The sequence below is a fragment of the Pseudomonas bohemica genome, assembly GCF_002934685.1.
Classification (GTDB): Bacteria; Pseudomonadota; Gammaproteobacteria; order Pseudomonadales; family Pseudomonadaceae; genus Aquipseudomonas; species Aquipseudomonas bohemica.
Map to the genome: position 1 here is coordinate 1 of NZ_NKHL01000112.1, position 54,027 is coordinate 54,027.

Genomic DNA, 54,027 nt, shown 5'->3' on the forward strand with positions numbered 1-54,027 from the left:
AACGCTGACGACTCATGGCACCTCCTATTTGGGCCTCATTATGAGGCTTGGAGGTGTCTATGAAACCAGGGGCGATTCACATCTGTTAATGGCTGGGATGAAGAAGAGCGATATGTAAGGCATAGCAGGTATTGCCAACAAGGCGTGAAAAAACGACTCGTGACGATACGGTAATCAAGTCATTCGGAGATCAACCCGGATGGCCTGCCGAAACAGGACATCACGTGTGAATCAGGAAAGCTGGGATTTAGGAACCCGTCCCAGATGATCACTTAACGGTCGTCTTCCAGCAAATACCGATAAATCAAGCCACCAGCCGCGCCGCCAAGCAGAGGCACAACCCAGAACATCCAGAGCTGCGACAACGCCCAACCTCCTTGAAAAATGGCTACACCTGTACTGCGGGCCGGATTTACCGAAGTATTGGTCACAGGAATGCTGATCAAGTGAATCAATGTCAACGCTAAACCAATGGCTAGGGGGGCGAAGCCTGGTAGAGCCCTCTTATCGGTGACGCCCAGTATGACCAATAAGAAAAAGGCCGTCAGCACAAACTCCGTGACTACCGCCGACAATAGGGAGAATCCACCTGGAGAATGCTCACCATAACCATTGGTAGCAAATCCAGCAGTGACGTCGAAGCCAGCCTTGCCGCTGGCAATCAGGTACAGAACAGCACCCGCAGCAATAGCGCCGACAACCTGAGTTACAACGTAGGGAACAACATCCTTCGCACTAATTCGTCCACCGGCAAGAAGACCTATGGTAACGGCTGGGTTGAAGTGACAACCCGAGATATGGCCAAAAGCGTAAGCCATGGTTAACACGGTCAGACCAAATGCCAATGCGACGCCAGCGAAACCAATGCCAAGTTCTGGGAATGCGGCAGCAAGAACCGCGCTGCCACACCCACCCAATACGAGCCAAAATGTGCCGAAAAACTCGGCTGCCAAACGCTTACCCATCATGCATCTCCTTAAATTTAGATGTAAGGAGAAAAGCGTAGCATTACTGTTTGATACATGAGTCTTTTTTCTAGGCGACCTGCTTTAACCGTCCAGTCCCAACCCAAACGCCAATCTGCACCCGCAGAGCAAGGAGCCGGGGCTTTCGCCTTGATTCGCTGAGCGAACCCTTGCTGTATCTGCCGCATGCGCAAAATTCGGGCATAAAAAACCCGACACTAGGCCGGGTTGATCCACTGTCGGAAATCCTTTCCGAATACACAGGGCTTGTGAGCGACCTGCGGCAGTGGACCTTGATAATGACGAAAGAATTTAGTCTGAGCAAATAAAAAGCCCGGCTCTAGACCGGGCTTGATCCACTTTCACAGTCCTTTCCAGCTGGGCATGGGTTCATGGGCTGCCTGCGAAAATGGACTTTGATCATGGCAAAAGAATTCAGTGCGAGCAAACAAAAAGCCCAACGCAGAGGCCGCGCTTCCTCAGAGTCTCACATCGTTGGACGCTTGCTGTTACGGACGAACAAATAGATCAACCCAATTGGAGCGACGAAGATTGCGAAAGCCCAGCAAATCACAATCGTGAGGTACTTTGCGATAACGAAAGTGACAGCGTTGAAGTAGAACTGGTTGTTGCCAACGATGTAGCTGACCACGCTCTCGTAGACAAACCTCGCGTACGGGTACAGCACGGTGTTGATCACTGCGAATGCGATGAAGCCATAATTCGCTGCGTGTTTACCGCTGAGCGACACAGTAATCAGCAGTGCTGCGATGACAGCACCGAACAAAAAGTGCCTCAGATACACCGGCCCGCTCAGTGCTCCGAAGGTTTTAGCAAAAAACGACTGCATAAGATTCCCTTCTTGATGATGGATACTGCACGATTATATCGATATCAAGGGAAAGTCAAAAGACCACCGCCAATAAAAACCCCAGCGCTATGGCTGGGGTCTGATTATCTGGGTGTCGCGCTGAATGCGTTGAACACCGTGCCATGAAAACAGGTGTTTATACACGCGTAAAGAACTTTTATGCAGCTTCCCGCAAACTCTCCAGCGCGCTATCCACCCATGCCACTCCCGCCTTCATCAACTCCCTGAATTTCGGCTCTCCGATCTTGAATTCCCGAGCAACTCTGAGGGCGGGCCACTTCGCTCCAAAGTACAGCCAGAGGATGTCGCCCATCTGTTGGTCGCGCTTTGTCAGTCGCGATACAGCCGCGTCTACTGCTAATGCCAACTCATCCGTGATCACATATTCCTTGACCCCACCCTCTCCAGGCGTGTTGTCACGGATCAATGCATGCAATGGAGAGACATAGCGGGGGACGCCCATCCCATCCATCCGCCACCAGCCCCATTGCTCCAGCAGGTATTCGGTGTCGCCCAACGGCTTGTCGGTGTAGGTTCGTTTCTTCATGCCGCCTTCCTCGGATCTGGGTCACTCAAGCCGAACAGGTCGCGGAGCAACCGGTCGGCGACAATGTTTTTGGCGTTCCCTTCCAGTAGCCAGCGCTGCCCGTAGTCGTGGAAGCCGATCTGCAACCGGCTGGAATGCCAACTGGCGATGATGGTCAGCAGTGTGGCCAGCGCCGCCGGCCCGCCCATCTTGACCTTGGCCAACTCCTCGCCGGCGATCTTGAGAAATTGGCATTCGATGTCGCTCATGGCTTTGCGCGGCTGTGCCGCAGTCACATTACTCATCGCCCGATCCCCGCTTCGATGTTCATCTCGACCTCTTCGACGATCTGGTCAAAGCGGCCATAGGGCAATTCTTCTCGCAACGCACAAATCAGCATCTGGTCCCGGCTCTGCCAATGCGGATCTTTGCGACGCGCCTCGATGCGCAGTTGCTTCATGTGAACCATCAGCCGTTGGCGATCGCGCTGGATGTGCTTGAGCGCCGCCTTGGCCCGGTGATACCAGGTCGGGTCGGCGTAGCGCCCGTCAGACTTGGCCAAGCCCTCCGCAACGCCGATTTGGCACTCCAGACGAATAGCGTCGCGGCACAGTTCTTCTTCCAACAGTTCGCACTCAGGAAGCGTCGGCGGAAGTTCGCGCGGGCCATTTGGCGTTGGGCGTTTGTCAGCAGCACCGGCACGCTTTGTAACGGTTACCGTCATGCCAGCGTCACGCTTGGGCGTCACGGTTGATGATGTGGAACGTGGCCACAGATCAGAAAGTTTCATGGTCTGGTCTCCCCTTCGAACGACCGGTGAATTTCAGCACTCTGCCCATCTCGACCTCTTCGTCAGAGGGCGGCTTGCCACCGAATGGCACGAAACGCACGAACTTGCCCTGCTGCTGGACGAGACAGGTGCCCTGCTTGCCATGGCGGCACTTGCCGACGATCAATTCTGTGACGCCGTTCTTCCCTTCCTCGCTTTCCATGTCGCGATGGACCAGGATCACCACGTCGGCGTCTTGCTCGATCTGCCCGCTGTCGCGGATGTCGCTCGGGCGCGGGCGCTTGCCTGGACGATTCGTTGGTCCACGGTTGAGCTGCGCCAGCACGATCACCGGCACCTTCAACTCCTTGGCGAGGTTCTTCAGCGCAGTGGAAATCTTGCCGACCTCCAGCGTACGGTTCTGCCCGCCCTCCCCTGCGATCAAGGTGATGTAATCGACGACGATCACATCCAGCCCTTCACGGCGCTGGCATTGGCGGGCGATTGAGCGGATACGCGCCACGGTCATTCCCACTTGATCGCTGATGTACAACCGGGACTTGTGCAGCTTGTTGACGGCGCCGGTGATCTTCGGCCAATCCTCGTCTTGGAGCGTGTGCCCCTCGTCGAGCCGAGTCAGGTCCACGCTCCCCAGAGAGGCTATGTTGCGTGTTACCAATTCTTCCTTGGTCATCTCCAAGCTGAAGATCAAACCGGCTCCAGCGCGATCACAGGTGACGTGCTGGGCCATCTGCACGCCGAGGATTGTCTTGCCCGATGCTGGCGGGCCTGCGACCACCACCATGTTGCCTGGGCGAAGTCCGCGGATCAGCTTGTCCAGGTCTGGAATGCTGGTGGTCAACCCCTTTGGTGCCGTCTGGGTGAACTTGGCGTCGATGGTATCGATCACCGTCGTGAGGATGTCGCTGACCTTGTGGTAGTCCGGCTCACCATCGTCGAGGTCACGCAGGTCCGCCATGGCTTGCTGCCCGCGCGCGATGATTTCAGCCACTGGCAGATCGTCGTTGGCCGACTGACTGATCGAGTGGGCGGTCTCGACGACCTTGCGCAACACGGCGCGCTCACGGATCACGCGGGCATAGGTCTTCCAGCTCGAGGTGCCCTGCGCGTTCTGCTGAATCCTGGCGGCGAAGGCAAGCATGCTGTCGCCGCTGGGCAGGAACTGGTGGTGCTCGCTCACCATCACCACGTCCACAGGATCGCCAGCTTCGTGGCAGTCAAGGATGGCCCGGAACAGCGCCGCATTCTCGATTTCGTGAAAATCGGAGACGCTGACTTTCGAGCTGATTTCATCCAGCAGGTTGGGGTCGATGAAGATGGCGCCCAGGAGACCGTGCTCAGCGTCCACGTTGAACAGTTCGCGACTCATGCATCACCTCGTGCCGACGCCCAACGGAACAGCACAGCCAAGCCGCCTTCGCGCAGCCGATCCACAGCACGATCGCCCAGGCACTGGCGCAGATCAGTCATGCCGAGGTTGCTCACGATGATGGTGGGCTTGCGCTGCTCATACCGGCCGTTGATGACCTCGAACAGCACCGTGCGCTCGAAGTCAGTCCCGTGCTGAACACCGATCTCATCGATCACCAGCAGATGTGGAGAGACGAGTTCGGCATAGACCGCAGACTCTGATCGGTCGCGGTTGCCAAACGTGTCCTTCACCGAGCGAATGATCCCTCCCGCCGTCGTGTAGCGGCCAATCAGCCCTTGCGAGCCGAAGTTGCGAATGACCTGCTGCAGGATGCCGGTGGCCAGGTGAGTCTTGCCGGTGCCAACTTGACCAAGCAGCATCACCGAGCGGCCCACACCGAAGTTCTCGCTGAAGGCGTCAACGTAACCGGTCGCCATGTGCCAGGCGCGGAGCTTGTCCTGACTGTCGCCCGCCGCCCAGGTGTCGAGCGAGCAGCTTTGGAAGCGCAACGGGATACCGGCATCGAGCAGACGCTCGTTCGTCAGACGATCACGATGGACCGTCACGCCCACCGCGCGAATGACAGAATCGCTGGAATGGCGCTTGTCGAAGTTGCAGCGTGGGCAGCCATACCAGTCAGGCTCTGCGCCGAACTGCTCAACAAGCGAGTCGTTGAACTGGCCATGGTCCACGCACTCACGCAGCGTAGTCTCGATGCTGTGTCGAATGCTCATCAGAGATTCCCCGCGATTCGGTATTGTCCATCTGCGCCGAGCACGAGACCTTCCTCGTAGTCGATCTGGTCAAAGCCGGTGTGTCGTGAGGGCGCCGAGTTGTTGGCTTTAACCTCGTCCTCCCAGCGCCTGCCGTTGAGCCAGGTGGTCGGATGAGGGATGAACTGCCCATTGCTTTTCAACCAGTCGATACTGGTGGCTTGGCGCGCAAGCGCAGCAGTGATGACAGTGAGCAGATCGGGCGTCACGTTGAGTTTCTTCCATGCAGCTTCTGCTTTGGCCTTTTGGACCTTGCGTGGGTACAACTTCCAGAACACTGCGAACCCTTCAGGTGAGTCTGATTTGCCCGTAGGTTTAGGTTCCTTGACTGGTTCAGAAGAGTGACTGGTTCTGGGGGCAGATTCCGCCCCACCCCCTCGGGCAAATTCCGCCCCAGGTAGGGCAGGTTCCGCCCCACCCCGGTCGCCTCCCACCCCACCATCAAGAGTGAGGTGGAACACATTTGACTGATTCACTTCGCCCTTGCGACGAAACTCGCGACGAAGCAAACCGGCCTGCTCAAGCTCCCGAATGTGCACCTTGACCGTTGACCGGCTGATCTCGCACTGATCCGCGATGTGCTGATAGGAAGGCCAGCACTCACCCTGATCACTCGCGTTATCGGCCAGCTTGATGAGGACCAGCTTGCGCAGTGGATGACCGACCTTCGTTTTCATGGCTTTGACCATCAGGTCCATGCTCATTGCAGGGTCTCCCCTGGCTGACGCGCGATCTTCGCGCCAAGCGCCGCCACTGATCCGCCCGAAAGACGCAGCACCAGTTTGCGCAGGGCGGCTGAGGCATCGATTGCAGTGACCCGCGCTTGTGACATAGCCAACGCCTGCGGCGAATGATCCATGAGGGCTTCGCGCACCTTGTCGCTGTAGTTGAAAGCCGCGCAGGCCAGTTGCTGGGTTGTCAGCCCATCGAAGGAAGCAGGTGGAAGCGGCGAAACGGGCACCGTTACGACCGGGATGTGCTGATCAGGCAGTGGCGCGCCTTCTAACAGATATCGCCCCATAGCCTCCCAGTGTTCCTGCGCGACCTGCTTGGCGTCGTGCCCTGTCTTACGCTTGAACAGCACCTTGAGGGCGTAGAACGCCCGGATCAGATCGATATGAGTGTCGTCTTCCTTCTCGATGCTGTACTCGGGCTCGTTGATCACATCCAATGTGTCCTTGACGACCTCGAAGCATTTGAGCAGCAACGCCGCATCGGCATATTTCTCAAAATTTTCTTCGTCGATAACTTCCACAATCGGCGGGGTAAAATTCGCAACGTTGTTCATAGAATCTTTCTCCGGCCCAGCTTGAACCGGCCTTGCTGAATGTCAGGATGGGTAGCGCGCTCGGCGGTCACAAAGGTGCATTCGGTGATGAACTTGTCGAAGCGTCGAGTGATGTCGGCCGTTGGCCAGATGGCATAGGGCTGCGCGCCGTCATCGGCGTGATTGCTGCGCACCATGGCGAACGGTAGCGGCGCGCCGGGGATATCGCGCATCACGGCGTTGATTACCCAGGGCGGAATGCCGTGGCGAAGATTGATGCGCTCGCGGATCGTGGTCATCGACTCGAAACCGGCCGGCCTTGAGTCGAGGTAACGGACTTGCTCGACGTTGGCCACTCGGGTTTCGATACGCTCCAGCGCTACCTGCTGTTCAGCCTGCTGTCGTTCGATGGTGATCACGGCCTGGGCATTAGCCAGCAGTTGCTCACCGGGTGTCATTGGCCGCTGGTAGCTGCCCGTCTTGCGGATCGTCGGCAACACATCGCCCACAACCCATTCTTCGAATGCTTCGGCGGCGGGCATCTTTGAACGCATGACCAGGCGGTAAACGTCGCGCTCGGGGATGACCTTGATATGCCGGACCTGCCCCGTCATTTCGACGGGGTAGGTTTTGGGGGCTTTGCAATGGGTGCGAACCGCCTGATCGGTGTCGGCGTACTCCAACAGGTCTGCAACGTCCTTTGCCACGAACCACGGCTCGCCCTGCTCGTCCGTGATCACGCGAATGTCGGTGCCGTTAAAGTTGAATGAGGTCAAATTCATCGCACCACTCCTGCCATCAGCACCAACTGATCTGGTGTCTCGCCGGTAAGCGCGGCAAGACGGGCGAAAACGTCCTTGTGGAAAAAAGCAGTACCGCAGCCACCTACGTTTATCGCGGTGAACGCCATAAGGGCGCCGATAGCACGCTGCGCCCAAGCGAGTCTTTCTGTACTGTCCTCAGTTGCAGCAACACGGCTCAAAAAGTCAGCAACGACGGCTTGGGGTGCCGGGTGTAAAATCCCATGGTTGAACGAGCCGTGAAGGTGTGCAGCCTGATATCCAGGTCGAATCTTGCGTGGCGGGCGTGGAGAGCGAGGAATAGAGGTTTTCATGACGACACCTCCGCGCCTTCAGCCAAAATCTTCCGAAAGTTATCGATGGCGAAGTCGACATTTGTCATGCCGGTGTCATCGAGGTGTTTCGCGAGTTGCGACAAGGCCTTGATGTCGTGACCGCCGAACTGCGCGTCGCGAGCGATGGCGCGAGCGATGGCAGAGACCCATTCGAGGTGGTTTCTGGCCACCTCCAACTGGAATTCAGCCTCATCGGCAAGTTTGATCAGAACTGGTTTGGGAGCGGTCATTGGTCACCCCCGATTGCGCCACTATTGTCCGAGGTCGCGTTTTGTGGCGCGGAACCGCTGGACGCCAGATACGCCAAACCCGGCTGCTCAGCGTCACGGGACTGGGTTATCCGGCTGACGTGGTCTTCCACCAGCTTTGCGAACTCAGCGGGCTCGCAGGTGATGCCTCCCGTTTGAGTGATGCGGAACTGAGAGCTTGGAAAGTGCGGCGCCAGCAGCTCCAGCAGCTCCACCGCCAATGCTTTTTCAAACAGCGGGTCGCTCCTGAAGCACACCTGCACGTTTTGGAGGACTACAACGCGCAGGAACATGGGCGAGAAGAAACATCCCAGGTCAGTCTCGCCCATTCCGACAGAGGCGTTGCCAAGAGCTGACCCATACGCAATTTTTTGCCGCTCTTGCGTTGGTGGTGGTGCGGTGGTATTTTTTGGTTGCACGATATCGTCCTCACTAGACGAAGATTCAAAGAAAGTCCCTGCCAGGGGACTGGATTAAAAGGCTCCCGAATGGGGGCCTTTTTGCTGCGCGCGATTTAGCCGGACAGCAAATACTGTGAGGTGTTTCTGGCTCTCATGCGAGCACGTCCGAAACACTGGATGGAAGCACAGCGCCATCAGGCCCAGATGTGCAGGCCAGAGCATTGTTGGATGATTGATTCAGATTTGGGGGAGCTGTCACCTCGGCAGCAAGGGCCCCACCGGTCAGCATTTGAATTTGAAACTGACGCAGACGCGGAATCACTTCCCCCCAAAGCGTCACCGCGCTGGGGGAGATATCCAGCGCATCGGCAAGTTTCTTCTTGCTACCGAAATGTGAAACAGCCTGGGTGGTCTTCATTAAGCGTTCCTCTGGGCATAGAGGAAATTTAAGCAGACTTAAGATTTTGCCGCAAGGATCTTTTTTAGCACACTGCATGCTAAAGGAAAGGTTGCTTAACATTTGCCTATGACTAGATATGAACGAATTGTCAAAGCCATTAAGGCTAGCGGCAAAAAGAAAGTCGAAATCGCCCGGGAATGCAATGTGTCTGCCTCGGCGGTAACGCAGTGGGTTACCGGCGAAAGTAAAAATCTCCGACCAGAAAGTATCTATGCACTGGCCAAGGCCACGGGCTTTCGTGCTGAATGGCTCGCGATGGGTGAAGGGCCGGAGCGGGAACCGGAGCAAGATACCAACGTGAAAGATGTGGGCCAGCCAAACATGATGTTCCGGTACCCGGTAATTTCCTGGGTCGCTGCAGGTGCCTGGGCGGAAGCTGTCGAGCCCTACCCGCCTGGCTTCTCGGATCGCTACGAGATGTCGGAGTACGATTCGAAAGGCCCTGCGTTCTGGCTGGAGGTCAAGGGCGATTCAATGACTTCGGCAGTGGGTCAGAGTGTCCCTGAAGGAACTCTGATCTTGGTCGATACAGAAGCTGACGCTCATTCAGGCAAGCTTGTAGTCGCGAAGCTCGGCGACAGCAACGAGGCCACGTTTAAGAAATTGGTGGACGATGGAGGTCGGCGATTCCTGAAGCCGCTGAATCCTGCTTACCCGATCGAAGTGGTTGCGGATGACTGCCGGATAATTGGCGTGGTGGTCCGGGCCTTGATGAAGTTCTGAGTTATCCGCGTCATTTTGTGACGGCGAACCCAGCTTTAGACCGCTAGGGATGTAGCTCAAGCCTAACGCCGCCGACCGCGGCCAACCGAATGCATGGAGCTGTGGCGGATGGCGCAACAGAAAACAATTCCTTACGACGATGCGGTGCTTGCCATCTCAGCCTTAAAGCTCTGGCCAAAGGGTTTAGTCTTTGACTGGAAGACGTCATCAACGAAGCGGTTTCCGGCGCCTTTCAGCTTCCGAAGCCCGCTGGCTCTGAACGACGAACAGACTAAATTTGCCGAAGATTGGTTTGTTGAGCTGTATTTCAAGAAGAACCTGGTGCCCGGCGTGCGTGACACGCTGTCCATTACATTTGTGGTCAACAAGGCGCGCGTAGTCTCGATAGACGACAATGGGCAAGGCGCTCACCTGAATAAGATTGGTGCAGGGCTGCCCTTCTATCAGTTGGCGGTGGATTTCCCCCACTTGCATATCCCAATTCCTGAAAGCAGCTATGGATATGCCGAACCGCTGAACAGCACTACTGTTCAAGCGCTATGGGAGCTATTCTTGCTCAAAGCCAACATTACTGGAGCCCCAAGAATAGAGCTTCCCGAGGCCGGCCAAATGGACCTATACCGATGAATTGCACAATGATTAGCAGCCAGCTTGGCTTTAAGTGCAAGCCCGTTAGCGACAGCGTTTACTACCTTGAATCGCCACTGACATTGGCTTTCGACGGAAACCTCATTGGCGCATACGTCCAAGATCTCGGCAACGGCAATATGCGGATTAGTGACAATGCTGATACGCTTTTTTCAGCCATAACGCACGGCTTGAAGCCTACCGCCGCGAAAGGCCGAAAGATGGCGGAGCTGGTGGAGATGAGCGGTCTTGAGTTGTCCGATGGCGGCGAGATTTTCAAGACCTGCACCCAGGACCAACTAGCCTTCTATCTTGCGCGCTTCGTTGAAGCTGCTGAGCATGTTGGATTTGCGTGCAACAAGCTTCGGCCTTCACCAATCTCCAGATTTGATCGGGTGATCGAGACCGCTTTGCGGGGGGCTTACCATGCCCGTCTGAAAACCGACTTCCATATCATCGGCGCGAGCGGCCATCAGCTGACCCTACCGTTTGCCATCGTGGATGAAGGGGAAGAGTCGACCGTCATCCAGACCATCCCAACAAAAAATGGAAAGGTTGATTGGAGTCTCGTATATCGAGCAGTCGGCAAGATGCTGGATATCAAAAACGCTCACTCCGGGGCTATACGCAAGGTGATTCTTGAGCCAGGCGATGAAGACGATAATCGCAAGGCTGCTACTGCATTAACTGATGCTGCAGAGGTCCTCATCTACACTGGGACCAACCATCTTATCGACGCCATGGCAGCATAACCATACTTATTGCAACTTTTCAGGCCCGCCACTGAGCGGGCCTTTTTGTGCTCGGGTGCCAGTCAGAGGCCTTGCCCACATGTTCGATCGTAGCCGTCCTACGAGCCACTTGCCAACCTCCTACGCCGTTACTACTGTATATATATACAGCAGTAGAAAATGGAGGTTCACAATGCTTCATCAGCCAGATGTCACCCAGGCCAAGCCGCGCACCTACGAGCAGATCGGCCACCGCATTAAGCAAATCATCGACGACCCCAAGGTGCAAAAACTCCAATTTGTAATCATCTCAAGGCTACCGAACGAGAATCCGGTGGATTGGCGCCGACTGTTGATTGATATGGCCAACACCAACGGAATTCGCGTCGAGAGGCTCGAAGGTGAATCCTTCAGGGTCGGGTGGCGTGAGTACTGCGAAGGATGAATGAGGCCCGCTATGTGCGGGCTTTTTTGTGCCTGGCAAAAACTCAAGATCAAGCAGGCTGAATTATTTTATTTAGCGCGCTTGACCGCAAAACTTAAGTGCGCTTAAATCTTCTCACACACAGGGAGCTGAGAATGAACGTAACGACTATCACCTTCGGCAAGCTTCAAGCGACAACAGGCCTACTTGCACTGCAGGAGCTTCGCGCCGCGTTAGCTATCTGTACAGGTCTCGCAAACAAGGAAATTGCGCGGGTTATGGACTGCGCACCTAGCACCGTAAAAAAGACTATCGAACGCCTTTTCTTCAAGCTCGGAGTATCAAGCCGATCAGCTTTAGTCGCCGAAGCTTTTCGTCGTGGCCTGATCAGCTTTGTATCTACGGCAACACCTGACCCACAACACCACGACCATGATCAAAATCAACAAGGCGTGCTCCTCGCCTGACTGCCAAGGCAGCGGCGAGCGCCTTTATCGAGGGCGTTGTCCGGTGCTCAGCGAAGCCTGACCCATTCCACCAACTTTTGCGAAAGCCATATATCGCGGCACGCCACAGGCTTGCCTGGAGAAAACTCAAATGACCGACTCAAGAAACGCCGACAAGTTTGTGATCAGGCTGCCCGATGGCCTGCGCGACAGGGTGGACGCCGCCGCGAACGAAACGCATCGCAGCATGAACAGCTTGATCATCGTAGCGATTGAACAGTACCTCGACGGTCAACAACGCCAAGAGCTGCTGCTGGATGCGCTGGTCAAGGCTGCCGCAGACAAAGAGGTGTCCCATGCAATCGACTGAGAAAATCACTCTGGTGTTGCGGCCGCACGCGGGCTACACCATCGCCGACCTTCAGCAGTACGCGAAGCTGGGTATGCCAGTTGGCGTAGGCCGCTCGCTTGGTGTCATCGCTGGAGCGAGCGAAGGCGATGTGATGGAGCGCGCCGAACAGTTGGAGAGCCAGGTGACCTTGGCCGAGGAGGCTCTCACTCGCAGCAAGGCCCATGCAGCAGGCTGGACCGATGCTCAGGTGCTGGATTTCCTTTCGGTCGCGCTTCGTCACGTGGTGGTCGAGGGTGAACTGAAGTATTCGGACATCACCGACGCCCTGAAGTACATGGGAAACAAAGGTCGACCAGCGTTCGTGCGTGCGTTCGACATGGATGAGCACATCCAGATGGCCGCGGACGCTCGCCGATATCGCTGGTTGCGCGACCGGACCTGCATCGAGGACGCCGACAACGATCTGATGGTGGTACGCGGTGACAATTACTTCGATGGATCAGAGCTGGACGCCGAGATTGACAATGGCATGCGTTTGGATCGGCTGCTGGCGAAGCATGGGGAGACCGAACCATGCGCGGACTGATCCCGGCGAATATCGGAACAATTTGTTCCGAAACCAAAGTGGGACAACTTGTCCCACTATTCCGAAAGGGTAGGCTGATTCCGCTCACCCAACTGACAAGTCGGTTGGGACAGCTGGCTCAAGTTGAGCTACCTGTCACCAAGGGTGGAAACAGTCTTTCCACCCTCGCCCTTCTGGTTCTGTGCAGCTTGGCCAGCCTCGCCCACGCCGATCAGACCGATCACAAATTCATCGACGTTCAACACGACAGCGTGCGCGATGCGACTTGCTGGATTCTCAACGGACGGTCGATCATCTGCTTGCCTGACTCGCAACTGCGCCAGCCGAACCCGGCGCCAGATCGGTCCCAGCCCGGGGCAAATCCGGCGAGCACTCCTGCCCCGCGCCAGCATGAGGAGGTGTTCCAGCTATGAGCATGATCACCAACGGATCGCAGATGCACCTCAAATCTGAGTTTCAGAAGCTTGGCGACCGCCTCATTCGGTTTGGTCAAGCACTCCAGGAAGACACCACCACAGTTGGCGAGTTGATGCGGCTGGCCAACGCCTGCGGGATCAAACTTCGCCTGCGCGCCTCTGCTGAATCTGGAGAGAGCGACGATGAGTAGTCTTGCAGAACAAGCGCTTGAGCACGCCCGGCAGCGGTTGGCTGGCCAAGCCACAAAACGGCCTACATCGAGGGTCGCAAAAATCAACATCCCCACGCCTGCGCCTCCACGCAGCCTTGAGGTGGTCGTCGATGGGCCGATCAACCACTTCATGTTCCTGGAAGGCCGGGCTTGGGCGATCGACATGGTGAAGTCACTTCGGGCTTCGCCGCTCAAGGTCGTGATCGAGCGGCTTGCAGGTGCAGCGCAGAACCGGCCGGGCAGCTATGCGGCGGGTATCGACTCGGTGATCAAGGAGCTGGGAGGTGAGCAGCAATGAAGTCCCAAGCCACCCGAACCAACGTCACCACCTACAGCGCGACCGTGCCTGAAAACGAGATTACAGCCGCACTGTGTGAGCTGCTGGCCAAGCAGAACGGGTTCAGCCTCGAAAGCAGCAATGTGCGCTGCCGCGGCTACCTCAGCTCGGAGAACACAAGCACTGGCTACAAGCACAGCTGGAAGATCGAGGTCACCGTTGACCACTCTCAGGAGGCCAGCCATGCGAATGAAGCCTGAGCACTCACGACGCCTGTTCGAATTGAGCAACCGTGGAAACAACGATCCGCTGATCTCGTTGATCATAGCCCGCCGCGCCGCCCGCCACCTTTGCGCCGAGGCCGACCATGATCGCGAATACTTCGACGCCGAGATCGACACAGCCACGGCAGGCCTTCCATTCACCAAGGTGAAGCTTGACGAGTTGAAGGCGGATCAGGAAAAGCGCCGCGCTGGTCGCCACAAGAACTTCCTCGCCATCGCAGACTGGATGCTCAGAGCTGATGATTACCTGACGTCCGTTTATGGCATGGAGACCATTCTTGACGTTCTGGCCGTGAACCCGGTCCACCGTGCTGAAGCGGCAGAATATGCCTGCGAAGCGCGCTCGACGCTGTCGGGCATTGCATGGGTTGCCGGACTGGAGGATAGCGCCAACACAAGATCGGGAAGAAAGCAGCCGGATTGGAAGAATGGCCCGCTGTTTAACGCTTTTCAGAAGCAGTTCATGCAGCTACTGCTTGATAAGCCTGGCGCCCTGCCTGACCCGTTCGCTCCCGGTGGTCCGTTCTACGGGATGCCGACCTACTACCAGCAGCCCGACGGCACCATGGCCCGTAAGAGCGCTTCGCTGACGGTGCATGGCCCGGACGGCAGCACTCGCGTGGTGGACCGGAAGATCGAGGTGCACAAACCATGATCGACATGCAAGAAGTCATCGACATGCAGCGCGCTGGCAGGTTCGAGGAGTTAGCCGCGCGCGGTATCCAGATCACCGACGTCAAGCTCGAGCAGGTCGAGGGATGGGCCAAGCCGTGCTTTACGAAATCCAAGGCGCACTACTTCGTCCAGACGTCCGCCGACGCTATCGGACCAGGCGGACGTTACCGCACCTGGAAGTCGCTCTGCGGTACTGAGGCGATCACCAGCGACAGGGCGCCCATGTTCGCCATCGGCAGCTACGACCGCTGCAAGGCGTGCTTGAAGAAGCGGAATGCGACCCGAAGCCGTGACGCGTCAGCTTCGCTGCATGCACAAAATCTGAAGAGTCAGGACTGAGGGAGGCGCCATGGCCAAAGTCATTGCACAAATTACAGCCCGGTTGCCACGGCTCATGGAGGCAGGCGAATATCGAAAGCTGCGCTACGCTGGCGGAAAACCGAGCCTGCAGCAGTTGAAGAAATGGATCGAGGACGGGGAAGTCGTGGGAGAGGTAAAAGGCGGGATGTACTTCGTTGACCTGCAGGCGGCCATCACAGGCTCGGATGATCCGCTGCTCGCGCAAATGATGGACGTTGGCTGAGATGTCGCCGCGCCCACGTAGACCGGTTAACCGGAAGCTGCCGCCGAACCTGTACGCCAATGGGCAATACTGGCGCTACAAGAACCCGATCACGGGGAAGATGACGAGCATCAACCGCCCACTAGAGGAAGCTGTCAAGATGGCCAAGGCTGCGAACGCCAAGTTGGCCCCGCTGATGGCCGGCGACGGTGAAATGCTCGCGATGATCACCGGCGACAAGCTGCCGAACATGCGGCACCTTATTGACCGATTCGAAAAGGAATGGCTGCCGGATCGCAAATACGCCGACAGCACGCTAGAGGAAATCGGCTACAAGCTCGAGCGCTATCGTACCGACCTGGGCGACCTGTTGGTTGGGCAGGCCGACGTCCAGGTAATTGCCGAATACCTCGATCAATTCTCCAACAACGCTTACACGAAACACCGCGCCCTGCTGGTGAACGTCTACAAGTTTGCCGTCGCGAAAGGCATGGCTGAGCGGAACATTGCGAACATGACGCTGCTCAAGAAGGAAGAAGAGAAAAAGCGGCAGCGCCACACGATGGAAGGCGTGCAGAAGATGATTGCCGCCAGTACGACTCCAGACTGGTTAAAGCGAACTATCAGACTCGGATTGCTCAGCCTTCAGCGCCGCGAAGATATCGTGACTTGGCAAAAGTCTGCCGTTGACCTGGAAAACAACACCATCAAAGTTTCACCAGGTAAAACCGAAGGATACGACACGCCCATCCACTTGAAGATAGTGATGGGAAAAGCGATGCGGCAAGTAGTGCTAGAGTGCATGAAGTCAACGATATTGTCGCCATACCTTATTCACTACCAGCCCAGAGCACGGCGCAAAGAACAGGTAGAGGCCAAAGAACATTGGACGTGCATCACACCCGATTATCTGACCAAGTGTTTCAGGATCGCTCGCGATGCCGCGCACGCCTACGATTATTTGCCTTCAGAAGAGCGCCCTACTTTCCACGAGCTTCGCGCATTGGGTGCTTGGCTGTACGAACAACAGAAATTTCCGACAGAATATGTTCAGGCTCTGATGGGGCATGCAGACGAGAAGATGACGAAGGAATACCAGGAGGGGCACAAGGCCAAGGAGATCGAATACGTCGAGGTCGGTGCCGGACTGGCACTCTAAAAAGGCCCGGTGAAGCTTCTATAGCGTCCCCTTTCGATCCTGCTCTAGTTTTTCAACGCTGGCTTCGTCCAAGTGGGCAAACATAATCGCAAGGTTTTTCTTGATCAAAAACAGAGACAGCATAAGAAACGACACCGCCACGACTACCAAGAAAAAGCAGATAATTATAGTAGGAATCGATTTAAACAACCCGAGAGTTAATTGTGATATCGACGCAACAAAGCAAGAAGCAATGGTGTAGAAAATAATATTGCTTAGCCTACGAAGTGGTGAAAACAAAGTTTTATACTTATCCGCTCCATTTAATTTGAGGCCGTCCAGCCAATCTCGCTTGTACTTATCTGAATCGTAAACTTCCTTTTTCATGTTAACGATAATAAAGGTCTTGGCAGACATAAGGAATCCACCAAGAGCAAGAAAACCAGTAAACATACTCCCACGAAGATTGGAAGCATAAAAATCGTAAATTACCTTGGTGCTACCGGCCGGAAGCCAGATGAAGTCAGCTAATGTTTTAGGCTCACTGACAACCATAACAATAGCTACATAAAGCAAGACGGTGATAAAAAGAGAAACAGGGATAACCCATCGCTCCTTCATACTGCTAGGAAACCTTCTTACTGAAGACATGGGCATACTCCTTCTCGCATTTATCAGTAAGCGACTTGAATAAAACGCATGAAGTCAAATTGTGTGGTTCAAAAGTGCTCAAACCTTTCATAAAATCTGAGTAGCTCATCTCTCCGAAATTGACCGGAACATCCATAATTTTTAAGAAAGCAGACTCGTCAAGGTCATTCACCACTTCAATTTTCGCCGTTCGGTCCTTAACGGTGGAGATCATGCTTTTGATACCTTCGATGATCAAAGACGAATCAACGCTGGTATCGAAACGCACCTCATGCTTGGCTTTGGTGACCATTCCCTGAAACGGAGAGTCAGCACTCAATGAAGCTTCGACAGAGGCGACTTCGTATTTGAACGAGCGAATCTCACGATACGCCGAGAGCACAGTTTCTACGTCACGCGACTGAACTAGCATATCGAAATGGAGGCCGTGAAAAAAACGCGAATTGATCGCCTGCAATTGCTTTTTTGATGGATTCTCACCCAGCGTGCCCAAGGCTTTCTCCCGCTTTTCTTCCAAGTGACGACGATATCGGCCTTTTAACATCTCTCCAAAATTTGGAAGTGTGCAAGCTCCATAATGATACTGATAAAGCCCAAAGCCATTAAGCTTATTAATCACAAAAAAATTGAATTCGGCAATTTTTTCAAGATCAGCAAGATCAGAAATTTTTACCTTCAGCACACCTTTTTCATCGACCAGCGACGCAAAGCTTCTTTGGTTCTTCATGGTTATAACAACACCATAAAAATAATGCGAATCGCTATCGAACATAAACTTTCTAACATTTCCAGACTTGACCTTGAATTGTATCTCTACACCGACCAACGATGCTAAAAAATCCACAAGGTCAATATCGCTCTTCTCTGTCGAGAACGAAAAACCGTAGTTTTTGGAAATGTACATCTATTTTCAAATCCCTATGAATCAGGTGGAAGATCCCGGTTTCATGCATTAGTAAAGCCGAAGATCATGATGCGCGCGAGGCTACCCGACATTACGAATTAGGGCAATTGGACACCATCAACCAGCAAGGATTTTGCACTGCGATCTGATCAGTGGTCACCCTACGATGAGCCAGGGATAGGTGGGTGTTTTGCAAAGGTTTTGCAAAAGTTTTGCAAAAAAAAGGGCGACCATTTCTGATCGCCCTTCTCGAGCCCGCGTATTACGAGGCTTACAACTGGTAGGCGCGATTGGACTCGAACCAACGACCCCCACCATGTCAAGGTGGTGCTCTAACCAACTGAGCTACGTGCCTGCTGTGGGGTCGGCATTCTACGGATATTCAACAGTCTGTCAATGGATTGTTTTTATAACTCACTGAATGTTCTGGGCTTTTTATGTGACGCACCTTTGAGTGGCACATATCTAAGACACTCAGAGTCTCGATTCGGCTGGTGGCGGCGTTTTATCTCAGGTAGGATCGGCCCACTCGTAAAATATATTAAACAGGGCCAGCAGGATGACGAACACCGCATACCCACAGTCTTACTACGCCGCCTCCGCGAATCCCGCCCCCGCCCGCCCGGCGCTGCAAGGCGAGGTGGAGACCGATGTGTGCATCATCGGTGCCGGCTATACCGGACTGTCGAGCGCCCTGTTTCTGCTGGAAAACGGCTTCAAGGTCACAGTGCTGGAAGCTGCAAAGGTCGGCTTCGGCGCGTCGGGGCGCAATGGCGGGCAGATCGTCAACAGCTATAGCCGCGACATCGACGTCATCGAGCGCACGGTAGGCCCCCAACAGGCGCAATTGATGGGCCAGATGGCCTTCGAGGGCGCCCGTATCATCCGCGAACGGGTGGCCAAATACCAGATTCAGTGCGACCTCAAGGATGGTGGTGTCTTCGCCGCATTGACGCCTAAACAGATGGGCCATCTCGAGTCGCAACACAAACTCTGGGAACGCTACGGCCATACGCAGCTGGAACTGATGGATCAGCGCCGCATTCGCGAAGTAGTGGCCTGCGATCAGTACATAGGTGGCATGCTCGACATGAGCGGCGGCCATATTCATCCGTTGAATCTGGCGCTCGGCGAAGCGGCTGCAGTGGAATCGCTGGGGGGTGTGATCTACGAGCAGTCCGCAGCAATCAGAATCGAGCGCGGTGCGAGCCCCGTGGTGCACACCGCGCAAGGCAAGGTACGGGCGAAGTTCATCATCGTCGCCGGCAACGCGTATCTCGGCAATCTGGTGCCGGAACTGGCGGCCAAGTCGATGCCATGCGGTACACAAGTGATCACCACCGAGCCGCTCAGCGAACAGCTCGCCCGCACCTTGCTGCCGCAGGACTACTGCGTCGAAGACTGCAACTACCTGTTGGATTACTACCGTCTTTCCGGCGACAGGCGTTTGATCTTCGGGGGTGGAGTGGTCTATGGGGCGCGGGATCCTGCGAATATCGAGGCGATCATCCGGCCAAAGTTGCTCAAGGCGTTCCCGCAATTGAAGGATGTGAAGATCGACTACGCCTGGACCGGCAATTTCCTGCTGACCCTGTCACGCCTGCCGCAAGTCGGCCGGTTGGGCGACAACATCTATTACTCCCAAGGCTGCAGTGGCCACGGGGTGACCTACACCCATCTGGCGGGCAAGGTACTGGCCGAAGCACTGCGTGGACAGGCCGAGCGATTCGATGCCTTCGCCGGACTGCCGCACTACCCGTTTCCCGGCGGCCAATTGCTGCGCACCCCGCTGACGGCGCTGGGCGCGTGGTACTACAGCTTGCGGGATAGGTTGGGGCTTTGATGGTGCCCAAGCGGGAACATCGTGAATGAATTGGCTCTCCCACAGGGCACCGCGCTCGGATCACAAATCGTAGGGCGACGCTTATTTGTTGGAGCGCGCTCGCGATTGTGGGGGTCAGGCGAGGGTTTCGGCGCTGGCGCACCGCAATCGCGGACAAGCGCGCTCCTTGGCTCTGGCTCAGAAAACGCGCGTAGCTCACCTCGATAGTGATACCAGATCGACTCCAGCATCACTTCACTCAACGCGCGTTATTAAGCGCCTTCACCGCCTCGCCTGCGGCCTGTTCCTGGCCAGCCTGGGCGAGGTCGTTGGCGGACTTGAGCCAGCGCTCGCGATCGACCGGCGAGGGGAGTTGCCGTGGGCTTTGCACCAGCAATGCCCAATTGCCGGCGCTGTTCCAGTCCGAGGTGAACTCTTCAAAACTCACCGTCAAACGCCCAAGACCGGTATAGATCAGCACGCTGCGCCTGTTCTGGTTGAAACCGACGAGCACGCCGTAACGCTGCTCTTTCCACCACAAAGAACCGTCATTGAATCGGACCAGCACCGGGTAACCTGCGGATACCTGGGCCAAAAGGTCAGGAAATTGATGATCGACCGGATACACCACAAAGCCGTATTCTCGGGCCAGGTTCGCCATGTTCTGGTCGAGTTTGTCTTCCTCGCCTGGCAGTTTCAGCGGCTTTTCCAGCAGCCCTGGCGTGGTCTGCACGCCGTGCACAGTCAACATGCTGGCCAGCGCGAATGGACCGCTCTGATAAGCGTTGCCGCGGAAAAACGGCACCGAGTTGATTTCGACCCGATCCGGCAGGCGCTTGTATTCCGGGGGGTAACCGGGCTTGTAGGCGTGCGGGTCCGCACACCCTGCCAGCGCCAGCGCCGTTGCCAGCGCCAACCACGTCCATTTGGTTGCAGGAACTTGCGATCGAGACATTCTTCACTCACTTGTCGGGTGCCGGGCAGCCCGTAACCCGGGCTGGATGGCGATCATAGAACTGTCGACGTCCGGGGTATAGCCTCAATGCGCAGTGGTTAGCCCTGGATAGAACAAATCGGTCGCAGGATTGCTACCATCGGTCAATTTCCGGCAACAACCGGCGTACTAGACTGTCCGTTATCAAGAGAACGAAAAGTCTAGAGCCGGAGGAAGACATGAGCCTCGGAATGACCATTGTGATGTTGATTGCTGCCTGGCTGACCGTTGCCGGCGCCATGTTATGGGGAGTGATGCGCATTTCTCGTCGCCATAATCCGCATTATCGCAACGCCGAAGCGGCTAAACCTGCGCCGGTGACCCAACGCAAACATCGTCATGCCACCGCGCACTGACGCAACCCCTTTTTACCTACACGCAGTAGATAGCAAAACGGTCGGTGATGGCGTTCCCACCCCCGACCGTTTTCATCTGCACAAACCTGTCAGCTCTTCTGTCCTTGCGCTTCTGTGTCCAGCTTTCGCTGTCTGGCCCGGCGGGCCAGCATGTTCAGGACTTCAATCAGGGCCGAGAACGCCATCGCCGTATAGACATAACCCTTCGGCACGTGGGCACCGAAGCCTTCGGCAATCAATGTCATGCCGATCATGATCAGAAAGCCCAGCGCCAGCATGACCACCGTCGGGTTGTCATTGATGAACCTGGCCAACGGCTCGGAAGCCACCAACATCACGATCACAGCGGCAATCACGGCGATGACCATGATCGGCAAATGCTCGGTCATTCCAACCGCGGTAACGATGCTGTCGATGGAAAACACCAGGTCCAGCATCAGAATCTGACCAATGGCCGCCGCCATGCCCATGACCACAGTCTTGGAGACCGCCGCTTCCTGCTCGGTCTTGATGTCCATGCTGTGATGAATCTCGGTCGTCGCCTTCCATACCAGAAACAGGCCACCGGCAATCAGGATCATGTCCTTCCAGGAGAACGTCTGGCCGAATATGTCGATGACAGGCTCGGTCAATTGAACGATCCAGGCTACGGTGGTCAACAGGCCCAGACGCAGGATCAGCGCCATGCTGATACCGAGGCGACGGGCCCTGGTGCGCTGGTGCACCGGCAATTTGTTGGTCAGGATCGAGATGAAAATCAGGTTGTCGATACCCAGCACGATTTCCATGACAACCAGGGTCGCCAGGGCAATCCACGCCGTGGGGCTTGTAGCCAGTTCTAAAAGATATTCCATATGCCGGTATCCAGTGAGTCGTTTTGATGAGACAAGGCGGCATTCTAAGGACGGAAACACTTCAGGAAAATTCGTATTTATCAGGCGTATACTTCGTTTTTTACGAAGTGTCGTCGACAAGGCCGAATCGTGCTCAATTACCGTCAGTTGCATTATTTCTGGGTGGTGGCCAAGACAGGCAGCATCGTGCGTGCTTGCGAGCAGCTCAACCTCACGCCTCAAACCATCAGTGGACAGCTTAGCCTGCTGGAACAGACCTACGGCGTGGAGCTGTTCAAGCGCGTCGGGCGTCAGTTGGAGCTGACCGAAACGGGGCGGATCGCCCTGCCTTACGCCGAGCAGATGTTCCAGTTGGGGGGAGATCTTGAAGCGCTGTTGCGTGCCCAGCCCGATGAACAGCAGATTCTGTTTCGCATCGGGGTCGCCGACGTGGTACCCAAATCCATCGTTTATCGCCTGATCGCGCCGACCATGGCCTTGAGCGAGCCGATCCGCATCACTTGTCGCGAAGATCAGCTGGAACGCCTGTTGGCCGACCTCGCCATTCAGCGCCTGGACCTGGTGATTTCCGACAGCCCCATGCCCTCGCACCTGGACATCAAGGGTTACAGCCAGAAATTGGGCGAATGTGGTGTCAGCTTTTTCGCCACTGGGGCACTGGCCGCAACTTACGGACAGAACTTTCCCAAAGGCATGCAGGGCGCGCCGTTGCTGATTCCCGGCCAGCAAACCGTCGTGCGCAGCCGTCTGATGCGCTGGTTCGCCGAGCAGAACGTGCAGCCGAAGATCGTCGGTGAGTTCGATGACAGCGCCTTGATGAAGGCGTTCGGCAAATCCGGCAGTGGGATTTTCATTGCGCCCAGCGTGATTGCCGATGAGGTGATGGAGCAGTATGACGTTGAGTTGATCGGCCAGACTGACGCCGTGACCGAGTCGTTCTACGCGATCTCGGTCGAGCGCAAGGTCAAGCATCCGGGGATCGTCGCCATTACCGAAGGCGCGCGACGGCAGTTGTTCACCGATTAGGCAGTACAGCTGGCGGCGCGGGGTTTGACCACCATCAGCAGCAACGCGAGCAGGATCGACAGCAGAATGATCGCGGCAGCAGCGAAGCCCAGTTTGCCCAGGCCCAGATGATCGATCACTCGACCGCCAACGATCGCACCAATGCCGATCCCCAGGTTGGCTCCGGCAATGTTCAAGGAAGCCGCGAACGCCGGGGCCTGGGGCGCGGCTTTCATCAGCCGCACGTGGCTGACCAGGAACAACGCCGCCTGCGCCACGCCCCATACCGCCAAGGCCAGTGCCAGCGCGGGCCAGGACTGCATGCTCGGCACCACCATCACCATCCCGCCGATCATGAAGGTGCAGAAGGTCAGGCTGGCGATCAGCGGATGACGATCCACCAGTCGCCCGCCCAGCGAATTACCCAGCAGACCGACGGCGCCGAAGCCCATCAGACACCAGCCGACCACCGCGCCGTTGAAACCAGCCAGGCGTTCGAGCATGTCTGCCAGATAGGTGTAGGCAGTGAACATGCCGCTGAACACCAATACCGACAGCAGCACATGGCCTTGCATCATTGGACTGCGCAGGACGCGAAACTGACTGCTGAACGAGGCCTGGTCCTTGTGCATGCTCTTGGGGAGGTAGATGAACAGCAGCAAAGCCTTGGCGAACGCCACCACCGAGAGAATCACGAAGGCGCTGCGCCAACCGAACCCGTCGGAAATCAGCGTGCCCACCGGAATGCCGAACACCGTCGCGCAGACGATGCCGAAGCCGATTTTGGCGATCGCCCGGCCAGCATGATCGGGCCCGACGATATCCACCGCCGTTTCACTTGCCAGCGCCCAGAACACCGGCAGGCCGAGTGCCGGAATCAGCCGGGCGACGGCCATCACCCAGATATTGGGCGCTATGGCCGCGACCGCGTTGGCGACGCCGAACATGATCAGCACCGAGATGAACAGGTGCTTGCGCTCGAATCGGGAGAAGTACGCGGTCAGAAACGGACCGAAACAGGCGACGGTGAAGGCGAACAGGGTCACCAGCAGGCCGGCTTGCGGCGTGGTGACTGCCAGATCACGGGCGATGGCGGGCAACAAACCGACAATGACGAACTCTGTGGTCAGCACGGTGAAACCGGCGGCCGACAACAGATAGATGGGGAAGAACATGAAATCTCCAAAACGACGAAATGACCGGTCCTTGCGGAGCGGTCAATCGGGTGACATAGAGCGAAGCGCGAATAGTAACAGACAATAGCGCCCGAATCGTTCGACCGGCGCGTGGAAACCGAACCGCCGTCTGAAAAGCATCAGGCGGCGGCTTTTGATCAGACCTTCAGTGAGTCGGCACGTGGTCTATCAGTAGCTGCCCATGTAATCACGCTTGCCGACTTCCACGCCGTTGTGGCGCAGCAGGTCATAAGCGGTGGTGACGTGGAAGAAGAACTGCGGCAGCGAGTAATGCAGCAGGTAGGTCTGGGTGCTCAGACGTTTTTCTTTATCGGTGCCCGGACGCAGAACGATTTCGCCCTCTTCATTGCCGTTGACCTGCTCGGGAGTGATGGTGTCCAGGAACGCCAGCACCTTGGTCAGCAGCGCTTGCAGGTCGGCGAAGGTGGTTTCGGTGTCTTCGTATTTCGGCGGTTCGATACCGGACAGACGCGCGCCGGCACCCTTGGCGAAATCAACCGCGATCTGCACCTGACGGACCAGTTGAAACATGTCCGGGAACAGACGTGCCTGCAACAGCGCATCAGGCTGGATGTTTTTGGCGGTGGCGTGGGCTTCGCCCTTGGCCAGAACACCGCTCAGCGCGCTGAGCAGTTGTTTGAAGACAGGAATCGAAGCGGCGTACAGGGAAATAGTCATGGCAGTTCCTGAGGGGGTGAATTGCATTGATGGGCATGCCGTGCATGCGAACGCGGCTTGTCTTTTACCTCATCGTGCCCCTACCCTCATAGCCTTTTCAACATTTAGGAAAGGGCCATGTCCACCGAGCTGGATTCCGATAAAAGCGCCGACAATGCCGAAAGCGCAGACGTTCTGCAGCTGAACAGCACTGAAGTGCGCATTCTGGGCTGCCTGATCGAGAAGCAGGCCACCAACCCTGAAACCTATCCCCTGACCCTCAACGCCCTGGTGCTGGCGTGCAATCAGAAGACCAGCCGCGAGCCGGTGATGAACCTCACCCCCGGTCAGGTCGGGCAAAGCCTGCGCGCGCTGGAAAGCCTGCAACTGACCCGCCTGGTCATGGGCAGCCGGGCCGATCGCTGGGAACACCGGATCGACAAGACGCTGGAACTGGTGCCCGCGCAGGTGATCCTGACCGGCCTCCTGCTGTTGCGCGGACCGCAAACGGTCAACGAACTGCTGACCCGCAGCAACCGCATGCATGACTTCGAAGACAGCGAGGCAGTGGTGCATCAGTTGGAACGCCTGATCGGGCGCGGTCTGGCGGTACTGATCCCGAAACAGGCGGGCCAGCGCGAAGACCGCTATATGCATGCCCTGGGTGACCCCGCGGACATGCAAGCCATTCTCGCAGCGCGGCATAACCCGGCAGAGCGTTCGAGCGGCGGCAGCTCGGCGCTGGCAGAACGGGTCGAAGAGCTGGAAACACGGCTCGCGGCGCTGGAAGAGCGGCTGGCGAAGCTGGAAGGGTAAAGCGCGCTATCTATTGTAGGAGCGCTTGCCCGCGATGGGGATATGCGCGCAAGGGACAGTTCACCTGACACGAGGCTATCGCGGGCAAGCGCGCTCCTACAGCAGTCATGCTCGCGCGAACGCCGCTGCGGCCTGATACTGCTCTTCATTCGGGGTCACGCCGGTATAAAGAATGAACTGCTCCAACGCCTGAATTGCCGCGACCTGATCGCCGGTGATCAAACGCTTGCCGACGCTCTCGGCGTAAACGATGAACGGCGTGCGCGCCGGGGTAGCGACGACATCGAAGGCGGTGTCGGCGGCTTCGATGGCAGCTGCCTCGAATGCCAGCGCATCGGCCTGATCCCCCGCCATGCCCAAAGGCGTGACATTCACCAACAACGGCGGACGTTCGCCACCCAGTTCAGCCTGCCACTCGAAGCCACAGGTCTTCGCCAATGCCCTGCCCGCCGGCTCATTACGCGCAACGATCAAGCCGTCGCCAAAGCCGGCATCGCGCAGGGCACAGGCCACGGCCTTGGCCATGCCACCACTGCCGCGCAGGGCAAAGCGGGTGCGTGGCACGACGTGAGTGTCCACCAGTTGCGCCACGGCGATGTAATCGGTGTTGTAGGCCTTCAGCTGCCCGTCGGTGTTGACGATGGTATTGATCGACTCAATGGCGCAGGCCGAGGGATCCAACTCATCGACCAGCGCAATGCTCGCTTCCTTGAACGGCATCGACACGCCGCAGCCGCGAATCCCCAGGGAACGCATGCCCGCGATGGCCGCTGGAAGGTCGGTGGGAGAGAACGCCTTGTAATAGAAGTTAAGACCCAAGAGTTCATACAGGTAATTATGAAAGCGCACGCCGAAGTTACCGGGGCGTCCGGCGAGGGACATACATAACAGCGTTTCCTTGCTTGCTGTAACGGACATGAAATCTCCTGAACGGTATTAGGTAACACCCTAAGAAAGGTGTAAAATTCAGTTGGTTGCGGCGTCAACCGAGCAATTGTCATCAAAGTTGTCGAATACCTTACACAAAATTTACGCAACGGCTTCGCAGATTTTCTGAAAGTCGCTGTCTGATCAGTTATCCCGTGGCAGTGCCTGAGCGTAACGCAGGCTCGCGACAACGGGACTGAACACCGAGGAACAGTCATGATTCGTCACATCCCCAAGGTTGCCTTGTTGTTAGGTGCCCTCGCCCTCGCAGGCCAGGCTGAAGCCCATGGCGGCGGTCCAGGCTGGGGTGGAGCGGCAGTAATCGGTGCAGTCGTAGGCGGCGTGGTTGGCGCAGCCGTGGCTTCCGGTCCTGTGTATGCGGCTCCGGCTCCGGTGTACGCAGCACCCGCGCCGGTGTACTACGCACCGCCACCGCCGCCGGTTTATTACCAGCCGGCCTATGTAGTCGAGCGTCCGGTCGTGTACGGCCCGCGCTACTACGGTCCACCACGCTACGACGGCCCACCGCCGGGCTATTACCACGGTGGCGGCCGCTGGTAACAGCAGGCTTGCGACCCCAGTACTGCCGATCGCCGATCGGCAACTAACTGAATACATCGACCCCGCTCAACAGGCGGGGTCGACGTTTTTGGCTGTTACGTTCGGCCTTTGCGACCAATCGTTGCCAGTTGAATGAAAGTTTTGTCATATAACGCACAGCGGTTGATGTTCCAAGCCGGATAGCCCACGTCGCGTTCAGAACAGTCTGTCGCTCATTCCCTGTCCATACTGCAAAGACTCGCTCTGACTTATCGCAGTCATCATCAATAACAAGGGACGCCCATGCCGACACAGAACCCGCACCGCGCTATCGGCCTTTGCACTTCCAACAAGGTCTATAACGCCCTCACCGAGTTGAAAAGTCTCGAAAGCCATCGCACGGCCAAGTTCGTTTCACTGTTGGCACAGAATCTGGTCGAGAAAGGCGTGCTTTGCGAGCATGAAGTGCTCGCCATGCTGGACCAGGTCGTCGACTGAAGCGACCGAGCCTGCCGATCATTCCCATCGTCGACGGATCACATTTCTGAAGTACCCATTGCCCTGGAATGTGAAACGGCCGCATATTTGCGCGTCCGCTGCGCGAAATACATGACCTGTTGCTCATCAATGACGACTATTGAGCGCGGTGATTTCCGCTGGGTGCGATTGCGCCGTAGAGTAGCCCCACAGATTGATGGAGGCACTTATGACCAAGGTTCAAATCATGTCGGTGGTGGGTAGCGCGGTTCCCGCACAGCTTCGCGAGCGCGGTCTGCTGGCCTGCTGGTACCTGATGCACGATGGTGAGCCGGTGAGTGGTCCCCTGTCATCGCTACCAGCGGCGCAGGCGCTTTCGCAGCAACTGGAATCGCGCAAGCTCAACAGCTGAGACCCTATTGGTTTTGCCTGATCGTGTATGGCTCTGCAGTTCCCTTTAACCCGCATCCCCTGACGCGGGCTTTTTTTTGCATGTCGTTCAGCATCGGATTCGCCTGCGGAGTGGTCCCCGGCCCAGGGATGTCAAACCCGCTCGGCCAGCGTCGCATTCACCTGGCACCGATGCGCCAGTTTCTGCAGGCGTTTCTCGAGCGCACCCAGCACCACCCGGTCAGACCGCCCACTCTCCAGCTCTTCGATCATCTCATTGGCCACCAAACGGAGCTCGTGGGCGATGACCACCCGATCATCGTTCTGATCCAGCTTGTGCGACTCGAACAGGCGATGCAGATAATCTTCCAGCGTGCGCTGCAAACGATGCCGATCGGCCGCACGCAGGTGCACCAGGTTGACCGTGATCTTCGCCAACAGCTCATTGAGCTCCCCACACAGATACTGCATGCGTCTGGCATAGCCGGTCTCCCGATCACGCACCTGCTTGAGCTGTAACGCGAGGTCCTGGCGCTTCTGAATCGCTGGCACGGCAATCGCCATCATCAGCCCGACGATCAACCCGATCGCTTGAATCCAGCCCGCCCAGTCCGAAGGTCGCACAAACAGCCCCGCGACAAGCAGGAGCAGCGCAACGACCGCCGCGCCAAACACCAACGCCGCGTAATCCTTGCTGATAAAACCCTTCGGCATTGCACAACTCCTAGGTCATTTGAGTGAGAAGCATCGATGGCGTGGAATGCTAATCGGTGATCGGCCACAGTGCCACGAATATCGAAGCCACCGGTTTAAATACAGGCCTTCAGGATCCTTGACCTGAACGAATGCCATACAGCCCGCTTTTAATACCCAAACGTCCTGCGCAGCCCATCGACATAGTTAGAAACATGCTCCTAAAATGCGCCCATCTTGTTGTCGTTCTTTAAAAAGTCCGACCTTCCATGCTGTCTCCATCCATTTAAGTGAGCTTTGCTCTTGAAAATTCGCACATCACTCATCGGCCTATTATTTTTACTTACAGGCTCGGCACTTTCCACCGGTGCCCTTGCGAACGAACCCGCTGCTTTCAACCGCGATCCCGCCAACCTCCACCTGGCCTCCGGCAGTGCCATGATCACCGATCTGCAATCGGGTCAAGTGCTGTATTCGAGCAACCCTGACGTGATCGTGCCGATCGCCTCGGTGACCAAACTGATGACGGCGATGGTGACCCTGGACGCCAAATTGCCGATGGACGAGATGATCAAGGTCGACATCTCCCAGACAGCCGAAATGAAAGGCGTGTTTTCCCGCGTGAAACTGGGCAGCGAGCTCAATCGCCACGACATGCTGCTGATCGCCCTGATGTCCTCGGAAAACCGCGCGGCGGCCAGCCTCGCCCACAGTTATCCGGGCGGCTACCCGGCGTTCATCAAGGCGATGAACGCCAAGGCCAAGGCACTGGGTATGAGCCATACGGTGTACATGGAGCCAACCGGCCTCTCAGTGTTCAACGTGTCCACGGCCCGCGACCTGACGAAACTGGCCCTGGCGGCGCGTAACTATCCGATGCTGCGCGAGCTGAGCACCACGCAGGAAAAAACCGTGACCTTCCGCAAACCCAACTACACACTGGGCTTCAGCAACACGGATCATCTGGTGCGCAAATCCAACTGGGACATCAAGCTGACCAAGACCGGCTTCACCAATCAGGCCGGGCATTGCCTGGTGCTGCTGACCAGCATGGCCAACCGTCAGGTCTCGGTGGTGATTCTGGACGCCTTCGGCAAATACACCCACTTCGCCGACGCCAGTCGCATGCGTCTGTGGATGGAAACCGGCAAGAGCGGCCCGGCGCCGGAAGTGGCGTTGCAGTACAAGAAGGAAAAGAATCTGGTGATGAGGCAGAAAGGCCTGCAAGCCTCGGATTGATGGGCAAAACGCGAGGGTCGTCGATATGACGACCCTCGCCACTGCGCTGCTGATTTACAGCACTTCTGCCGCCACCTGATCCACCGCATCCCTGGCGATGCCGACGATCAGATCGGCATCCTCCCGCGTCAGGATCAGCGGCGGGGCGAAGCCGAGAATGTCGCCGTGGGGCATCGCGCGGGCGATCATTCCCCGCTGCAGACACGCCGCCGAGACTTTCGGACCGACCTTCAATGCAGCATCGAACGGGGTCCGGGCTTGCCGATCGGCCATGAACTCCACGGCCGCCAGCATTCCGTCGCCACGCACTTCGCCCACCAGCGGATGCCCGCTCAATGTTTCGCGCAGTCGGCTATTGAGGTAGGCACCGATTTCTTCGGCGTTCGCGGTGATGTTTTCTTTTTCCAGGATATCCAGATTGGCCAGTGCCGCAGCGGCGCAGATCGGATGCCCGGAATACGTCCAGCCATGCCCCATCGCGCCTTCGCGCTCGGAAGCTGAGTCGATGACATTCCACACTTTTTCACCAACGATCACTGCCGACAGCGGTGCATAGGCGCTGGTCAGCCCTTTGGCGGTGGTGATCAGGTCGGGCTTCATGCCATAGCGCTGACTGCCCATCTTCGAACCCAGGCGGCCGAAGGCACAGACCACTTCGTCAGCGATCAGCAGAATGTCGTATTTGTTCAGCACCGCCTGAATCGCCGCCCAGTACCCCTTGGGCGGAACGATGATGCCGCCGGTGCCCATCAGCGGCTCACCGATGAACGCCGCGACGGTGTCCGGACCTTCGGCCAGAATCATCTTCTCCAGCTCGTCGGCGCAATAACGGACGAACGCGGCTTCGTCCATGCCGGCCGGGGCTTTGCGATACCAGTGCGGGCAAACGGTGTGCATGATGCCTTCGGCGGGCATGAAGTGGAAGGTCATGCCCGGCTGCAATACGCTGGTGTCGCCGGGGCGCAGGCTCATGGTGCGCTCGCCCCAATCCGGCGGATAGCTGATACCGATTGGGTAACCGCAGCGGCTATCCTTGTGAATGTCGAATTTTTCCAGCACATCGAAAAACGCCCTGGCGATGTCGCCGGTTGTATTGCCGGGTTTGGCCGCCTCGAGACCGGCGGCGATGCCTTCGACCACCGCTTTCTCGCCTTCGATGAAATGCCTGGGCGGCTTGCCCAGATAGAGGGTGCGCGACAGCGGGCAGTGATAACGCTTGTAGCAACCGGCAATTTCGAAAAATGTCCCGGCGCCTTTTTCGAACGGCGTGTCATCCCAGGTCAGGTGCGGCGCGCTGGCGTCGGCGCCGGTCGGCAACAGCGGCACGATGGCCGGGTAGTCACCACCGTGACCATCCGCGCCGAGAATCCCGGTGCTGTAGATCTCCGCCACCAGTTCGTTCTTGCGCATACCCGGTTCGATGCGTTCATAAATGTGCGAATGCATGTTCTCGACGATGCGCGCCGCGATGCGCATGTAGCCGATTTCCTGCGGTGACTTGATCGCCCGCTGCCAGTTCACCAGCCCTACGGCATCCATCAGCATGGCGTGCGGCAGGTGTTTTTTCAGCGACAGGTAAGCCGCCGCGCTGAAGTAATAATTGTCCATTTCCAGGCCGATGTTCAGCGAGGCCCAGCCACGGGGTTCGAGCACCTCCTGGCACAAGTAGTCCATCGGATGGCGTTCCTGGGATTGCACATAGAAATCCGGGTAGCCAACGATGTTTTCGTGCTGCATGAAGACCGTGCGTTTGGCGCCGTTGGCATCCTGGCCGCGACCGAACCACACCGGCTCGCCCTCCATCGCCAGCAACACGCACTGATGCACGTAGAACGACCAACCGTCATAGCCGGTCAGCCAGGCCATGTTCGAGGGGTCAGTGACCAGCAGCAGTTCGATCCCTTGCGCCTGCATCGACTGGCGGACCTTGGCCAGACGCTGGGCGTATTCCTCCCGTGAGAAGGGAAGATTGACGACTATCTGAGACATGCAGATGCCCTCTTTAAAATGATGCTCTGATTGGAAATGTCGGGGTTTGAAGACCATTTCTGTAATCTCAACTGCAGAATCGCAGCCCCTTGCCCGCCCGGATTGCGCGCTCGAATGCCAGGTTGGCGATGGCCGTGTCCTGCGCGCCAGTGCCGGTGAGATCGCACAGGGTGATCTGTCGGTCATCGGTGCGACCGCTTCGTTGTCCGGCGATGATCTGCCCCAACTCGGCGAAAACCGACTCATCGCTGATCGCATTGGCGTTCAAGGCGTGATGCAGTTCGCCCAGCACACGGGCCTGGCTCAGGCGATCAGCCACGTAGCGGTCAACCTGTGCCAGCGCTTGTGGGGCGATCTCGTTTTTGTGCTCGGCATCCGACCCCATGGCGGTGATGTGCAGGCCCGGGTGCAAATGCGCGGCGGTGATCAACGGCTCGCGACTAGGGGTACAGGTGACAGCGATGTCCACGCCGTTGATGGCTTCGTCGATGCTCTGGCATACCTGGATAGCCAGTTTCGAGTCGTAGCCCAACTCGGCAGCGAAGACCTCGCTCTTGGCTGGGTCCCGCGCCCAGATGCGCACTTCCTCGATTGGTCGTACCAGGCGCAACGCCTGTAGCTGCAGGGCCGCCTGCTCGCCCGCGCCGATCAGTGCAACGCTGCGGCTGTTTTTGCGGGACAACCAGCGCGCCGCGACAGCGCCCGCGGCAGCAGTTCTAACCGCAGTCAGATAGCCATTGTCCATCAACAGCGCGTCCAGCAACCCGGTGTGGGCCGAAAGCAGCATCATCATGCCATTGAGGCTGGGCAGTCCCAGCATGGGGTTGTCGAAGAAACCCGGACTGACCTTGATCGCAAAGCGCTGCAAACCCGGCAGATATGCGGTTTTCACATCGACCTCGCCGTTGTGCTCGGGGATGTCCAGGCGCAGGATTGGCGGCATTGCCACGGCGGCGGTCGCGAGCAGCAAGAAGGCGTGCTCGATGGCATCGATACTGGGAAGATCCAGCGCGATGCAGGCGCGTAAATCGCTTTCGCTCAGCAGCGTGACGTCAGTCATCGGCGGCCCCCTTCGGTCATCGTCAAGGCGCTCATTGATTGGCTCCCGCCAGCACGCGCTGATGTTGTTCGAGATCGACATTGCGACCGCCGACGACCACCACGATTGGCCCCCTTGGCTCGATCAGGCCGTCCAGCAATGCCGAAATCCCCACGGCTGCCGCGCCCTCGACGACTTGCCGCTCTTCAAAGTAGGCGTGACGAACGCCGTTGCCGAGGGAGGCCTCATCCAGCAGATGAAGCTGATCGCACAGCGCGCGGGTCATGGAAAAGGTGAAGCGGTTGTCCAGGCCGATGCCGCCGCCCAACGAATCGGCGAGGGTTGGCAATTCCTGCACGTGCACCGGCTGGCCGGCCTCGAGGCTGGCGTGCATTGCTGCGCCGCGCTGCATCGAAATGCCGTGCAGACGAATGTTCGGGTTGGCGGCCTTGAGGGCCAGAGCCACGCCGCTGAACAGGCCGCCGCCGGACAGCGGAACCAGCACTTGAGCGACGTCCGGGATCTGTTCGATGATTTCCAGCCCCAGGGTGCCCTGCCCGGCGATGATCGCGGGGTGATCGAACGGCGGCAGCAGCGTGGCGCCCTGCTCCTGCGCGATACGCTCGGCCTCACGCTGGGCGTCGTCCTGGGACCGGCCGACGATGCAGACTTCAGCGCCCAGCTCTCGAATGGCCTGCACTTTGTTCGACGGGACCAACTGCGACAGGCAAATGGTCGCCTTGACCTGAAGCTGCGACGCCGCATAAGCCAACGCGCGACCATGATTGCCGGTGGACGCGGCCACGACACCGCGGGCCCTCTGTTCAGCCGTCAGTTGCGCGACCGCATTGCTCGCGCCACGCAATTTGAAACTGCCGGTGATCTGCTGCGACTCCAGCTTTAGGTACACCGCCACGCCCATGTGTCGAGAGAGACTGGGCGAGTATTCCATGGGCGTCTGCCGAATCAGCGACGCGATGCGCTGACGAGCTTGGTAGACATCGTTGAGCTGCAACCCAGACATGACCGCTTCCCGACTTGAGTGTTGATCGCAGTCTAAGAGCGGCCAATTGTGCTGATGAATGTACTAGGTCAATTTTCCGGGAAATCTTTTTATGACTTGGGGATGCTCTCTTCAATCCACACATCTCGCTGTGGGGTGAGCTTGCTCGCGAAGACGCCGGTGCAAACGCTACATCTCCAGCGCCTGAAATCCAGTCTTCGTGAGCAAGCTCACTGCCACAGGTCGCGCGCTGATTGAAATGCCTGGGCGTGCCTTGCCACTTCCACAGGTCCCAAGCTGACTGAAGTGTATGAGCATGCCTTGCCACTGCCACAGGTCCCAAGCTGACTGAAACGCCTGGGCCATGCCTTGGCAATCACCCTGTGGGAGCGAGCTTGCTCGCGAAGACGCCGGTGCAAACGCTACATCTCCAGCGCCTGAATCCAGTCTTCGTGAGCAAGCTCACTCCCACAGGCCGCGCGCTGATTGAAATGTATGGCCATGCTTTGCCACTCCCACAGGCCCCAAGCTGACTGACATACCTGGGCCATGCCTTGCCACTTCCACAGGTCCCAAGCTGACTGAAACGCCTTGGCCATGCCTTGCCACTGCCACAGGTCCCAAGCTGACTGAAACGCCTTGGCCATGCCTTGCCACTGCCACAGGTCCCAAGCTGACGGACATACCTGGGCCATGCCTTGGCAATCACCCTGTGGGAGCGAGCTTGCTCGCGAATGCATCAGTGCAAACGCTACATCTCCAGCGGCTGCAAGCCAGTCTTCGCGGGCAACCCGCTCCTGCCGGGGAGATGTGTCTGGCTAGAAATCATGGATGCTCGGATACTGCCCGAAGATCTCACGCATGCTGACGAGTGCGTCGCGCATCTCATCGTCCGTGCACTCGGCGCCGACGCACAGGCGCACGCCCCGCGCCCGGGGCACGCCACGCACGGTAAAAGGATCAGGGGATGCCACGGCAATATGTCGCTGGCGCAAGGTTCGCACCAGGCTGTCCAGCTCCCAGTGTTTGGGGATGCCGATCCAGGTGTTGAGCGAGTTGGGATGCTGGCCCTGGATGTATTCACCCAGATGCTCGGTGACCATCGCCTGGCGCGCGTTCAACAGTCGACGCTGCAGGCGCAACAAGGTGTCGGCACGACCGTCGCGGATCCAGCGTGCCGCCACTTCGGCCATCATCGGCGTCGCCATCCAGCTGTTGACCCGCAGGATGCTTTCTGTGCGCAGCGCCAGGCGCTTGGGCATGGTCAGGAAACCGACGCGCATGCCGGTGAGAATCGACTTTGTCATGCTGGTGCAATAGAACGATAACTCCGGCAGATAGTGGCTGATGGGCGGCGCGCGGCGCTCATCCAACAACGGCCCGTACACGTCGTCTTCGATAATGTGCACGCCGAACCGCCGGGCGATGTCGGCGATTTCGCGTCGCCTGTCGTCGGGCATCAGGCTGGTGGTGGGGTTGTTCAGATTCGGCGTGCAGACCAGCGCCGTGATCCGTTCGTTGCTGCACATGTCCTCAAAATGTTCGGGGTCGATGCCGTGTCGATCCATTTCCAGGCCCTTGAGGGTGAAGCCCAGTACCTGGGAATCGCCGATCACACCGTGGTCGGTCAGGCCCTCGCACAGCACGACATCGTCGGGCCCGGCCAGGGAAGCCAGCGCCAGAAAGATTCCGTGGGCAGCGCCATTGGTGATCAGGATGTCTTCGCGCTCGACCTTCAACCCCTGGCGGCCGATCCAGTGCGCAGCCGCCTCGCGATGGGACTCGAAACCGGCAATGGGGCGACAGGCCCGGATCCACGGCTGATCCTCCTCGGTGCTCAGTTCGGCGCAGGTGTCGCGCCAGAAGCGATCGTGCTCGCGGGTGTGCATGATGCGCGCGGTGGAGAAGTCGACCAGTGCCCGCTCAGGACTGTCGAGAATGTAGGTCGCGACCCGGTCACTCATGCGCCGCGAGACGAAGCTGCCGCGCCCGACCTCACAACGCACCAGCCCCTGACGCTCCAGCTCTTTATAGGCATTGGTCACCGTCTGCACGCTGATGCCCACCGCATCGGCCACCTGGCGCTGGGGCGGCAGACGCTGATCGTCCACAAGCACGGCCTTTTCGATGTCGCTGGCGATGGCCTGAACCAGAATCTTGTACTTGGATTCGCCACCTCGGGCCTGATCCACGGCGGCTCGCCATTTTTGCATCATTGTCAGTTGTCCTCGGCTCAAGGTCTCGGCGCGCACGTGTAAGAGCGCGCTTGCACGCGATTGCGTCATGGCAGAAGCCTCGATGTACCAGGCAGGATGCAGTCGCGGGCAAGCACGCTCCTCCAACAGGGGGCGCGACTCCATGCGCACAGCATCGTTCTCGCTTATCTGGTACGGCGCTTCGAACTGCGCCTGGAGCTACGCTAATGACTACTACCGTTTCGACCTCGTCGGCCGCCTTCTCGCAACGGCAGCAACGATCGCCGACCACGCACCCGCATGAGGTTAACGCCATGCCCCTGTCCGACACGGCCCAGCCTCTGGTGAGCTTCAAGGACGTGACCAAGCGCTACGGCAACTTCACGGTGCTGGACGAACTCAACCTGAACGTCGCGCTTGGTGAAAAAGTCGCGATCATCGGTCCCAGCGGCTCGGGCAAATCGACGTTGTTGCGGGTATTGATGACGCTGGAGGGGATCGACGAAGGCCTGATTCAGGTCGATGGCGAATCCCTGACCCACATGCCCGGTCGCGGCGGGCTGCTGGTGCCGGCCAACGACCGGCATATTCGCAAGGTGCGCGGCAAGATCGGCATGGTGTTCCAAAGCTTCAATCTGTTCCCGCACATGACCGCCCTGCAAAACGTAATCGAGGCCCCGGTGCATGTGTTGGGCATCAATCCCAAGGAAGCGGGTGAACGCGCCGCCGATTTGCTGGAGTTGGTCGGTCTGGGCAGCAAACTCGATCACTACCCTTCGCAACTTTCCGGAGGCCAGCAACAGCGCGTCGCCATTGCGCGGGCGTTGGCAATGCGTCCTAAAGTGATGCTCTTCGACGAAGTGACTTCGGCGCTGGACCCCGAGTTGTGTGGCGAAGTGCTTAACGTGATCCGCAAGCTCGGTGCCGAGCACAAACTGACGATGCTGATGGTGACGCACCAGATGGGTTTTGCCCGGGAATTCGCCGACCGCGTGTGCTTCTTCTACAAAGGCCGGATCCATGAGCAGGGAACGCCGTCGCAGATCTTCGAGAACCCGCAGCAGGAACGAACCTGTGCATTTCTGAGTGCAGTGAAAGAAGCAAATTGAAGACGCTACAGCCCCCATTCAGGAAGATTTGTCGCTTTTAGACCGGTCTGTCGTTGCCAGCAAGGCAAGCCGCCGGTTACCCGCTACGCTTGAGATGTATCGGCTTGTTTCAAAGACCGCTCGGGGGAGTTGCATCATGGTCGTCAAATGGATACTGGCTGCGTTGCATTTGTTGGCTTTCGGCTTTGCGCTGGCGGCGGTTCTGGCTCGGGGGCGGGCGTTGCGCAGGTTGCGCACTGACGATCCGCGCTCTTTTCGCGACGTGTTCGTGGTCGACAATATCTGGGGCGTTTCGGCGGGAATATTGCTGATCACCGGCGCGTTCCGCGCATTCGGGGGGTTGGAGAAAGGCTCTTACTACTACCTTCACCAACCCTTGTTTCATCTGAAAATGACGGCTTTCGTCGCCATTCTGGCGCTGGAAGTGGTGCCCATGTTCGCCTTGATCAAATGGCGCATCGCGTTCAAGAAGCAACAGCCCATCGACACTTCCCGCTCACGACGCTTCGCGCGGATCAGCCATATGGAAGCAGCGTTGATGGTGATCATCGTGATTGCCGCGACGGGCATGGCGCGGGGGATATTGTTGAGTTGAGTATCGAATGCGGGCGACGCATAACCTGCAGGAGCCGGCCCGCAGCAAGCCAGCCCCTACAGGACCGAGAAGGAACCGGGCTTCTCAATTCACCCAGAAAAACATCAACATCAGATTCGCCGCCGATATCAGCCCGAACAGTCCCCATGCCAGCACCTTGGTCACAGCGTTGTTGGCAAAAGGCCCCATCAGCTGTTTGTCGCTGGTGAAACGAATCAACGGCCACAAGGCGAACGGCAGTTGCAGGCTGAGGACGACCTGACTGAGCACCAGCATCTTGCCCACGGCGCCGTCGCCAAACCAGATCACTCCGACCAGCGCTGGAATCAGCGCCAGCCCCCGGGTGATCAGCCGCCGCTGCCAGCACGGAATCTTCGCGTTGAGAAACCCTTCCAGCACCACCTGGCCGGCGATGGTGCCGGTGAAGGTCGAGCTCTGCCCTGCTGCCAGCAGCGCGATACCAAACAGCACGCTGGCCAGGGTTCCGCCCACCAGCGGATCGAGCAGGTGATAGGCGTCCTGGATTTCCACCACATCCGCATGGCCGCTGCCGTGGAAGGCGGCTGCGGCGAGGATCAGGATCGCCGCGTTGATCACCAGCGCCATGCTCAGCGAGGCGATGGTATCGACCCGCGCATAACGAATCGCGCTGGCCTTGCTCGCCTGGGAAGTACCATTGACCCGGGTCTGCACCACCGAGGAATGCAGGTACAGGTTATGCGGCATCACCGTGGCGCCGAGAATGCCGATGGCGATGTACAACGGCTCCTGATTGCTCAGCACATCCCAGGAGGGTTTCAGCCCTGCGACCACATCCGGCCAGAACGGTTTGATCAGCACCAGTTCGATGAAAAAGCAGGTGGCGATGGTGGCGATCAGGCCCAGGATGATGGCTTCCAGGCGCCGGAAATTAGCGCCCTGCAAGGCCAGCACGATGACCGTATCGAACGCGGTCAGCACCACGCCGGTGGTGATCGAAACCCCCAGCAGCAAATGGAAAGCCAGGGCTGCGCCCAGCACTTCGGCAAGGTCCGTGGCCAGAATCGACATCTCGGCCAGAATCCATTGCCCCATGCCCACCCGGCGGCTATAGCGCTCGGCGGACAACTGCGCCAGATCGCGCCCCGTGGCAATGCCCAGTCGCGAGCAGAGATTTTGCAGCACCATGCCCGAAAGGCTGGCCAGCACCACCACGAACAGCAACGCGTAACCGAATCGGGAACCGGCCTCGATGGCGGTGGCCCAGTTGCCGGGGTCCATGTAGCCGATGGAGATCAACAGACCGGGGCCGACGAACAACATCAGCTTGCGCAGAAACGACGCATCGGCCGGAATCGCGACCCTGTCGGTCACGGCGGAGGGGCAGAACGGTGCGGTGGCAGTGGTGGGGAGTTTGTACTTCACAGGAATCCGGTGGGTGATTGCGATCAGTCATGGAGCTTAAACGCAGGGAAATATTTTGTCTTGAATCTCTGCAAAAGCTCTAACATGCGTCGTCCCACGGAACTGGAAAAACAATAATGTCTGCGCATTCACACACCTGCGACCATCCCGAAACGCAACGCGACGGCATCGACCCGGTCCGCGCCGCGCGTATTTCTGCACGCATCGACCGCCTGCCTGCGGTCGCCACGATCTGGAAACTGGTGGCGTTGCTGTCCATTGGCGGCTTCTTCGAGCTGTATGACCTGTTCCAGACCGCCTACATCAGCCCCGGTCTGATTCGCGACGGCCTGTTCGCCACCGGCGCGCAAGGCGTGTTCGGTTTTTCTGACCAGGCGGCTTTCGCCTCGGCGACCTTCCTCGGCCTGTTTCTCGGCGCCAGCCTGCTCAGCCCGATTGCCGACCGCTTCGGCCGGCGTGCGATCTTCACCTTCGCGCTGATCTGGTACACCGTCGCCACGGTGCTGATGGGCGTGCAGACTTCTGCGCTGGGCATTATCTGCATGCGCTTTCTGGTGGGCATTGGGCTGGGCATCGAGTTGGTTACCATCGACGCCTACCTGTCGGAACTGGTGCCCAAGCGCATGCGCAGTTCGGCGTTCGCCTTCGCTTTCTTCGTTCAGTTTCTGTCAGTGCCTTCGGTGGCATTGATGTCCTGGTGGCTGGTGCCGCAGGATCCGTTCGGCATCGCGGGCTGGCGCTGGGTGGTGATCGCCAGCGCAGTGTTCGCGCTGTTTATCTGGTGGCTACGCTCCCGCCTGCCCGAATCACCCCGCTGGCTGGCGCAACACGGGCGTTTCGCCGAAGCCGAAAAGATCATGGATGAACTGGAAGCGCGCTGCGTGAAAGACCACGGCCAAGCGCTGGACGAGCCGGAAACCCATGACGTGGCAGTCGAGGGCAAAGGCCGTTTCGCCGACATCTGGCAGCCGCCCTATCGTCGTCGTGCATTGATGCTGATCGTGTTCCACGTCTTTCAGGCCATTGGCTTCTTCGGCTTCGGCAACTGGCTGCCGGCGTTGCTGTCCGGTCAGGGCGTCAGCGTGACCCACAGCCTGGCCTACGCCTTCATCATCACCCTCGCCTACCCGCTCGGGCCGCTGCTGTTCGTGAAGTTCGCCAACCGTTTCGAGAACAAATGGCAGATCGTCGGCTCAGCGCTGGGCGCGATGATCTTCGGCACATTGTTCGCGCAGCAAAGTACGGCGGCGGGGCTGATTTTCTGCGGGGTGATGATCACCTTCTGCAATGCCTGGCTCAGCTTCAGCTATCACTCGTACCAGAGCGAACTGTTCCCGACCAACATCCGTGCCCGCGCGGTGGGGTTCTGCTATTCGTTCAGTCGCCTGTCGACGGTGTTCAGCAGCTTGTTGATCGGCCTGTTCCTCGATCACTTTGGCACGCCGGGCGTGTTGACCTTCATCGTCATCAGCATGTTGATCGTGATGATCACCATCGGCGGGTTTGGGCCGAAGACGCGGAATCTGGCGTTGGAGGATATTGCGCATCAGTGAAGAGCGCCTGCTCTCAAGCGCTCTTGAGCTGGACGGCGGTCGGGACAATACACATCACTGTGGGAGTGAGCGTGCTCACCAAGGCGTAGTCTCAATCAGCACAAAGTTGACTGAACTCACGCTCACCCCCGCAGGTTGCGCAGGCTTCAGCGACGCGTGGCCTAACGAATCCCCAATCGCTTGGCCAATCGGCTGAGATTGGCCCGATCGAGGTTGAGTTCGCGGGCGACTTCGCTCCATTTGCCTTGATGCCGGCTCAAGGCATCGTTGATCAGCAGCGTCTGAAACGCATCGACCGATTCCTTCAGCCCTTCGCCCGGTTTGATCATCGGCGAAACGCTCGCGATGACCGGCGTGAGCGCAGCGGTTGGCCGCACTTCTTCATCCAGGCCCACCGCCTGGGATTCGATGGTGAGAATGCGTGGCCGTTCGCTGTGGCCCGACAGTGCTTTGAGCACCGCGCGGCTGATCAGATGCTCCAGTTCACGCACGTTCCCCGGCCATGAATAAGCCAGTAGAACCTTCTGCGCCTCCGGACTCATGCGCAGGCTGCGCAAGCCCATCCGCGCGCGGTTTTCTTCGAGAAAGTAGCCTGCCAGCAGCAACACGTCCCGCCCCCGCTCGCGCAACGACGGCACCCGCAGCGGATACACGCTCAAACGGTGATAGAGATCGGCGCGAAAACGCCCGGCGCGCACTTCTTCGGCCAGGTCTCGGTTGGTGGCGGCGATGATCCGCACGTCCACACGGTGCTCCAGATCGGAGCCGACCCGCTGCAGCTGCCCGCTCTGCAACACCCTCAGCAACTTGGCCTGCACCGGCATCGGCAACTCACCGACCTCGTCGAGGAAAATCGAGCCGCCATCGGCCAGTTCGAATTTGCCGCTGCGCCCACTGACCGCCCCCGAGAACGCGCCCTTGACGTGACCGAACAGCTCGCTTTCCACCAACAGTTCAGGTAGCGCCGCGCAGTTGAGGCTGATAAGCGGCTTCTGCGCCCGAGGCGATTGCAAATGAATGGCTTGGGCCACCAGCTCCTTGCCGACCCCGGTTTCCCCGGTGATCAGCACCGTCAGCGGGCTGTTGCCCACCAGCTGGATTTCCTGCTGCAAGCGGCGATGCACCGCGCTCTGCCCGATCAGCTCCCGGGGCCCACGACCACCAGCGGCGCGCTTATAGACTTCAGCCAATTGCCGCTGGTCTTCGAAGCTGCGCGCCAGTTGGTTGATCCGTTCGCTGGCCATGACCGTGGCCGCCGCAAGGCTGGCAAATGCCTGCACGTTGCTCAGCTCGACACTGCCGAACCTCGACGGGTCCAGCGAATCCAGGGTGATCAGCCCCCACAGCTTGTCCTGCACGAACAGCGGGCAGCCGAGGCAGTCGTGAACTTCCAGATGACCGTGCAGACCGTCCACCAGACCGTCATAGGGGTCCGGCAAGTCGCAGTCGGTGGAGAACCGGGTGGGCTCGCGGTTCTGCACGATGATGTCCAGCCGCGGGTGTTCCCCCAATCTGAAGCGACGACCCAGGGTGTCGGGACTCAGCCCTTCCACCGACAACGGCACCAACACGTCATCTTCGAGCTTGAGCAATGCCACTGCATCGCACGGCAGCAACTGGCGCAACGAACGTAATAGACGCCGATACCGCTCTTCATCCGGCAGGTCGCGGGAGAGGTCGGCCACCAGCGGCACGAGCGCCAACAGCAAGGGATGGGTCATAGGGCTCCAGAGCACGGTCAGACGCGAAAACGTGGTCATTATGACATCCGCTGTGGTCTGGGCTACACGGACAGCGCCGTTTCGGGTCCTGGGGTTTCTGGCCCGAAGCGTGAAAGCGAGCTGTCATTAGTTGGTCGCCAATCAACTGGCGTCTGATGTTTCAATATTGAAGCGCGCAATGTTCAAAGTCAGCCACCCACCCCTGTTTTATTCTGACGCCAAATGCCCGACGGCAACGGAAGGACTCTTTAATTTAAATAAAGTTGTAAAAATAGGTTTTTGTTTATAGTCAGGTCGATCCCCATAGGAGCATCCGACATGGCGAGAATTCAGGGACGAGTTCAAGAAACTTTCCCACCCTTGGTTGTTGATCTGGACGGCACGCTGCTGCGTTCGGACTTGTTGATGGAAACCGCCATGGCCTTCGTCAGAAGCAAGCCATTGAAGGTTTTCAGCGTGTTCGGCTGGCTGTTCAACGGCAAGGCGGCGCTCAAGGAAGGCTTGGCACTGGAGACGGAAATAGACGTCTCGGTGTTGCCTTATGACCCGCAGATCATCGAAATGATTCATGCCGAAAAAGCCACCGGGCGGTTGATTGTCCTGGCCACGGCCAGTCATGTAAGTCTGGCCGAGCGCATCGCCGAACATTTACAACTATTCGATCTGGTATTGGCCTCTAACGCCCAACGCAACTTGTCCGGTAATAACAAGCGCGACCTGTTAGTTGCTCATTACGGTGAAGGCGGCTTCGACTATATCGGCAACTCCAAAGATGATTTGCCAATCTGGAAAGTCTCGCGTCAGGCCTATGTGGTCAATCCTGATTCCGGGGTCGAGTCGCGAGTCGTGGCCATGACCCAGGTCGAGCCCACCATCCGCACCAACACCGCCAGCCTGCGCGACTGGCGCAAGGCAATGCGCATGCATCAATGGCTGAAGAACGCGCTGATCTTCGTGCCGCTGCTGGCCTCTCATCGCCTGGCCCAGTTCGAGCTGATGCGCGACGGGATCTTCGCCTTCCTCTGTTTCGGCCTCTGCGCTTCCAGCGTCTATGTTCTCAACGACCTGCTGGACCTGGGCGACGACCGACACCACAAAAGCAAATGCAACCGGCCGTTTGCCAGCGGGCGACTGTCGATCAAGGCCGGGCTGATTCTGGTTCCGACCCTGCTGATCACGGCGTTCGGTTCGGCATTGCTGCTGTTGCCCTGGCAGTTCTCGGCAGTCATGGCCGCCTACTATGGGCTGACCCTTGCGTATTCGCTGAAGCTCAAGCGGCTGATGGCCTGGGACGTGATCGTGCTGGCGATGCTCTACACCGCACGCATTATCGCCGGGGTGGCAGCGTTCAACCTGACGTTGACCTTCTGGATTCTGGCGTTCTCGATGTTCATCTTTTTAAGCCTGGCCATGGTCAAGCGCTACGCCGAACTGCGCGATGCTCGTGCCCGGGAGGTGAACACCCTCGCCCGCGGTCGTGGCTATTACCCTGGGGATCTGGACATGATCGCCTCGCTCGGCGCCTCGTCCGGTTATCTGGCGGTGATGGTGCTGGCGCTGTACATCCAGGACGCCAATACCACCTCGCTGTACGTCACCCCCCACGTGATCTGGCTGGCCTGTCCGCTGTTGTTGTTCTGGGTCACTCGCGTGTGGATGCTGACCCATCGCGGGCAAATGAACGAAGATCCGGTGGTGTTCGCCATCCGTGATCGCACCAGTCAGTTGATCGGCGCGGTGTTCCTGCTGATGTTCTGGATCGCCGCATGAGTACACCCCTGTATTCCTGGGGACGGTTTCCCCGTAGTCCGCAGCGTGGTCACAGCTGCGGGTGGCTCGACGAACTGCCCGCTCACCTGGACCGGGTGATTGACGATCACGGCAGCAGCCTGCCCTACGGCAATGGCCGCAGCTACGGCGACAGCTGCCTGGCGGCGAGCGATCAGGTGCTGCACATGCGCTCGCTGGACCGGTTGATCGAAGCGGACTGGACCAATGGCGTACTCAAGGTCGAGGCTGGCATTACCCTGGCCGAAGTGCTGAGCGTCGCCATTCCCCAAGGCTGGTTTTTGCCCGTGACGCCAGGGACTCAGTTCGCCACCGTGGGCGGCGCCATTGCCAACGATGTGCACGGCAAGAACCATCACGTTCGCGGCACCTTCGGCCGGCATGTGCTCAGCTTCGGCCTGCTGCGCCGAGGTCAGCCGGAGATGATCTGCGCGCCCGGCGTCAATGCCGCGCTGTTTTCGGCCAGCATCGGTGGCCTGGGACTGACCGGGGTGATTCACTGGGCGCAACTGCAGCTGATGCCGATCCGTGCCAGCCAGATCGACACCACCACGGTACGCTTCAACAATCTGGCTGAATTCTTCGCGCTTTCGGATGAACTCGACGGCCAGCACGAATACAGCGTGGCCTGGGTCGATTGCCTGGCCAAAGGCGCCGAGACCGGGCGCGGCGTATTCATCGTCGGCGACCACGCGCAATACGGCTCGCTGGAAGTCGGCCGCCGGGCAAAGTTGAGCATGCCGCTCACGCCTCCGGTCTCGCTGATCAACAAGCTATCGCTCAGTGCCTTCAACAATCTGTATTGGCGGGTGCATCCGAGCCAGCGCAAAACCGGGCGCAGTGCCTATGAACCGTTTTTCTATCCGCTGGATCGCATCCTGCACTGGAACCGCATCTACGGTCGCCGGGGCTTTCAGCAGTATCAATGCGTGATTCCCACCGCCAACGCCGAAGCGGCAATGGGGGAGTTGTTGCGGGCCATTGCCGACGCCGGGCAAGGCTCGTTTCTGGCGGTGCTCAAGCGCTGTGGCGATGTCCTCTCGCCGGGTCTGCTGTCGTTCCCGATGCCGGGCACGTCACTGGCCCTGGACTTCCCGCAGAGCGAGCACCTGCAAGACGTTGTATTCCCGCGTCTGGACGACATCGTCCATGCCGCGGGAGGCCGCTTGTATCCGGCCAAGGATGCCCATATGAGCGGCGCGGACTTTCGTCGGGCGTACCCCGCCTGGGAACGACTGGAAGCGCTGCGCGATCCCTCCCTGATGTCCCGTTTCTGGAGCCGCGTGCTGCTATGAACACAACTGCTATGAAAAGAGTGCTGATCATCGGCGCGACATCGGCCATCGCCACCGCCTGCGCCCGTTTGTGGGCAAGCGAAGGCAGTGATTTTTTCCTGGTCGCGCGTAACGTCGACAAGCTGCAACAGACCGCTGCCGACCTCAAGGCCCGCGGCGCGAAGAACGTCACCCTGCACGAAATGGACGCCAACGACATCGACGCTCATCCGTTGATGCTCGGCCGCTGCCTGACCGCGCTGGGTCAGATCGACATCGCCTTGATCGCCCACGGCACCCTGCCCGATCAGAAGGCTTGCGAGCGCGACGTCAATCTGGCGCTGCGCGAATTCGCCAACAACTGCACGTCGGTGATCGCCCTGCTGACCGTGCTGGCCATGCAGTTCGAGACCCAGCGCTGCGGCAGTCTGGCAATCATCTCCTCGGTGGCGGCTGACCGCGGCCGCCCTTCCAATTATCTGTACGGCAGCGCCAAGGCAGCGGTTTCGACTTACTGCGAAGGCTTGCAGGCGCGGCTGTTCAAGGTTGGCGTGCATGTCACCACCATCAAGCCAGGCTTCGTCGACACCCCGATGACTCAGGGTTTGTCGTTGCCCGCCGCGTTGCTCGCCCAACCGGCACAGGTGGCGCAGCGCATCGTCAAGGGCATCGCCAACAAGGTGCCGACCCTATACGCGCCCGGATTCTGGGCCGTGATCATGCTGGTCATCCGCTCGATTCCGCAGCCGGTATTCAAGAGGCTGAATTTATGAGCGCAGGCGTATCCAACGACCAGTTGCACCTCTCAGGCTGGCGTTACCGGGCCGTGGTGCTATCAGTGGTGGGCTCGGCGCTGGGCTATCTGGGGTTTTCGCTGTGGGGCGGCTGGCACGCGGTGGGCGCGGCGGTGAGCGAGGTCGGCTTCGTCGGCATCGTGATCGCGCTGTTCATGTCCTCGGTGAACTACGGCCTGCGCTTCGTGCGCTGGCAGACCTACCTCAAGGTACTGGGCCATCCCATGCCGTGGCGCCCGAGCCTGAATATCTATCTGGCCGGCTTCGCTTTGACCACCACCCCCGGCAAGGCTGGCGAAGCCCTGCGTGGCGTGCTGCTCAAACGCTGGGGCGTGCCCTACCCGCAGAGTTTCGCGGCGTTCTTCAGCGAGCGGCTCTCGGACCTGTTCGCGGTGGTGCTGCTGACCCTGTTCGGCCTGTCGCTGTACCCCGAGGCGATGCCGATGATCGTGGTTGGCGTCAGCCTGGTGCTGGTCGGCCTGCTGGTGCTATCGCAACGCAGGCTGTTGGAGCGCCTGATGCTGATGGTGCCCAGCGAAGGTGGCAAGGTCATCGGGCTGCTGCGTCACCTGCTGCAAGTGCTGGTGCACGCCCAGCAGTGTCATCGCCTGCGCCTGCTGCTCGGCTTGACCGCACTCAGCGTGGTGGCCTGGAGCGCCGAAGCGCTGGCCTTCGACTGGATTCTGCAATGGATGGGCGCCGATATTCCGCTGGCGTTCGCGGTGTTCGTCTACGCCCTGGCGATGCTGGCCGGTGCAGTGAGCTTCATGCCCGGCGGACTGGGCGGCGCGGAAGCGGTGATGGTCGGGCTGCTGGTCTGGAAAGGCATGAACAGCGCCGACGCCATCGCCGCGACCGTATTGATTCGCCTGGCCACGCTGTGGTTTGCCGTGGCCATTGGCGCAGTGATGTTATTCAAGCTCAAGGGCGAAACGGTGCCCGAAGGGCAACCGGCCCAGTAAGTTTATGTGTGCCCGGCTTCATTCGAAAAAAGGGACAGGAGTGCAATTCATGGTGGCAGTCGTACGTTATCGGGAGTCGATTCTGATTCCCCTGCTGTTGGCGATCGGAGCGATCCTTGCCAGTTTTCTTGCCTCGAGCGGCCCGATCCAGTGGATGGACAACGGCATGTTCCTCGCCGACGCCTCCCAGGGCCAGTACTTCAGTCAGACGCTGGGGCCGCTCGATCATCCGCTGTACCTTTTCGTCACGACCGCGCTGTTCGCAGGCTTCGGGCCTTACGTGCTGAGCTTCATGAATTCGCTGCTGCTGATTCCCCTGGGCTGGGCGATCTACCGGCTGGCCAAGGGCGTAGGGGCTACCAATCAGCAGGCCCTGTTGGCAATCGCCGCCGCCGTGCTATGCCACTGCGTGTTCTGGGTCTCGACCAAAGCCGAAGTCTACGTACTGCATACTGTGCTGGTCACCCTGGCCTACATGATCCAGTTCCGCGACAAACAACGCCTGGGGGTATTGCCGGCGCTGTTTCTGATCGGCGTGCTTACCGGACTTGCCGCCGCGATCCATCAGCTGACCTTCATCGTACTGTTCCCGCTTTACCTGCAACTGTTGTGGCAGCACAAGGCGCGGATTCTGATCACGATTCCCGGTTTTGTTCTGGGCTTCGCAGTGGCGATTCCCGGCATCCTCAACGAGATGCAAGGGGGCCTGGGGCTGATCGATATCGCCCACCGCTATCTGATCGGCATCCCGGACCGCACCGCCGAACAAAGCTGGCAGGGTTCGCTGTTCCGCTTCGACGAGATGTGGCACGAGAAGAACTCGGTGGTGCTGCTGATGCTCTCGCTGATCGGGCCGCAATTGGTGGGCCTGCTGCTGTTCCCCAAGAATCCGGCCCTGCGCGTGCTGTGGGCAGCGGCGATAATGGACTTCATTTTCGCGGTGTCCTATAACGTCACCGACCGCTTCACCTTCTTTCTGCCCGGCGCGGTGCTGCTGAGCATCATCGGCGTGATCCAGCTGCAAGCGCTGCTACCGCGCAACGCCGCAGGGCTGGTCAATGCCTCACCTGTCGTTGCACCAGTCGTGATTCTGGCAGTGTTCGCAGTCTATGCCAGCGGCGGCGTCCAGCTGCCGATCCACAAGGAACCGCTGCCGTTTCGTGACGACATCCACTACTTCATGGCGCCATACCTCACCGATCGCTCCGCCGAGGAATTCGTGCGCAGCTACGAAAAATCCGCCCCGCAAGGTGCGCTGATCATCGCTGACTGGACTCCCAACGGCGCCCTGCGCTCGGCCCAGGCCAGCGGAATGCTCAAGGGAAGGACGTTCGAGTCGTGTGACGAGGTGGCCAATATCGATGAATTCCTCAAAGGGCCGGGGGCGTATCTGGCGAGGACCAGTTACTGCGGGATGATAGCCGATCGGTTTACGTTGGAGACGTTGCCGGTAGGGTATGAGTTGCGGGCAAAGTGAGAGGCTGGGCACGGTCTGATGGGCAAAGTCGCGGTGGGATATGACCAGCCATTACCCACCCTGACGACTGTTGACGACGCCCTTAATCAGGCGTGTTCAGCTGCAGCTCTCCCCCTGTATGCAAGGCAGTAGCATCACACACAATGTTACCGGCGCATGGTTAACTTATATATGGAGAGGGTTTGTTGGCAGTACTGAGCTGCGCTGGGCATGAGGGTGATACGCAACGTCCTGATTACTGAACTCCCCCCACCAAGCTTGACGTTGAAGGGTTTTCCGTGATCAGTGATAGCATAACTGGCGACTACCTTATTAGCGCCATCGAGTGCTTCCATTTTGTCATTGGGCCAGCACCCTCCCGTGCTTATGTAAAAATCAACAGATACATCTGAGTACAACTTATAAAACTCGACATTGAACACTGCCCAGAAATTCACGTGCAATTTTTTCAAAATATTATTGCCAAGTACTGAGTATGGTCTGACCTCTCCAACTTCTGGTTCAAGCACGCCACTACTTTACGGCAACCTCGTCGACGTTTGTTTAATAAAAACAAAAGCTTAATTCGGTCCATATTTTTTTTGCACTATGGGTTATTTCAAATGAACCTAACGTTCAATTCTCAACTGCCCGATAAAAGTGGCTAGCGCCTCATAACAACCTTGGCGTGATTAGGCTTTTGCCAACGCCCCTTCCTTATGCATGGCGACGTGCCCGGTCTTGTCGCTTTTGACTTCGTACTGAGGTTCTTCCTTCGAGGCCGTTCGGTGGCGGCCCATGAATTCGACGTCCTGAGTGTGCACCCGGGTGACCACGCCGACGATCTGCCCGACGTCCGAGTTCCAGCGCACGTGATCGCCTTTCTTGAACGCATGGGCCATCGTCGTTCTCCGGTTCAGGGCTGCCAGAGGGTCTGGCCGCCGTCGAGTTTGCGGTCGAGAAAGCTGGCCGCGCTGATCAGTGCCAGGTGGCTCAACGCCTGGGGCGTGTTGCCCAGATGGTGGCCGTGGGTGTCGAATTCTTCGGCGTAAAGCCCCAGCGGATTGGCGTAGCGCAGCAACTGCTCGAACTCCAGGTGCGCCCGCTCCACCCGCCCTGCCCGCGCCAGGCATTCGACGTACCAGAACGAGCAGGCGACGAACGCGCCCTCCTCGCCATCCAGGCCGTCGCCGTAGTCATCGTCGTTGCGATAACGGAAAACCATGCCGTCGCGCACCAGCGTGCGTTCGATTGCTTCCAGGGTCGACAGCCATTTCGGATCGCTGGCGCCGACGAACCTTACCAGCGGCATCAACAACATGGCGGCATCGAGGCTTTTGCTGCCCTTGTGCTGGACGAAATGTCCGCGTTCCTGGTCCCAGAAATTTTCCCAGATGTCGTCATGAATCGCCTGGCGCTCCTTGTCCCAGCGTGCGAACGGCGCTGGCAGCGAACGTTTCTGGGACAAACGCAGGGCACGATCCAGTGCGACCCAGCACATCAATCGCGAATGCAGAAAATGCTTCTCATCACCGCGCATTTCCCAAATGCCCACATCCTTGCTGCGCCAGTTCTCGCACAGTTCATCGACCAGCCGCGTCGTATGCTTCCAGCCTTCGTGAGAAATCGCTTCACCGTATTTGTTGGCAAGGTACACCGCGTCGAGCAGCTCGCCGTAGATGTCCAGCTGGGTCTGCTTGTAAGCCTCGTTGCCGATACGCACAGGGGTCGCGCCGCCGTAGCCTGACAGGTGCGTGAGCTCTTCTTCCGGCAGTTCTTCGCGCCCGGCCAGGGAATACAGAATGCCGAGCCTGGCCGAATCGTCGCAGCAATCGCCCATGCGCTCGCGTACCCAATGCATGAAGGCGTTGGCCTCCTGCGTGTAGCCCAGGCGCATGAAGGCGTATACGGTGAATGAGGCGTCGCGGATCCAGGTGTAGCGGTAGTCCCAGTTGCGGGCACCGCCCTTTTCTTCGGGCAGGCCGAATGTGGCGGCGGCGACGATTCCACCGTGCTTGCGCGAGGTCAGCAGCTTGAGCGCCAGGGCGGAGCGGTTGACCACTTCCCGCCAGCGGCCGCGGTAGTTGGAATGACGACTCCAGTGCTGCCAGTAATCCACGGTGCGCTTGAGGTCGCAGTCGCAATGAGTGGCCTTGACCTGTTCATCGTCGGCGCCGCCGAGCATGAATTCGACGATTTCGCCGTGTTTCATCTCGAACTCAGCGACCGCAGCCTGCCCGTCGAGACGCAGTTCAACCGTCGCACACAGCCGTATGGCGGGCTGGCCCTGGGCTTCGAAACGCACGTCTTCTGCGTCCATCTGCGCAGTGGTTTCAGCGCGGCTGTAATCATGGCGAACCCGGCACGCCATACGCACGCGCGCGGTGCCGTGGCGCACGTGAATCCGCCGTACCAGACGGGGAAGGTCATCGACTTGCGAGGCAATGGGCATCAGGTCGGTGACTTCCACCACCGCGTCCCTGGCAATCCAGCGAGTCATCAGCACGTTGGTTTCCGGCAGGTAGAGCTGCTGGCGGCGTGCGTCGGGCAAGATCGGCGACAACTGGAAGATTCCGGCATCGGGTGTGTCGAGCAGTGCGCTGAAGAGGCTCGGGCTGTCGAAATCGGGCCAGCAGAAGAAATCGATGCTGCCGGTGTCGGCCACCAGCGCGGCACTGCGCATGTCGCCAATGATGCCGTGGTTCTCGATATGATTTTGCGCTTCGTCACGCAGGTCGGGCTGGGTGCTTCGGGTGCTCTGGATAGGCTCAGCCATTGTCGCGAAACTCCGGATACAGACTCATGCCACCGTCGATGAACAGCGTGGCGCCGTGCACATAGTCGGAGGCGTCGGAAGCCAGCCAGACCACCGCATTGGCGACGTCTTCGGCTTCGCCCACCCGGCCATAGGGGATCAGCTTGAGCAGTTTGTGCTCGGCTTCGCCGGAGGTGGCCTTGGTATTGATCGCGGTGCGAATCGCACCCGGAGCGATGCTGTTGACGCGGATGCGCTGCTCGCCGACTTCCTGGGCGATGCTGCGCATGAGCAGGTCCACGCCGCCTTTGGAGGCTGCGTAATTGACATGGCCGGCCCAGGGGATGACCTGGTGCACCGAGCTCATGTGGATGATCTTGCCCAGCGCGCGCGAGATGTCCGGCCGGATTTCCTGTCTGGCGAACTGTCGCAGTGCGGCGCGGGCGCAGAGGAACTGGCCGGTGAGGTTGACGTTGATGACCGTATTCCACTCCTCCAGGCTCAGCTCGGCAATTGGCGCATCCTTTTGCAGCCCCGAGTTGGCGATGAGAATGTCCAGTCGGCCGAAAGTGCTGACGGTATCAGCGAACAGTTTTTCGACCTCCTCTTCCTTCGAGACGTCGGCGCCGATGGCCATCGCCTGACCGCCGGCTGTCCGGATTTCATCCACCAGTTTCTGTGCCGGTTCGGGCTGGGAGTGGTAGTTGACCACCACCGCCGCGCCTGATGCGGCGAGCCCTCGCGCCGCGCCCAGGCCGAGGCCGGAGCTGGCTCCGGTCACCAGCGCGACCTGGCCTTTCAAGGAAATCAGCATGGAATGTCGAACCTCATGGTGAGCGTTTAAATGCTGACTGACGCCGCTGGCTGGAAGTTCATTGGGAAGGGAACTGAATCCTTAGAGCGTCAGAGCGCACTCCCACAGTGAACCGTATCGTCCATGACGTCCCGTCTGAGGATCGAAAACGCCGCGGCCGATTAACCAACCAGTCCGCGAAACATGCGGTTACGCTGGACGCCGGGCAACGGCGATCCATAAACTGTCGCCCATCATTTCGCCATCTTTTTTCACGTATAGGGGCGAAGCATGTCGGGGAACGGGGACGAGTTATGAATCGCAATGAGCTGCGCAAGGCCGATATCAACCTGATGGTGGTATTCGAAACCTTGATGCAAGAGCGCAACGTGACCCGTGCCGCCGAGAAGTTGTTCCTCGGCCAGCCCACTATCAGCGCTGCGCTGAACCGGCTGCGGGCGCTGTTCAACGATCCGCTGTTCATCCGCGTGGGCCATCGCATGGAACCCACGGCGCGGGCCACGGAGATCATCAATCACCTGTCGCCTGCGCTGGACGCCATGTCGGTGGCCTTGAGCCTGACCCGCGATTTCGACCCGGCCAGCAGCGACATGACTTTCCGCATCGGGCTGTCCGATGATGTCGAATACAGCCTGTTGCCGCCGCTGCTGCGGGCCATTCGCGAGGAAGCGCCGGGCATCGTGATCGTTATCAAGCAGGTCAATTACTGGAATGTTTCGGAATTGCTCATGTCCGGCGAGATCACCGTCGGTGTGTGCATGACCCGTGAGCTGCCGGCCAACGCCAAGCGCAAGTTGTTGCGAAGCGTGCAGCCGATGGTCGTGCGTGCCGACACTTCGCCTGACCCGATCACCCTCGACGAATACTGCTCGCGCCCCCATGTGGTGGTGTCTCATGTGGCCAACATTTCGAGTTTCGCCGATGAGTGGCTGGCGGCGATCGGGCGCAAGCGCCAGGCGGTGCTGTCGGTACCGCAATACAGCACGCTGCCGGCCTTGATGGCGGGGACCGATCTGCTGTGCAACCTGCCGGATCACTTGACCGTGGCGATGAACAAGTCGGGGTTGCTGCGTGGGGAGCCGCTGCCGTTCATCACGCCCAACCTGGAGTTGTCGATGGTCTGGCTGAGCGTGATGGATACCGACCCTGCGGAGCGCTGGTTGCGCAAGAAGCTGGAACATTACATGGGCGAGGAAATCACCGTCCCCCCGGTGCCGCTCACTTGAGGATCAGCCAAAACGCCCGGTGATGTAGTCTTCGGTCTGGGTCTTGGACGGTTTGGTGAAGATGGTGTCGGTGTCGCCGTGTTCGATCAGTTCGCCCATGAACATGAACGCGGTGTAGTCCGAGCAGCGGGCTGCCTGCTGCATGTTGTGGGTGACGATGACCACGGTGAACTGCTCCTTGAGTTCGGTGATCAGTTGCTCGATGCGGCCGGTGGAGATCGGGTCAAGCGCCGACGTCGGTTCGTCCAGCAGCAGGACCTGCGGGCGCAGGGCGATGGTGCGAGCGATGCACAGACGCTGCTGCTGACCACCGGACAGGCTCTGCGCGCTCTGCTTGAGCTTGTCTTTGACTTCATCCCACAGCGCAGCACCGCGCAAGGCCTCCTCCACGCGCTCTTCCATCTCGCGGCGCGAGAGTTTTTCGTGGTGGCGCACGGCGTAGGCGATGTTGTCGTAGATCGACATCGGGAACGGTACCGGCTTCTGGAACACCATGCCGACGTGACTGCGCAGCCGGTTCATCGAATAG

At 58.6% G+C, this 54,027-nt stretch carries 65 protein-coding genes and 1 tRNA gene (1 of these 66 only partly in view); 32 read left to right on the forward strand and 34 right to left on the reverse strand.

The features are described from left to right. Window positions 1-272: 272 nt before the first annotated feature. From aqpZ to CE491_RS31065, 14 genes are all read right to left on the reverse strand, one after another. The gene (gene aqpZ, locus CE491_RS17065; protein WP_110949506.1) at window positions 273-965 is read right to left on the reverse strand and encodes an aquaporin Z; all 693 of its coding nucleotides are present in this window, start codon (window positions 963-965) and stop codon (window positions 273-275) included. 487 nt (window positions 966-1,452) lie between these two features. Next, window positions 1,453-1,815 (reverse strand): hypothetical protein, encoded by a 363-nt coding sequence (locus tag CE491_RS17070; protein ID WP_110949507.1) that lies wholly within the window; start codon window positions 1,813-1,815, stop codon window positions 1,453-1,455. 178 nt (window positions 1,816-1,993) lie between these two features. Beyond that, window positions 1,994-2,383 carry an antiterminator Q family protein gene (locus tag CE491_RS17075; RefSeq protein ID WP_110949508.1) on the reverse strand — a complete coding sequence of 130 codons (390 nt, stop codon included), beginning with the start codon at window positions 2,381-2,383 and terminating at the stop codon, window positions 1,994-1,996. Then, window positions 2,380-2,667 (reverse strand): hypothetical protein, encoded by a 288-nt coding sequence (locus CE491_RS17080; protein WP_110949509.1) that lies wholly within the window; start codon window positions 2,665-2,667, stop codon window positions 2,380-2,382. Before CE491_RS17080 ends, CE491_RS17075 begins: the two co-directional genes overlap by 4 nt. Then, window positions 2,664-3,152 carry a hypothetical protein gene (locus CE491_RS17085; RefSeq protein ID WP_110949510.1) on the reverse strand — a complete coding sequence of 163 codons (489 nt, stop codon included), beginning with the start codon at window positions 3,150-3,152 and terminating at the stop codon, window positions 2,664-2,666. The genes CE491_RS17080 and CE491_RS17085 overlap by 4 nt, the downstream gene beginning before the upstream one ends. Beyond that, window positions 3,139-4,521, reverse strand: a complete 1,383-nt coding sequence (locus tag CE491_RS17090; RefSeq protein WP_110949511.1) for a replicative DNA helicase — start codon at window positions 4,519-4,521, stop codon at window positions 3,139-3,141. The genes CE491_RS17085 and CE491_RS17090 overlap by 14 nt, the downstream gene beginning before the upstream one ends. Continuing rightward, window positions 4,518-5,297 carry an ATP-binding protein gene (locus tag CE491_RS17095; RefSeq protein ID WP_110949512.1) on the reverse strand — a complete coding sequence of 260 codons (780 nt, stop codon included), beginning with the start codon at window positions 5,295-5,297 and terminating at the stop codon, window positions 4,518-4,520. The genes CE491_RS17090 and CE491_RS17095 overlap by 4 nt, the downstream gene beginning before the upstream one ends. Next, a complete protein-coding gene (locus CE491_RS17100) occupies window positions 5,297-6,040 on the reverse strand; it encodes a helix-turn-helix domain-containing protein (RefSeq protein ID WP_110949513.1) in 744 nt (247 codons plus the stop codon). The genes CE491_RS17095 and CE491_RS17100 overlap by 1 nt, the downstream gene beginning before the upstream one ends. Continuing rightward, window positions 6,037-6,624, reverse strand: coding sequence for a hypothetical protein (locus tag CE491_RS17105; RefSeq protein ID WP_110949514.1), 588 nt, complete (start codon window positions 6,622-6,624; stop codon window positions 6,037-6,039). Before CE491_RS17105 ends, CE491_RS17100 begins: the two co-directional genes overlap by 4 nt. After that, window positions 6,621-7,385, reverse strand: coding sequence for a BRO-N domain-containing protein (locus tag CE491_RS17110; RefSeq protein ID WP_110949515.1), 765 nt, complete (start codon window positions 7,383-7,385; stop codon window positions 6,621-6,623). The genes CE491_RS17105 and CE491_RS17110 overlap by 4 nt, the downstream gene beginning before the upstream one ends. Further along, the gene (locus tag CE491_RS17115; RefSeq protein ID WP_110949516.1) at window positions 7,382-7,717 is read right to left on the reverse strand and encodes a hypothetical protein; all 336 of its coding nucleotides are present in this window, start codon (window positions 7,715-7,717) and stop codon (window positions 7,382-7,384) included. The genes CE491_RS17110 and CE491_RS17115 overlap by 4 nt, the downstream gene beginning before the upstream one ends. Beyond that, window positions 7,714-7,968 carry a hypothetical protein gene (locus tag CE491_RS17120; RefSeq protein WP_110949517.1) on the reverse strand — a complete coding sequence of 85 codons (255 nt, stop codon included), beginning with the start codon at window positions 7,966-7,968 and terminating at the stop codon, window positions 7,714-7,716. The genes CE491_RS17115 and CE491_RS17120 overlap by 4 nt, the downstream gene beginning before the upstream one ends. Next, window positions 7,965-8,405 carry a hypothetical protein gene (locus CE491_RS17125; protein WP_199885143.1) on the reverse strand — a complete coding sequence of 147 codons (441 nt, stop codon included), beginning with the start codon at window positions 8,403-8,405 and terminating at the stop codon, window positions 7,965-7,967. The genes CE491_RS17120 and CE491_RS17125 overlap by 4 nt, the downstream gene beginning before the upstream one ends. 133 nt (window positions 8,406-8,538) lie before the next feature. After that, the gene (locus CE491_RS31065) at window positions 8,539-8,805 is read right to left on the reverse strand and encodes a Cro/CI family transcriptional regulator (protein WP_110949519.1); all 267 of its coding nucleotides are present in this window, start codon (window positions 8,803-8,805) and stop codon (window positions 8,539-8,541) included. 108 nt (window positions 8,806-8,913) lie between these two features. On the opposite strand from CE491_RS31065, the gene CE491_RS17135 reads away from it, so the two are divergent. The 15 genes from CE491_RS17135 (at window position 8,914) to CE491_RS17205 (ending at window position 16,321) form a co-directional block, all read left to right on the forward strand. Beyond that, the gene (locus CE491_RS17135) at window positions 8,914-9,570 is read left to right on the forward strand and encodes a LexA family protein (RefSeq protein ID WP_110949520.1); all 657 of its coding nucleotides are present in this window, start codon (window positions 8,914-8,916) and stop codon (window positions 9,568-9,570) included. A gap of 108 nt (window positions 9,571-9,678) precedes the next feature. Then, window positions 9,679-10,197 (forward strand): hypothetical protein, encoded by a 519-nt coding sequence (locus CE491_RS30290; RefSeq protein WP_199885144.1) that lies wholly within the window; start codon window positions 9,679-9,681, stop codon window positions 10,195-10,197. A gap of 8 nt (window positions 10,198-10,205) precedes the next feature. Then, entirely contained in the window at window positions 10,206-10,949 is a 744-nt protein-coding gene (locus tag CE491_RS17145; protein ID WP_199885145.1) for a DUF1828 domain-containing protein, read from the forward strand. Window positions 10,950-11,121: 172 nt separating this feature from the next. Then, a complete protein-coding gene (locus tag CE491_RS17150) occupies window positions 11,122-11,373 on the forward strand; it encodes a DUF1654 domain-containing protein (protein WP_110949523.1) in 252 nt (83 codons plus the stop codon). A gap of 134 nt (window positions 11,374-11,507) precedes the next feature. After that, a complete protein-coding gene (locus CE491_RS30985) occupies window positions 11,508-11,819 on the forward strand; it encodes a response regulator transcription factor (RefSeq protein ID WP_110949524.1) in 312 nt (103 codons plus the stop codon). A gap of 115 nt (window positions 11,820-11,934) precedes the next feature. Further along, a complete protein-coding gene (locus CE491_RS17160; RefSeq protein ID WP_267894489.1) occupies window positions 11,935-12,168 on the forward strand; it encodes a CopG family ribbon-helix-helix protein in 234 nt (77 codons plus the stop codon). Continuing rightward, window positions 12,155-12,736, forward strand: a complete 582-nt coding sequence (locus tag CE491_RS17165) for a hypothetical protein (protein WP_110949526.1) — start codon at window positions 12,155-12,157, stop codon at window positions 12,734-12,736. The genes CE491_RS17160 and CE491_RS17165 overlap by 14 nt, the downstream gene beginning before the upstream one ends. Continuing rightward, entirely contained in the window at window positions 12,724-13,149 is a 426-nt protein-coding gene (locus CE491_RS17170; RefSeq protein ID WP_110949527.1) for a hypothetical protein, read from the forward strand. The genes CE491_RS17165 and CE491_RS17170 overlap by 13 nt, the downstream gene beginning before the upstream one ends. Continuing rightward, a complete protein-coding gene (locus tag CE491_RS17175; protein ID WP_110949528.1) occupies window positions 13,146-13,343 on the forward strand; it encodes a hypothetical protein in 198 nt (65 codons plus the stop codon). The genes CE491_RS17170 and CE491_RS17175 overlap by 4 nt, the downstream gene beginning before the upstream one ends. Next, entirely contained in the window at window positions 13,336-13,662 is a 327-nt protein-coding gene (locus tag CE491_RS30295) for a hypothetical protein (protein ID WP_199885146.1), read from the forward strand. Before CE491_RS17175 ends, CE491_RS30295 begins: the two co-directional genes overlap by 8 nt. Further along, window positions 13,659-13,901: a hypothetical protein gene (locus CE491_RS17185; protein ID WP_110949529.1), complete on the forward strand. Its 243-nt coding sequence runs from the start codon at window positions 13,659-13,661 to the stop codon at window positions 13,899-13,901. The genes CE491_RS30295 and CE491_RS17185 overlap by 4 nt, the downstream gene beginning before the upstream one ends. Beyond that, window positions 13,885-14,580 carry a hypothetical protein gene (locus tag CE491_RS17190; protein ID WP_110949530.1) on the forward strand — a complete coding sequence of 232 codons (696 nt, stop codon included), beginning with the start codon at window positions 13,885-13,887 and terminating at the stop codon, window positions 14,578-14,580. The genes CE491_RS17185 and CE491_RS17190 overlap by 17 nt, the downstream gene beginning before the upstream one ends. Next, complete coding sequence (locus tag CE491_RS17195; RefSeq protein WP_110949531.1) at window positions 14,577-14,939, forward strand: hypothetical protein; 363 nt, start codon at window positions 14,577-14,579, stop codon at window positions 14,937-14,939. Before CE491_RS17190 ends, CE491_RS17195 begins: the two co-directional genes overlap by 4 nt. Before the next feature lie 10 nt (window positions 14,940-14,949). Next, window positions 14,950-15,183, forward strand: coding sequence for a hypothetical protein (locus tag CE491_RS17200; protein WP_110949532.1), 234 nt, complete (start codon window positions 14,950-14,952; stop codon window positions 15,181-15,183). A gap of 1 nt (window position 15,184) precedes the next feature. Then, on the forward strand, window positions 15,185-16,321 hold the full coding sequence (locus CE491_RS17205) for a tyrosine-type recombinase/integrase (RefSeq protein WP_110949533.1): 1,137 nt from the start codon (window positions 15,185-15,187) through the stop codon (window positions 16,319-16,321). An 18-nt stretch (window positions 16,322-16,339) separates the two neighbouring features. Here the strand turns inward: CE491_RS17205 and CE491_RS17210 are convergent, their stop codons facing one another. The 3 genes from CE491_RS17210 to CE491_RS17220 all read right to left on the reverse strand — a co-directional run bounded on the left by CE491_RS17210 (window position 16,340) and on the right by CE491_RS17220 (window position 18,210). Continuing rightward, window positions 16,340-16,951: a hypothetical protein gene (locus CE491_RS17210; protein ID WP_199885147.1), complete on the reverse strand. Its 612-nt coding sequence runs from the start codon at window positions 16,949-16,951 to the stop codon at window positions 16,340-16,342. Next, entirely contained in the window at window positions 16,926-17,855 is a 930-nt protein-coding gene (locus CE491_RS17215) for a hypothetical protein (RefSeq protein ID WP_110949535.1), read from the reverse strand. The genes CE491_RS17210 and CE491_RS17215 overlap by 26 nt, the downstream gene beginning before the upstream one ends. A gap of 278 nt (window positions 17,856-18,133) precedes the next feature. After that, window positions 18,134-18,210, reverse strand: a tRNA-Val gene (locus CE491_RS17220). 204 nt (window positions 18,211-18,414) lie between these two features. On the opposite strand from CE491_RS17220, the gene CE491_RS17225 reads away from it, so the two are divergent. Further along, entirely contained in the window at window positions 18,415-19,698 is a 1,284-nt protein-coding gene (locus tag CE491_RS17225) for an NAD(P)/FAD-dependent oxidoreductase (protein ID WP_110949536.1), read from the forward strand. A gap of 238 nt (window positions 19,699-19,936) precedes the next feature. On the opposite strand, the gene CE491_RS17230 is transcribed toward CE491_RS17225, so the two are convergent. Then, complete coding sequence (locus CE491_RS17230; RefSeq protein ID WP_110949537.1) at window positions 19,937-20,632, reverse strand: cysteine peptidase family C39 domain-containing protein; 696 nt, start codon at window positions 20,630-20,632, stop codon at window positions 19,937-19,939. A gap of 218 nt (window positions 20,633-20,850) precedes the next feature. On the opposite strand from CE491_RS17230, the gene CE491_RS30300 reads away from it, so the two are divergent. Beyond that, complete coding sequence (locus CE491_RS30300) at window positions 20,851-21,027, forward strand: hypothetical protein (protein WP_199885148.1); 177 nt, start codon at window positions 20,851-20,853, stop codon at window positions 21,025-21,027. Between the two features lie 89 nt (window positions 21,028-21,116). Here CE491_RS30300 and CE491_RS17235 read toward each other — a convergent pair whose 3' ends face one another. Beyond that, window positions 21,117-21,881: a TerC family protein gene (locus CE491_RS17235; protein ID WP_110949538.1), complete on the reverse strand. Its 765-nt coding sequence runs from the start codon at window positions 21,879-21,881 to the stop codon at window positions 21,117-21,119. 129 nt (window positions 21,882-22,010) lie between these two features. On the opposite strand from CE491_RS17235, the gene nhaR reads away from it, so the two are divergent. Further along, the gene (nhaR, locus tag CE491_RS17240) at window positions 22,011-22,907 is read left to right on the forward strand and encodes a transcriptional activator NhaR (protein ID WP_110949539.1); all 897 of its coding nucleotides are present in this window, start codon (window positions 22,011-22,013) and stop codon (window positions 22,905-22,907) included. Here nhaR and CE491_RS17245 read toward each other — a convergent pair. Next, the gene (locus CE491_RS17245; RefSeq protein ID WP_110949540.1) at window positions 22,904-24,061 is read right to left on the reverse strand and encodes an MFS transporter; all 1,158 of its coding nucleotides are present in this window, start codon (window positions 24,059-24,061) and stop codon (window positions 22,904-22,906) included. The two genes, nhaR and CE491_RS17245, sit on opposite strands and share 4 nt — an antisense overlap. Window positions 24,062-24,250: 189 nt before the next feature. Then, the gene (locus CE491_RS17250) at window positions 24,251-24,760 is read right to left on the reverse strand and encodes a DUF1993 domain-containing protein (protein WP_110949541.1); all 510 of its coding nucleotides are present in this window, start codon (window positions 24,758-24,760) and stop codon (window positions 24,251-24,253) included. Window positions 24,761-24,877: 117 nt separating this feature from the next. Here CE491_RS17250 and CE491_RS17255 point away from each other — a divergent pair, with 117 nt between their 5' ends. Then, window positions 24,878-25,555: a YceH family protein gene (locus CE491_RS17255; protein WP_110949542.1), complete on the forward strand. Its 678-nt coding sequence runs from the start codon at window positions 24,878-24,880 to the stop codon at window positions 25,553-25,555. 105 nt (window positions 25,556-25,660) lie between these two features. Here the strand turns inward: CE491_RS17255 and CE491_RS17260 are convergent, their stop codons facing one another. Next, window positions 25,661-26,473 carry a shikimate 5-dehydrogenase gene (locus CE491_RS17260; protein WP_110949543.1) on the reverse strand — a complete coding sequence of 271 codons (813 nt, stop codon included), beginning with the start codon at window positions 26,471-26,473 and terminating at the stop codon, window positions 25,661-25,663. 225 nt (window positions 26,474-26,698) lie between these two features. On the opposite strand from CE491_RS17260, the gene CE491_RS17265 reads away from it, so the two are divergent. The 3 genes from CE491_RS17265 to CE491_RS17275 all read left to right on the forward strand — a co-directional run bounded on the left by CE491_RS17265 (window position 26,699) and on the right by CE491_RS17275 (window position 27,911). Then, a complete protein-coding gene (locus tag CE491_RS17265) occupies window positions 26,699-27,043 on the forward strand; it encodes a hypothetical protein (RefSeq protein ID WP_110949544.1) in 345 nt (114 codons plus the stop codon). 282 nt (window positions 27,044-27,325) lie between these two features. Beyond that, a complete protein-coding gene (locus CE491_RS17270; RefSeq protein WP_110949545.1) occupies window positions 27,326-27,520 on the forward strand; it encodes a hypothetical protein in 195 nt (64 codons plus the stop codon). Window positions 27,521-27,728: 208 nt separating this feature from the next. Further along, window positions 27,729-27,911 (forward strand): hypothetical protein, encoded by a 183-nt coding sequence (locus tag CE491_RS17275; RefSeq protein ID WP_110949546.1) that lies wholly within the window; start codon window positions 27,729-27,731, stop codon window positions 27,909-27,911. A gap of 131 nt (window positions 27,912-28,042) precedes the next feature. On the opposite strand, the gene CE491_RS17280 is transcribed toward CE491_RS17275, so the two are convergent. After that, the gene (locus tag CE491_RS17280) at window positions 28,043-28,603 is read right to left on the reverse strand and encodes a hypothetical protein (RefSeq protein ID WP_110949547.1); all 561 of its coding nucleotides are present in this window, start codon (window positions 28,601-28,603) and stop codon (window positions 28,043-28,045) included. 276 nt (window positions 28,604-28,879) lie between these two features. On the opposite strand from CE491_RS17280, the gene pbpG reads away from it, so the two are divergent. Further along, window positions 28,880-29,821, forward strand: coding sequence for a D-alanyl-D-alanine endopeptidase (gene pbpG, locus CE491_RS17285; RefSeq protein WP_110949548.1), 942 nt, complete (start codon window positions 28,880-28,882; stop codon window positions 29,819-29,821). A 54-nt stretch (window positions 29,822-29,875) separates the two neighbouring features. Here the strand turns inward: pbpG and doeA are convergent, their stop codons facing one another. The 5 genes from doeA to ehuR all read right to left on the reverse strand — a co-directional run bounded on the left by doeA (window position 29,876) and on the right by ehuR (window position 36,065). Further along, window positions 29,876-31,996: an ectoine hydrolase DoeA gene (doeA, locus tag CE491_RS30990; protein ID WP_324881169.1), complete on the reverse strand. Its 2,121-nt coding sequence runs from the start codon at window positions 31,994-31,996 to the stop codon at window positions 29,876-29,878. Then, a complete protein-coding gene (locus CE491_RS17295) occupies window positions 31,878-32,870 on the reverse strand; it encodes a cyclodeaminase (RefSeq protein WP_110949550.1) in 993 nt (330 codons plus the stop codon). Before CE491_RS17295 ends, doeA begins: the two co-directional genes overlap by 119 nt. Before the next feature lie 31 nt (window positions 32,871-32,901). Then, window positions 32,902-33,873: a hydroxyectoine utilization dehydratase EutB gene (eutB, locus tag CE491_RS17300; RefSeq protein ID WP_110949551.1), complete on the reverse strand. Its 972-nt coding sequence runs from the start codon at window positions 33,871-33,873 to the stop codon at window positions 32,902-32,904. A 401-nt stretch (window positions 33,874-34,274) separates the two neighbouring features. Further along, on the reverse strand, window positions 34,275-34,547 hold the full coding sequence (locus tag CE491_RS17305; protein WP_199885150.1) for a hypothetical protein: 273 nt from the start codon (window positions 34,545-34,547) through the stop codon (window positions 34,275-34,277). 123 nt (window positions 34,548-34,670) lie between these two features. Beyond that, window positions 34,671-36,065: a MocR-like ectoine utilization transcription factor EhuR gene (gene ehuR, locus CE491_RS17310; protein WP_110949669.1), complete on the reverse strand. Its 1,395-nt coding sequence runs from the start codon at window positions 36,063-36,065 to the stop codon at window positions 34,671-34,673. A gap of 296 nt (window positions 36,066-36,361) precedes the next feature. Between ehuR and ehuA the strand changes: the two genes are divergently transcribed. Further along, a complete protein-coding gene (ehuA, locus tag CE491_RS17315) occupies window positions 36,362-37,156 on the forward strand; it encodes an ectoine/hydroxyectoine ABC transporter ATP-binding protein EhuA (RefSeq protein ID WP_110949553.1) in 795 nt (264 codons plus the stop codon). 136 nt (window positions 37,157-37,292) lie between these two features. Beyond that, window positions 37,293-37,751, forward strand: coding sequence for a DUF2214 family protein (locus CE491_RS17320; protein WP_110949554.1), 459 nt, complete (start codon window positions 37,293-37,295; stop codon window positions 37,749-37,751). An 84-nt stretch (window positions 37,752-37,835) separates the two neighbouring features. On the opposite strand, the gene CE491_RS17325 is transcribed toward CE491_RS17320, so the two are convergent. Then, on the reverse strand, window positions 37,836-39,155 hold the full coding sequence (locus CE491_RS17325; protein WP_110949555.1) for an Nramp family divalent metal transporter: 1,320 nt from the start codon (window positions 39,153-39,155) through the stop codon (window positions 37,836-37,838). 116 nt (window positions 39,156-39,271) lie between these two features. Between CE491_RS17325 and CE491_RS17330 the strand changes: the two genes are divergently transcribed. Next, window positions 39,272-40,708, forward strand: a complete 1,437-nt coding sequence (locus CE491_RS17330; protein WP_110949556.1) for an MFS transporter — start codon at window positions 39,272-39,274, stop codon at window positions 40,706-40,708. A gap of 161 nt (window positions 40,709-40,869) precedes the next feature. Here the strand turns inward: CE491_RS17330 and norR are convergent, their stop codons facing one another. Beyond that, complete coding sequence (gene norR, locus CE491_RS17335) at window positions 40,870-42,429, reverse strand: nitric oxide reductase transcriptional regulator NorR (RefSeq protein ID WP_110949557.1); 1,560 nt, start codon at window positions 42,427-42,429, stop codon at window positions 40,870-40,872. A gap of 318 nt (window positions 42,430-42,747) precedes the next feature. Here norR and CE491_RS17340 point away from each other — a divergent pair, with 318 nt between their 5' ends. From CE491_RS17340 to CE491_RS17360, 5 genes are read left to right on the forward strand one after another with little or no spacing between them, the layout of a single operon-like run. After that, window positions 42,748-44,199: a UbiA family prenyltransferase gene (locus CE491_RS17340; protein WP_110949558.1), complete on the forward strand. Its 1,452-nt coding sequence runs from the start codon at window positions 42,748-42,750 to the stop codon at window positions 44,197-44,199. Next, complete coding sequence (locus CE491_RS17345; protein ID WP_110949559.1) at window positions 44,196-45,512, forward strand: FAD-binding oxidoreductase; 1,317 nt, start codon at window positions 44,196-44,198, stop codon at window positions 45,510-45,512. Before CE491_RS17340 ends, CE491_RS17345 begins: the two co-directional genes overlap by 4 nt. 11 nt (window positions 45,513-45,523) lie before the next feature. Beyond that, on the forward strand, window positions 45,524-46,264 hold the full coding sequence (locus tag CE491_RS17350) for an SDR family oxidoreductase (RefSeq protein ID WP_110949560.1): 741 nt from the start codon (window positions 45,524-45,526) through the stop codon (window positions 46,262-46,264). Beyond that, complete coding sequence (locus CE491_RS17355) at window positions 46,261-47,247, forward strand: lysylphosphatidylglycerol synthase transmembrane domain-containing protein (protein WP_110949561.1); 987 nt, start codon at window positions 46,261-46,263, stop codon at window positions 47,245-47,247. Before CE491_RS17350 ends, CE491_RS17355 begins: the two co-directional genes overlap by 4 nt. Window positions 47,248-47,296: 49 nt before the next feature. Then, window positions 47,297-48,724 (forward strand): DUF2723 domain-containing protein, encoded by a 1,428-nt coding sequence (locus CE491_RS17360; RefSeq protein WP_110949562.1) that lies wholly within the window; start codon window positions 47,297-47,299, stop codon window positions 48,722-48,724. Between the two features lie 671 nt (window positions 48,725-49,395). Here the strand turns inward: CE491_RS17360 and CE491_RS17370 are convergent. The 3 genes from CE491_RS17370 to CE491_RS17380 are packed head-to-tail and all read right to left on the reverse strand — an operon-like array spanning window position 49,396 to window position 52,272. After that, window positions 49,396-49,605, reverse strand: a complete 210-nt coding sequence (locus CE491_RS17370; RefSeq protein WP_110949564.1) for a hypervirulence associated TUDOR domain-containing protein — start codon at window positions 49,603-49,605, stop codon at window positions 49,396-49,398. Between the two features lie 14 nt (window positions 49,606-49,619). Next, complete coding sequence (locus tag CE491_RS17375) at window positions 49,620-51,479, reverse strand: glycoside hydrolase family 15 protein (RefSeq protein ID WP_110949565.1); 1,860 nt, start codon at window positions 51,477-51,479, stop codon at window positions 49,620-49,622. Next, window positions 51,472-52,272 carry an SDR family oxidoreductase gene (locus tag CE491_RS17380; protein ID WP_110949566.1) on the reverse strand — a complete coding sequence of 267 codons (801 nt, stop codon included), beginning with the start codon at window positions 52,270-52,272 and terminating at the stop codon, window positions 51,472-51,474. The genes CE491_RS17375 and CE491_RS17380 overlap by 8 nt, the downstream gene beginning before the upstream one ends. A gap of 293 nt (window positions 52,273-52,565) precedes the next feature. Here CE491_RS17380 and CE491_RS17385 point away from each other — a divergent pair, with 293 nt between their 5' ends. Further along, complete coding sequence (locus CE491_RS17385; protein WP_110949567.1) at window positions 52,566-53,498, forward strand: LysR substrate-binding domain-containing protein; 933 nt, start codon at window positions 52,566-52,568, stop codon at window positions 53,496-53,498. 3 nt (window positions 53,499-53,501) lie between these two features. On the opposite strand, the gene pstB is transcribed toward CE491_RS17385, so the two are convergent. After that, window positions 53,502-54,027, reverse strand: the 3' portion of a protein-coding gene (pstB, locus tag CE491_RS17390) for a phosphate ABC transporter ATP-binding protein PstB (RefSeq protein WP_110949568.1). 254 nt of this gene lie beyond the right edge of the window; the window shows 526 of its 780 coding nt (coding positions 255-780); its start codon lies beyond the right edge, outside the window; the stop codon is at window positions 53,502-53,504.

Bases quoted from the DNA above. Each gene is read 5' to 3' on its own strand.
- CE491_RS17205 (WP_110949533.1), top strand. From the start codon at position 15,185: ATGTCGCCGCGCCCACGTAGACCGGTTAACCGGAAGCTGCCGCCGAAC.
- CE491_RS17305 (WP_199885150.1), bottom strand. From the start codon at position 34,547: ATGGCCCAGGTATGTCCGTCAGCTTGGGACCTGTGGCAGTGGCAAGGC.
- CE491_RS17115 (WP_110949516.1), bottom strand. From the start codon at position 7,717: ATGAAAACCTCTATTCCTCGCTCTCCACGCCCGCCACGCAAGATTCGA.
- CE491_RS17150 (WP_110949523.1), top strand. From the start codon at position 11,122: ATGCTTCATCAGCCAGATGTCACCCAGGCCAAGCCGCGCACCTACGAG.
- CE491_RS17080 (WP_110949509.1), bottom strand. From the start codon at position 2,667: ATGAGTAATGTGACTGCGGCACAGCCGCGCAAAGCCATGAGCGACATC.
- CE491_RS17120 (WP_110949517.1), bottom strand. From the start codon at position 7,968: ATGACCGCTCCCAAACCAGTTCTGATCAAACTTGCCGATGAGGCTGAA.
- CE491_RS17235 (WP_110949538.1), bottom strand. From the start codon at position 21,881: ATGGAATATCTTTTAGAACTGGCTACAAGCCCCACGGCGTGGATTGCC.
- CE491_RS17265 (WP_110949544.1), top strand. From the start codon at position 26,699: ATGATTCGTCACATCCCCAAGGTTGCCTTGTTGTTAGGTGCCCTCGCC.
- CE491_RS17385 (WP_110949567.1), top strand. From the start codon at position 52,566: ATGAATCGCAATGAGCTGCGCAAGGCCGATATCAACCTGATGGTGGTA.
- CE491_RS17295 (WP_110949550.1), bottom strand. From the start codon at position 32,870: ATGACTGACGTCACGCTGCTGAGCGAAAGCGATTTACGCGCCTGCATC.
- CE491_RS17085 (WP_110949510.1), bottom strand. From the start codon at position 3,152: ATGAAACTTTCTGATCTGTGGCCACGTTCCACATCATCAACCGTGACG.
- CE491_RS17215 (WP_110949535.1), bottom strand. From the start codon at position 17,855: ATGTACATTTCCAAAAACTACGGTTTTTCGTTCTCGACAGAGAAGAGC.
- CE491_RS17255 (WP_110949542.1), top strand. From the start codon at position 24,878: ATGTCCACCGAGCTGGATTCCGATAAAAGCGCCGACAATGCCGAAAGC.
- norR (WP_110949557.1), bottom strand. From the start codon at position 42,429: ATGACCCATCCCTTGCTGTTGGCGCTCGTGCCGCTGGTGGCCGACCTC.
- CE491_RS17170 (WP_110949527.1), top strand. From the start codon at position 12,724: ATGCGCGGACTGATCCCGGCGAATATCGGAACAATTTGTTCCGAAACC.
- ehuA (WP_110949553.1), top strand. From the start codon at position 36,362: ATGCCCCTGTCCGACACGGCCCAGCCTCTGGTGAGCTTCAAGGACGTG.
- CE491_RS17250 (WP_110949541.1), bottom strand. From the start codon at position 24,760: ATGACTATTTCCCTGTACGCCGCTTCGATTCCTGTCTTCAAACAACTG.
- CE491_RS17270 (WP_110949545.1), top strand. From the start codon at position 27,326: ATGCCGACACAGAACCCGCACCGCGCTATCGGCCTTTGCACTTCCAAC.
- CE491_RS17340 (WP_110949558.1), top strand. From the start codon at position 42,748: ATGGCGAGAATTCAGGGACGAGTTCAAGAAACTTTCCCACCCTTGGTT.
- CE491_RS17175 (WP_110949528.1), top strand. From the start codon at position 13,146: ATGAGCATGATCACCAACGGATCGCAGATGCACCTCAAATCTGAGTTT.
- doeA (WP_324881169.1), bottom strand. From the start codon at position 31,996: ATGACCGACAGATCACCCTGTGCGATCTCACCGGCACTGGCGCGCAGG.
- CE491_RS17110 (WP_110949515.1), bottom strand. From the start codon at position 7,385: ATGAATTTGACCTCATTCAACTTTAACGGCACCGACATTCGCGTGATC.
- eutB (WP_110949551.1), bottom strand. From the start codon at position 33,873: ATGTCTGGGTTGCAGCTCAACGATGTCTACCAAGCTCGTCAGCGCATC.
- CE491_RS17135 (WP_110949520.1), top strand. From the start codon at position 8,914: ATGACTAGATATGAACGAATTGTCAAAGCCATTAAGGCTAGCGGCAAA.
- CE491_RS17105 (WP_110949514.1), bottom strand. From the start codon at position 6,624: ATGAACAACGTTGCGAATTTTACCCCGCCGATTGTGGAAGTTATCGAC.
- CE491_RS17370 (WP_110949564.1), bottom strand. From the start codon at position 49,605: ATGGCCCATGCGTTCAAGAAAGGCGATCACGTGCGCTGGAACTCGGAC.
- CE491_RS17260 (WP_110949543.1), bottom strand. From the start codon at position 26,473: ATGTCCGTTACAGCAAGCAAGGAAACGCTGTTATGTATGTCCCTCGCC.
- aqpZ (WP_110949506.1), bottom strand. From the start codon at position 965: ATGGGTAAGCGTTTGGCAGCCGAGTTTTTCGGCACATTTTGGCTCGTA.
- CE491_RS17225 (WP_110949536.1), top strand. From the start codon at position 18,415: ATGACGAACACCGCATACCCACAGTCTTACTACGCCGCCTCCGCGAAT.
- CE491_RS30300 (WP_199885148.1), top strand. From the start codon at position 20,851: ATGAGCCTCGGAATGACCATTGTGATGTTGATTGCTGCCTGGCTGACC.
- CE491_RS17210 (WP_199885147.1), bottom strand. From the start codon at position 16,951: ATGTCTTCAGTAAGAAGGTTTCCTAGCAGTATGAAGGAGCGATGGGTT.
- CE491_RS17095 (WP_110949512.1), bottom strand. From the start codon at position 5,297: ATGAGCATTCGACACAGCATCGAGACTACGCTGCGTGAGTGCGTGGAC.
- CE491_RS17275 (WP_110949546.1), top strand. From the start codon at position 27,729: ATGACCAAGGTTCAAATCATGTCGGTGGTGGGTAGCGCGGTTCCCGCA.
- CE491_RS17145 (WP_199885145.1), top strand. From the start codon at position 10,206: ATGATTAGCAGCCAGCTTGGCTTTAAGTGCAAGCCCGTTAGCGACAGC.
- CE491_RS17100 (WP_110949513.1), bottom strand. From the start codon at position 6,040: ATGAGCATGGACCTGATGGTCAAAGCCATGAAAACGAAGGTCGGTCAT.
- CE491_RS17230 (WP_110949537.1), bottom strand. From the start codon at position 20,632: ATGTCTCGATCGCAAGTTCCTGCAACCAAATGGACGTGGTTGGCGCTG.
- CE491_RS17185 (WP_110949529.1), top strand. From the start codon at position 13,659: ATGAAGTCCCAAGCCACCCGAACCAACGTCACCACCTACAGCGCGACC.
- CE491_RS17355 (WP_110949561.1), top strand. From the start codon at position 46,261: ATGAGCGCAGGCGTATCCAACGACCAGTTGCACCTCTCAGGCTGGCGT.
- CE491_RS17330 (WP_110949556.1), top strand. From the start codon at position 39,272: ATGTCTGCGCATTCACACACCTGCGACCATCCCGAAACGCAACGCGAC.
- CE491_RS17165 (WP_110949526.1), top strand. From the start codon at position 12,155: ATGCAATCGACTGAGAAAATCACTCTGGTGTTGCGGCCGCACGCGGGC.
- CE491_RS31065 (WP_110949519.1), bottom strand. From the start codon at position 8,805: ATGAAGACCACCCAGGCTGTTTCACATTTCGGTAGCAAGAAGAAACTT.
- CE491_RS30295 (WP_199885146.1), top strand. From the start codon at position 13,336: ATGAGTAGTCTTGCAGAACAAGCGCTTGAGCACGCCCGGCAGCGGTTG.
- CE491_RS17190 (WP_110949530.1), top strand. From the start codon at position 13,885: ATGCGAATGAAGCCTGAGCACTCACGACGCCTGTTCGAATTGAGCAAC.
- CE491_RS17350 (WP_110949560.1), top strand. From the start codon at position 45,524: ATGAAAAGAGTGCTGATCATCGGCGCGACATCGGCCATCGCCACCGCC.
- CE491_RS17345 (WP_110949559.1), top strand. From the start codon at position 44,196: ATGAGTACACCCCTGTATTCCTGGGGACGGTTTCCCCGTAGTCCGCAG.
- CE491_RS17075 (WP_110949508.1), bottom strand. From the start codon at position 2,383: ATGAAGAAACGAACCTACACCGACAAGCCGTTGGGCGACACCGAATAC.
- CE491_RS30290 (WP_199885144.1), top strand. From the start codon at position 9,679: ATGGCGCAACAGAAAACAATTCCTTACGACGATGCGGTGCTTGCCATC.
- CE491_RS17245 (WP_110949540.1), bottom strand. From the start codon at position 24,061: ATGTTCTTCCCCATCTATCTGTTGTCGGCCGCCGGTTTCACCGTGCTG.
- CE491_RS30985 (WP_110949524.1), top strand. From the start codon at position 11,508: ATGAACGTAACGACTATCACCTTCGGCAAGCTTCAAGCGACAACAGGC.
- CE491_RS17195 (WP_110949531.1), top strand. From the start codon at position 14,577: ATGATCGACATGCAAGAAGTCATCGACATGCAGCGCGCTGGCAGGTTC.
- CE491_RS17280 (WP_110949547.1), bottom strand. From the start codon at position 28,603: ATGCCGAAGGGTTTTATCAGCAAGGATTACGCGGCGTTGGTGTTTGGC.
- CE491_RS17360 (WP_110949562.1), top strand. From the start codon at position 47,297: ATGGTGGCAGTCGTACGTTATCGGGAGTCGATTCTGATTCCCCTGCTG.
- CE491_RS17090 (WP_110949511.1), bottom strand. From the start codon at position 4,521: ATGAGTCGCGAACTGTTCAACGTGGACGCTGAGCACGGTCTCCTGGGC.
- CE491_RS17320 (WP_110949554.1), top strand. From the start codon at position 37,293: ATGGTCGTCAAATGGATACTGGCTGCGTTGCATTTGTTGGCTTTCGGC.
- CE491_RS17070 (WP_110949507.1), bottom strand. From the start codon at position 1,815: ATGCAGTCGTTTTTTGCTAAAACCTTCGGAGCACTGAGCGGGCCGGTG.
- CE491_RS17200 (WP_110949532.1), top strand. From the start codon at position 14,950: ATGGCCAAAGTCATTGCACAAATTACAGCCCGGTTGCCACGGCTCATG.
- CE491_RS17380 (WP_110949566.1), bottom strand. From the start codon at position 52,272: ATGCTGATTTCCTTGAAAGGCCAGGTCGCGCTGGTGACCGGAGCCAGC.
- CE491_RS17375 (WP_110949565.1), bottom strand. From the start codon at position 51,479: ATGGCTGAGCCTATCCAGAGCACCCGAAGCACCCAGCCCGACCTGCGT.
- ehuR (WP_110949669.1), bottom strand. From the start codon at position 36,065: ATGCAAAAATGGCGAGCCGCCGTGGATCAGGCCCGAGGTGGCGAATCC.